The sequence below is a fragment of the Weissella halotolerans DSM 20190 genome (assembly GCF_000420365.1).
Lineage (GTDB): Bacteria > Bacillota > Bacilli > Lactobacillales > Lactobacillaceae > Weissella > Weissella halotolerans.
The window spans coordinates 1-57,671 of sequence record NZ_ATUU01000004.1 but is presented as its reverse complement, the minus strand read 5'-3'; the positions used below and the strand labels follow the sequence as shown (position 1 = coordinate 57,671).

The following is a 57,671-nucleotide window of genomic DNA, read 5'->3' as shown; positions in this document are numbered from 1 at the left end:
CATCTACTGTCATGAGAGTACTATACCCTAATTTTGACCACGTTAATTGGGCATTATTTGGCACTTCATTGTACTGATAAGCATTGATAAAGGCTCGCTCCTCAGAAATGAGGACCGGTACATCACGTAAAACTTGAATATCGCTTACGTAGGTTTGTGTATAACGAATAACGCGAAAATCCTGATCACAAATTACTTGTAGTTGCGCCCGTGACGAAACAAAGGGTAAGCGTCCCACGGCCGCTTGGTTAAACACCAAGACATGACCACTTTTGCCTTCTGAAGCCTGCTGGCTGGCTGCTTGATCAAACTGATAACGGTCCCCTTCAATCACATCACTTGATTGCTTTACCAATCTTTTACCTATTTTAATTGCTGACTGTGTCGATGACCCTAAATTAATGGTTTCCTTGGGGTTAGCAGTTAGTAGGTGGTTATCAAAATCAACCTGCCAACGCTCTTTGAGCTGCCCTAAATGGGATCGTAAATAATCAGTTCCATCACGAGCCGCTAAATATTTACCCTCCGGACTTGTTTCTGCTAATTTTTTCGTCTTAATTCCATCCATTTGAATTTCTTGTCGCATATTAGCCGTTGAGCCCGGATCTTCCACCGTATGCCAGACAGACAACCATTGCACTGCTAAAACCAGGTCAAGGATTAAAAACACCCACATAAAGGTCCACAGAGTCTTATGTAGATTCATTTTGCGTCCTCCTTATGATGACCTTGCTTCTTTAAATCCGCTAAAGTAGCCCACTGATCCTGATACTTGATAAACCACGTAGGCTGCAAAGATGCATATTGCCCATCATTACTATCCACCCAAACATAGCCAGGCGTCATATTTTGAATGGCATCTTTTTGATAACCAGCCTTAGTTAGTACTTGATAAGCCTTATTTGAATCTGGCAAGGTTACCACCCCTTCACGTGCATCAGGCAATGGCACCGTCACCGAACGCCGAGCATAGGTAACAACTTGACGATGGCCTGTACTTTTCACTTGGCTTAATGCGCCAATACTACCAGCTTGATTGAAGACAGGTAGGCCATTAACATAGAGCCGATACCCCAGCTGTTGACCCCGGTCTGCCTCATCAAAATAATATAGGTTTTCATTCATCTGTTGTAGGGTGTCTAACGTTTCATAGGCCTTATTCTGTTGGAAATCGAGTCGCTTTTGTTTAATATCATGATCAAAATTAATGTACTGAATCGCATCCGTTTTCTTATCCACGATTAGTTGGCGCGCATTCTGGCCAGTGTAGATCGTTTGGTCATCATTTTCACGAATTGTCGGCGAAATATCTCTTCCCGGAAATGCACTAGCTAAAACGGTATCCATGGACAATGTATTAATCAAATAATTCTTCTTATGCATTTTCAACGGGTTTTCATAGACCGTCTGGACTCGTTTACTTTTGGCAAACCACTGATAATGTACTGGCGTTGTTGCCTCTTTATCAGACATTAAACTGGCCAAGGCTTGCCCTTTAATAACCTCTGACTGATATATTTTCCGATTCACATCATCAAAAAGGCGCAATTGACCTCGCCCCTTTAAAGGCAGCTGAATGCGATCTATTTTAGCAGCACTCGGCAAGCCCATCACTTGGTTTAATCGTTTTTGTACAATTTCTCCAGCTACATGATCAGGATAAATTAAAACTACATTCCCTGGCTTTTCTAACGCTTTTACATAGGCATTAGCAGACACCTCTTTGACACTAGCTGTCCGTACCCGCCAATGAGTTACCCGTTTAATAAGCCGGTTACTGAGCCCTCGATAATCACGTATCGCCCGTGCATGATCATCATCTTGCATAACAACCTGACTAAAATCATACAAATTTTCGATAGCTTTGGCTGACACGAGTTGTTTGTCCTGCTTGACGCCTGCAGTATTTCTAGCGCCAGTATTCTTGCCAACCGATAGCCAAATCATGACTGATAGCGCAAGACTAATCAGGACTAATCCGGCCACCACAATAGCTAATCCCCACTTGCGCAGGGTAAATTTCTTTCTATGCTTATTCAGTGCTTTACTCATCCCACTCATCCTCATCCAAATCTAAGGGTTCGTAAGGTAGCGCAATAAAGAAGGTCGTTCCCTGACCTTCAGTGGACTCCAACCAAATTCGGCCACCAAATTGTTCGATAATTTCCTTTGAAATCGCCAAACCAAGTCCAGTTCCACCTTGCTTTCGAGAACGGGCCTTGTCAACACGGAAAAAGCGATCAAAAACATGTTGCACATCTTTAGCAGGGATTCCTAATCCTTGATCACTAATGCTCAAGACAACTTCATCCTGCTGATCATTCAATTTAGCACTAATAACGCCACCATCTGGTGAATATTTAATGGCGTTATTCATTATATTGTCAATCACCTGAATAAACCGTGAAGGATCTAGCTCAACCCAAATCTCAACATCCGGAATTTCCCGGCGAATCGTATAATGCTTACCCTGACTTTGACCATCATCATTGGCGATAATCATATCAAATCGATTTAACACATAGTTAAAGAGTTCGGCAATATTCACTGTCTCATTTTCGACCCGGCTCGTTCCTGAATCCATTCGAGATAGCTCTAAGAGGTCATTGATCATATGAATCATTCTTGACGTTTCATCTTGTAAAACAGTCAAAAAACTATGGGCTAAAGCTGGATCATCAATGGCTCCCTCTTGCAAGGCATCCACGTAAGATTTGACTGAGGTCAAGGGCGTTCGTAACTCATGAGAAACATTAGAAACAAACTGGCGTCGCTCAACATCTAGTTGATATTGCTCCGTCACATCATGCAAAACAATGACCATTCCAGAAACGAATCCCGAGGCCCGCTGAATCAAACTAAAATACGCTTGTAAGTGTCGTGCTTGCTGGTCATTACTAAAATCAAGATCTAATTCTGAACGTCCCACTACTAAATCACGTAAATTATAGGCTGTTTCAATTTTTAAGATTGATAAAATCGATTTTCCAATCGCTTGATTAGCATCTTCGATATTCAACAATTTAGCCGCCGTCGTATTGATAACTTCAATATTCCCCCGCCGGTCAGTCGCTAGAACCCCATCAGTCATGTATTCTAATACAGAATCCAAGCGACGCCGTTCAAAATCAATTGAATTAGTTGTCCGCTCAATTTGATTTGCTAGGTCATTAACGTTTTCTGCTAACTGCCCAATCTCATCATTAGACCGAATTTCTAAATCACCACCATAATCACCTTGCGCAATGCGGATTGTTCGCCGATTAATCTCACGCAATGGATTAGAAAGACTTCTAGCAATAATAATGGCCATCATAATGCCTAAGGCTACCGCCAAAACAGAAGCGGACAGAAAGATCAGGGAAATGTTATCCAAATTGCGATAAATTGTCTCCAGACTCGCCCTAACTGCTACAACACCCACTACCCGACTTTCCCCATTAACAGTATTAATCAATGGGCGAATAACAAGTTGATAGCGAACACCATCCCGTTCTTCAATTGGGTGTCGATTATACTTGCTAGCCGACAAGGCTGCCCGAATATTTTGGTCAGTATCCTTGCGTCCAACCAAGTCTTGTCGATCAACCTGGCTTGTACCACGAATAACACCCTGCGCATCAATGACCATTACCTCATTGATTGTAGGATTATTGATTGAATTTAAAATGGTATGAATCTTGCTGTCCGCATTCGTTTGATCGCCGTTTGATAATTGTTCAGTTAATGAATCCGTAACGTATGGTTTTAACGTTAATTGGGTTCGCAATTGATTTATACTTTGCCGTTCTAATTGTTTGACAAAAAAAGCCCCTATGACCTCTAGGGTCACCAGCAAAGTCAATGTAAATACTAAAGCGACTTTAAATTGAATTGACGATAACAGCCTTCGCCAATTAATCTTTCTGCGCTTGCTCACCATCTCTATCCTGCCCCTTTAAAAAAGTGAGTGTTTGCTCATTCTGCGCACACTCACTTTATTTCTATGCTTCATCAGCTGCTTTTAAATAATAACCAACGCCTCGTCGCGTCATTAGAATTTGTGGATGCCCCGGTGTTTCTTCAATTTTTTCTCGAATCCGACGAACCGTCACGTCAACCGTGCGTACATCACCAAAATAATCATACCCCCACACGGTTTGTAAAAGATCATCACGCGTCATCACTTGTCCGATATGCTGTGCCAAATGATACAACAGTTCAAACTCACGATGGGTCAATTCAATATCGTTTCCATTCTTAGATACCATATAGGCGTCAGGATGAATGGTCAAAGGCCCCAGCTTGATATCTCCGTTCTCCGCTGGCTCACTACTTGCTACACTGGCAGACTGCCGTCGCAGATTAGCCTTAACTCGCGCTAACAATTCTCGGTTTGAAAATGGCTTGGTAACATAATCATCCGCACCCATTTCTAGACCAAGCACCTTGTCAATTTCAGAATCCTTAGCAGTAACCATAATCACCGGGGTCTGTGATTTGGTGCGAATCTGCCGTAGCACCTCTGTTCCTTCTATTTCAGGTAACATTTGATCCAATAAAACTAGATCAGGTTTCTCATCTTCAAAACTCTCCAGAGCTTCACGGCCATCCATTGCGACCACGACATCATAGCCCTCTTTAGCTAGGTTAAATTTAATAATATCAGATATTGGTTTTTCGTCGTCAACGACTAAAATTTTGGTCATGTTAGTCCTCCCATTAGGTCGGTTTTACGCTTATTATATCATGTTAACAGCCCTTCAGGGTCTATTCTTCCTTTTCTATAATAACACACCTACTTTTTTTGAAAAAAGTATTGCAACCTCCCCTACATAATGGTATAGTATTATCTGTTGTTGAGTTAGCAACAACACATTGTTTGGACAAGTAGCTCAGTTGGTAGAGCAACGGACTCTTAATCCGTGGGTCCAGGGTTCGAGCCCCTGCTTGTCCACTTGTCAGTTTTCTTATTGAAAGATTATTGACACTTGGTTTGGTCGCGTTAGCCCTTTGGCTTTCCACAAAACAAGATGATAGACAACTTAATTTGGACAAGTAGCTCAGTTGGTAGAGCAACGGACTCTTAATCCGTGGGTCCAGGGTTCGAGCCCCTGCTTGTCCACTAGTTAAACACCCTATTATTTAGGGTGTTTTTTGTGTCTTCTGCAAAAGAAGCCTATTCAATTACATTCTTCCTTAACTACAACAGCTTAATTAATAAAAAGAGACTTAACCTTTAAAGGTTAAGTCTCTTTTTTACATATTATTAGTCTTCTGCAACGAAAGGCAAAAGTCCCATGATCCGGGCCCGCTTAATAGCAGTTGTTACCTTACGTTGGTTTTTAGCAGATGTACCTGTCACACGACGAGGCAAAATCTTACCGCGTTCTGAGATAAAACGCTCTAACAAATCTGTATCCTTGTAATCCACATACTCGATATGGTTGGCTGCGATAAAGTCAACCTTCCGACGGCGACGAGGGCCGCCACCACGACGTTGTTGTGCCATGATTGATTCCTCCTAATAGACTGACTGTCATTTTGACAAATAAACTATACTGAGCTTAGAAAGGTAGATCATCATCAGAGATGTCTATCTCTTGACCACCTGCAAAGGGATCATTGGTAGTTGAAGCAGCACTGCCATTAAAGACATTACCTTCACTTGAACTTGGCGTACCAAATGGGTTAGCATTGCCCGCTGGCTTATTTGCAGCATTATTAGCTGGTGCTTGTCCAGCAAAATTATTGCTTGAACCAGTATTGCCAGCACTCCGCCGCCGCTGCTCACTTTCCGATCGGCTCTCTAACAAAGAAAAGTTGTTAACAACTACTTCGGTAACATAAACCCGTTGTCCTTGTTGGTTTTCATAATTACGTGTCTGCAGACGGCCTTCAATACCAACTAATGACCCCTTAGAGGTAAAGTTAGCAAAATTTTCAGCTGCCTTCCGCCAAATTACACAATTAATAAAATCTGCTTCGCGTTCACCGTTTGAATTCGTAAATTGACGATTAACCGCCAAACTAAAGGTACCAACAGCAGCTCCAGAAGTCGTGTACCGCAATTCTACATCACGCGTCAACCGACCCACTAAAACAACATTATTGATCATCGAAGAGTCTCCCTTCTATCCTTGCTCTAAGCTGTACCGATACGCTTGCGAAACTAATTACTTAGCTTCTGGTAGGTCGCGCTTAACAACCATATGACGCAAGATATCTTCAGAGATCTTTGACAAACGGTCAAATTCATCAAGAGCAGCTGAATCGTCAGCAGTGAAGTTTACCACGTGGTAAGTACCCTCGCGGTAACCATCAATTTCATATGCAAAACGGCGTGATGACCAATCCTTTGATTCAACAACCGTCGCACCATTATCCGTCAAAATCTTGTCGAACCGTTCAACCAATGCCTTTTTAGCATCAGCATCCAAGTTTGGGCGGATGATGTACGTTAATTCGTATGCCATTATATATTCCTCCTTTTGGTCTATGGCCAGCTTTTCTACTGGCAAGAAGTCCGGCGGAAGTCCCACCGATACTCACAAATCATTATTCTACACAGTTTTAACGGTTTTAGCAAGGTCCTTTCAAGGTTTTCTACTAACAAAAAAGACGGCCAAGGCCGTCAATTTACTTATCCATGCTCCACATTATTATGGAAACGTTTTTTAAATAGTGGTGATACAGCACGATTTTCATTAATCCGCTTAATTGCTTCGCCAATTAGCCCTGCCGTGCTAACCTGAACAAGCTTTGGAAAACGCTTATCATCAGGCAAATCAATTGAATCAGTCACAATGACCTGCTTAAAAGCTGAATCCTGCAACAATTGCGGTGCGTCACCTGAGAAGACTGCATGTGTTGCTACTACGTACACTTCTTTGGCTCCTTCATCAATTAATTTTTGCGCACCCTGTGAAATGGTTCCACCTGTATCAATCATATCGTCGATCATGATTGCACGCTTGCCTTTAACGTCCCCAATCACGTTCATAATTTTAGCCACATTAGCCTGCGGACGCCGCTTATCAATAATCGCAATCGGTTCCTGCGTCCCCAAAAGCTCAGCTAATGCCCTAGCTCGTGTAACGCCACCATGGTCTGGCGACACAACCACGGTATTGTCATCTGCAATTCCAGATGTTAACAAGTAATCTGCTAATAAGGGTGCACCCGTCATATGGTCCACGGGAATATCAAAAAAGCCTTGGATTTGGGCAGCATGTAAGTCTAAGGCTAACACCCGCGTTGCCCCCGCCAACTGTAGCATATTAGCCACTAATTTGGCTGTAATTGGTTCACGGGAACGTGCCTTTCGATCTTGACGTGCATAACCGTAGTAAGGCATCACAACATTAATCGTACGCGCACTCGCCCGGCGCAAGGCATCAATCGTAATTAACAACTCCATTAGGTTGTCATTAACTGGGGCTGAGGTAGATTGAATCACATACACGTTGTCCCCACGTACTGATTCCTCAATATTAACCTGAATCTCGTTATCGCTAAAGCGTGCCAAGTTGATCTTAGATAGATCAACGCCCACTGCGTCAGCGACTTTTTCGGCTAATGGTTGATTACTTCCCAGTGAAAAAATTTTCAAATGCGTATCCGCATAGGTCGCCATGGCATCCTCCATAAGTCTTATTCGTTTCTCTTAACAACTGTTTTAAGTTTAAACTCTTTTGGACTAGGGTTCAATCGAAAATCCTAGCCAATCCATTATATTTTCTTATCGTGGCAATGAAAAGGTCACCCATTAAAGGTGACCTCTTATTAGTCATGATTAGCTGTTTGTTCATCAAACTTTTGCGCTAACGGCGTCCACGACCAAAATGCCGGCTTGGTTGTTTGCCGGGCCCTTGCAATCCCCATTGCATGTTTAGGCAAGTCATTTGTAATCGTTGACCCTGCAGCCGTAATGGTTTCATCTGCCAAGGTAACTGGTGCAATCAACTTAGTATTTGAACCAATAAAGGCCCGATCACCTACATTAGTATGATACTTATGCAGGCCGTCATAATTAACAAACACTGTTCCAGCACCAATATTAACATCTTCGCCCACGGTAGCATCACCTAGATAAGATAGATGGCCCATCTTTGAATGAGCCCCGAGGATGGCATTCTTTACTTCCACAAAGTTACCAGCATGCGCTCCTTCTGCTAGATGTGCTTTTGGCCGCAAATGTGCGTATGGGCCAACCGTTGCTCCCTCACCCACATAAGCATCTTCCATGTGGCTTGCATCAATTTGAGCAGCATCTTCAACCTGTGTATTAACTAACCGGCTACCCGCTGTAATGGTAACCCTAGCACCAATCTTAGTATGTCCCAGCAAGGACACATTTGGCTCAATAACGGTGTCCTGCCCAATCTGGACATCCTGATCAATATAGGTGTTTACTGGGTCCACTAAGGTAACACCATTAGCCATATGATATTGATTAATCCGTTGACGCATCACCCGATTAGCCTGTGCTAAAGCGATCCGATCATTAACGCCCATTGATTCATCAAAATCAGCCATCTTATAAGCACCAACCGTGTAACCTTGTGTACGCAATATCTCAAGGGTATCTGGCAAATAGTATTCCCCTTGCGCGTTATCATTCGTTACTTCATGGAGACTTTCAAACAGTAACCGGTTATTGAAAACATAGACCCCGGTATTAACCTCCGTCAAAGCCTGTTCAGCTGGGGTAGCATCCTTTTGCTCCACGATACGAATTACATTGCCTAAAGCATCGCGGACAATGCGCCCATAGCCGTATGGATTTGGTGCTTCAGCTGTCAATACGGTAACCGCATTGCCGGCCTTTTCGTGCATTTCAAATAATTTATTAAAGGTCTCTACTGTAAATAAAGGAGCATCCCCAGATGCAATCAAGGTCATACCATCTTGATCGCCAAGTTGATCTTCTGCCATTAAAATGGCATGCCCAGTCCCTAATTGCTCAGCCTGGCGGGCAATGGCGCTTCGCTGGCCAAGTTGCTTAGCTACCTGGTCACCACCGTAACCAACAACTGTCACCACCTGATTAACCCCCGCGGCCAAGGCGGTGTCCAGGACTAGTTCTACCATTGGCTTTCCAGCTACCTGGTGCAACACTTTTGGTAAAGTCGATTTCATCCGTGTTCCCTTACCGGCTGCTAATATCACCACATAACGTTTTGTCATCTTACTTACCATACCTCAATCTATATTTTTTGCTTGACGCGCATGTTTGCATGTCGTCATTTACTTGTCCTAGTCAGTCTCTGGGTGAACAAGATCAACTGGGGTATCCGCACTGTACACTTCAGTTGCATAATTACCCGGCGTTACTTCAATTAAGCCTTGCTCGCCATCAGTATTAACATGCACCAAAGAGGTATATTTAGCGACAACTCGGTTTTCCACCTGACCATCGGCAACAACCGCTACCCCCACTACCTGTCCTTCAAACTCCTTGACTAGCGAGGCCATTCCACGAATCGTCCCCCCAGCTTTCATAAAGTCATCTACAATCAGGACGCGTGACCCCATGGGCAACGACCGGCGAGAAAGTTCCATTTTTTCTAATCTCTGTGACTGACCAGTAACATAATTAACTGACATCGTAGGTCCTTCGGTCACCTTCGTATCATTACGCACAATGACAAAAGGTACATTAAGTTGCTCTGCCACTGCTTGGGCAACTGGTACACCCTTAGTCGCTGCCGTCATCACCGCATCGATTGGTTCACGCAGATACTGGGTAGCAATCAACCGCCCAATGCACCGCAAAAACCAAGGCTGTCCCAACAGGTCCGATAAATAAACATATCCCCCCGGTAGAACACGCGTATCATCATCGATGGCGTTCATTAATGTGGACACAAACTCGGCCGCCTCTTCCTTGAGCATATAGGGTGTAAACCGAGCCCCACCTGCTGCACCAGGGACTGTCTCAAGCAACCCGATGCCACGCTCTTGAAAAGTCCGCTTTAAAATGCTCAGGTCTTCAGAAATCGAAGACTTCGCACTCTCATAGCGATTCGCAAAATACGTCAAAGAAACGAGGGTACGGGGCCGTTCCAATAGGTAATAAGTCATATCAACTAATCGATCACTTCGTCTTGTTTTCATCATTCATTCGCCTCGAACGTTCGGTAATTTTTATAATAATATCTAAATTATATCATATTTGTTCATTTTATTTTTTCTTATCATCTAAAAAGCCGAATTTTAACCTGAAGCTGTTCATCATCCTTATCCCATGCAGTCTTAATTATTGTTATACTAGGCATGTATAGAATAACTTTTCAAGCTGTTCATTCAGCTGGTTCAGCACTCATAATGCTATGAACTAGACGCTAGACATTCGAGGTTTTAAAATTATGGCTATTACCCGTCCTGAACATATTTTAGCAATTGACCAAGGTACCACTGGCACGCGGGTCGTGATTTTTAATGAACATGCCCGTCGAGTCACCTCAACATCTGTACCATTATCGCCCATCGTGCCCCACACCGGTTGGCAAGAACAAAACCCACTTGAAATTTGGGGAAGCACCCAGACGGCAATCGCTGACGCTTTGATTAACTCTGGCATACGTGCCAGTGAAATCAAAGCCATTGGAATTGCCAGTCAACGTGAAACTACCATGATTTGGAACCGTAAAACTGGCCAACCAATCTATAATGCCATTTCTTGGGCCTCCACTCAATCTCAGGGCATCACTAGCCAACTCATCGCTGACGGCTATGCACCCATCATTCGTGAACGTAGTGGCTTGCCAACTAGTCCATACTTTTCAGCCAGTAAAATCCGTTTTATCCTAGACCACGTTCCTGGAGCACAAGCTGATGCAGAAGCTGGTAAATTAGCTTTTGGAACAGTTGATACTTGGTTAACTTGGCAACTGTCAGCTGGTGCCAGCCATGTAACTGATAGTTCCAATGCGGCTCGAACAATGCTCTTTAATATCCATACCCATGACTGGGATCCAGACCTACTGAAAATATTTAATATTCCTAAAGCTCTCTTACCTTCAATTCATAATAGCAGCGAAGTTGTAGCAGAAACGAGTCCCTTACAATTTTTCGGTGCTAATATCCCTATTGCCTCCTTAATTGGTGACCAGAACGCTTCCTTGGTGGGCCAATTAGGTCTTGAACGGGGCAATGTTAAGACCACTTATGGATCTGGGGCTTTTTTGATGATGAATACTGGTCGCCAGCTCGTTCAGTCAAAACATAACCTTATTTCAACGATTGCCTACGAAATTGATAATCAACCCACCTATGCCTTAGATGGCGCTGTCTTCTCAGCTGGATCAGCCCTCCAATGGCTACATGATCGTATGGACTTGATTAATAACCAGGTCGATGCTTGGCATGCAGCTGATGCATCTCAAGACCATGATGATATTTACGTTGTACCCGCCTTTAACGGTCTTGGTGCCCCATACTGGGACCCCAAAGCACGCGGCGCGGTACTTGGCCTAACCTTAGCTAATGATAAAAACGATCTCATTAAGGCTACTCTTCAGTCCATTGCATATAGTACCAGTGATATCCTGACCACGATGGCTGCGGATGCAAATATCACCCCAAAAACATTGATGGCTGACGGTTCAGTATCACGCAACCCTTATCTCATGCAATTCCAAGCCAATATTGCCAATATCCACATTGACCGGGCGATGGACGAAGATGCCACGGCGCTAGGCGCTGCCTTTTTAGCTGGGCTTGCGATTGGTTACTGGCCTGATTTGGCTGCCGTCCGTCACTATGTTTTGACAGGTCGCCAGTTTGAACCTAAATGGGATGCTAAAAAACGAGAGCATCTCCTAGCCGGCTGGCACGCTGCCATTAAGGCAACCCAAGTATTTGGCCAAGCCTAGCATCGTGATTTTTTGCACAAGACTAGTCAAAATGAGACCACGCAACCTTTTCGCCTCCCCTGCTAATGGCTGAAATTATGCACATAAAGATGGCGAAATTGTGAAGAAAAGTTTATAATAAAGCGTGATGTTACCGAGTGTTCTACTTTTAAGGTAACCGCTATCAATTTGGGAAAAACATTTAAAAAAGGAGTTATCATCGTGTCAGCAGAAATTACTACATTGCTTACCTTTTTTGGTGGAACTGGTGATCTTGCTAAGCGCAAGCTCTATCCTTCTACCTATAGCCTTTATAAAAAAGGGTTCTTACAAAACCACTTCGCCATCGTTGGCTCTTCACGGCAAACCTTAACGGATGAAGAATTCCGGCAATTGGTACTAGACTCAATTGCTGAAGAAGCGGATAACTACGAACAAGCACAGGACTTCGTTAGTCACTTCTACTATGTACAAACTGACGTTACTGATCCTAAGGGTTATGCTAAGCTACTTGAATTAAATAATAAGCTAGACGAGCACTATCAATTAAAGGGCAACCGAATTTTCTACATGTCCGTAGCTCCTCGTTTCTTCGGTACCATTGCACGCTACTTGAAGTCTGAAGGCTTGATCACTGATAATGGTGAGTTTAACCGCCTCATGATTGAAAAGCCCTTTGGTTCTTCTTACGAAACAGCCGAAAAACTTCAAAGTGAGTTAGCTGAAGCTTTTGATGATGACCAAATTTACCGCATTGATCATTATCTAGGTAAGGAAATGGTTCAAAATATTGCTCCATTACGTTTTGGTAACCCAATGCTGGATGCCGCTTGGAACAAAGATTATATCGAAAATATTCAAGTTACCTTGTCAGAGGTACTAGGGGTAGAAGGCCGTGCTGGTTACTATGATACTGCTGGTGCGCTTAGAGATATGATTCAAAACCACACTATGCAAATCATTGGTTGGTTAGCTATGGAAAAGCCAACCGACTTCACTGATAAGGCCATTCGGGCTGCCAAGAATGCTGCCTTTAACGCTTTGAAGATTTATTCCCCACAAGAAGTTGCTGAAAACTTTGTTCGTGGTCAATACGGCGCATCTGCTGACGGTTCACAAATTAAGTACTTAGATGAACCTGACGTGCCTGCCGACTCTCAAAACAATACTTATGTGGCTGGTAAGTTGCAATTTGATATGGATCGCTGGCAAGGTGTGCCATTCTATATTCGTTCTGGTAAGCGCTTAGCAGCCAAGGCTACCCGGGTGGATGTTGTCTTTAAGAAGGGCGTTAACATCTTTGGGGTTGGCGGTGAAAAACTAGTAAACCCTGTCCTTTCTATTTTGATTGACCCCGTTGGTAAAATCGAGTTTACTCTTAATGCCAAGGATACGACGTCAGAATTCCAGACCCGGCCTGATACCCTAACTTGGGAGGTTTCCGCTAGTGACAAGGCTATGACTCCTTCACCATACGAGCGCATGTTGCATGATTGCATGAACGGTGATGGTTCAAACTTCGCTGACTGGAATGGTGTATCGGTAGCTTGGAAGTTTGTCGATGCTATCCAAGAGGCTTGGGATCAAAAGCCAGCTACAGATTTCCCTAACTATGTCTCAGGTTCAATGGGACCTAAAGCTGCTGATGAATTACTTGCTAAGGATGGCAATGCTTGGATTTTTAAGGGTTAATCACTAGTAAGTTATAAAAATTAAAAAACAACTCAATGGCACATTGAGTTGTTTTTTATTAGAAAGGACGGTCAATCGTCATGGGACAGCATACACCAACTCCAACTGAACTAACAAATATGATTATGCTTGAGGACCCAAAGACCCAACAGGTGCTAGTGGAAAATCGAAAAAACCCCAACTGGCCGGGCATTACTTTTCCAGGGGGCCACATTGAACCAGGTGAAACCATTACCAATTCTATTATTCGAGAAACGGTTGAAGAAACAGGTTTAACAATTATCCACCCGCAGTTGGTTGGCATCAAAGAATGGCCAATTAACCAAGGTCGCTACCTTGTCTTTCTGTTTAAATGTCATCAATTTTCTGGCCAACTTAAGGCCGGCCGTGAGGGGGAAGTTTTTTGGACAAGTAAAGAAAGCTTGCAAGACGGTACTTATCCTCTCCCACCAACCTTTTTAGAAATGCTACCCGTTTTTGAACAGCCCAACCTAAACGAGCTAGCCCTTATAGACACCGGAGCGTCTGAGTGGACACTTCGATATCAATAACCCTCTATAACTATAAACAATCAAAACCCCTGCAGGCCTGGTGTTCCAGTCGCTCGCAGAGGTTTATCTTATAACATACTAGTCATTAATTATCCTAAAGTGCAGTAAAGTCAATCACCATTCGACCCGTAATCTGATTGCGATGCATAGCTTCAATAACATCATTAATATCACGGAAGTCAGCCCGTTGAACCAAAGGGGTCACCTTACCTTCTGCACCAAACTGGAACGCTTCCTTCAAGTCTTCACGTGTACCTACCAAAGAACCTTTAACTTCGATACCATCCAAAACTGTTTTGACCACGTTTAATTCCATATCACCTTGTGGTAGGGCAACTGCGACCAACTTACCCATTGGCCGTAAGGAAGCAATTGATTGGTCAAAGGCCTGGGTATTCACGGCGGTTACCTGAGCATTATGCACACCACCCACCGTCTCTTGAATAACGGCTGGCACGTCTTCAGTTTTACGATTAACCAGTAATTCAGCACCCATTTCCTTAGCAGCAGCCAATTTGTCCGGATTACCATCAACGGCCACGACATGCGCACCAAAGACATTATGCGCATATTGAATGGCCAAGTTTCCCAAGCCACCAGCACCGACAACTGATACCCACTGGCCAGGCTTTGTTTCCCCAACCTTTAAGGCCTTGTACATCGTTACACCAGCACAAGTCAAAGAAGAAGCTTCCATTGGATCTAGCCCTTCAGGTACCTTGACGGCATATTTAGCATCTACAACGACTTGTTGTGCCATTGCGCCATCTACCGTATAACCAGCATTTAGTACCTTACGACAGAAGGTCTCGTTTCCCGAAATACAGTAATCACAATCACCACAAGCACTGTAAAACCAAGCAATAGAAACACGATCACCAACCTTAAGGTAATCACTAGCCCCTTCGCCTAACTTCGTGACCACCCCAATTCCCTCATGGCCAATTACGCGTCGATACCCAGGGCGTGCATTCAATTCATTTGGATTTCCAAAATCTCCCTTGGCCACATGCAAATCTGTATGGCAGATGCCACAGTACTCAACGTCAACTAGGGCCTCACCAAAACTTAAATCACGTGGTTGCCAGTCTTCAACCAAATCAACAAAACCATCTGGATTCTCGCGTACAACTGCAGCTTTCATGATACTCTCCTTTAAACCAATCTAATTGTGAATTATTTAACAATTAGATTGTAAGCTATTTCCAGTCACTTTGCAAGCGTATTCACAATTTAATCGACCACTATCACACGTTGATTAGCAAAGGAATAAATGAATTTTTTAGGTAGCGGTAGCCCCATCGCAACCAGGGCTTGTGCGTAAACATTCAATTGGCCTGCATATCGCTCGCGTAATATGGCCCCAGCATCGTTACCTATGACATTATCAGTCTTATAATCAAAGAGCCATACGTCGTCACCTACCCAAAAATAACCATCAATGACTCCATGGACTAACACCTTTTCTGCGCCTACAAAACCTTGATAGAGCTGACTTGCTTCCAATAATAGCGAAAAAGGAACCTCACGTTCTAAACTATCTGCATGTGCCACCATCTGTTTGCCCAAGGGGACTGTTTCAAAAAAGGCTACAATTTGATCTACTCGGATCAATGGCGCAACAGCTGCTTCAATCGCATGGTCTGCTACCAAGCGCTGAATAAGGTCTTTAACCTGGTCACTTTTCGGCCTGCCAGCTTGTAAATTCAGGCGTTGCATAACTAAATGCGTAGCTGTTCCAACTGCAGCCGAAGATATACGAGCCTGACCATTCTGCATAAATTTGGGCTGAGCTAAATCTGAATCAACATATCGCAAACCACCTACCTGTGCACTAGGTAATCGCCGATCGGCTTGAATACGACCAGCTTGTAAATCCGGATCCTCAAAAAGGCGTTTTAATTCTGAAACCGACTGGTAGGCTGTCGCCCGGGTCGCAGCTGCATAAGGATAGTCATAGTGTAAAAACTTACGCCAGTCTACACTCACATTCACTATCGGTTGACTTGAGCTAGTTTGTAATGGCTGCTGGTTCGCTTGACTAGCCATTGCGTCTTCAGCTGCCTGCAAAGTGCTCTGGTCCCAGATATGAATGGAAAAATTAAAAGGGGCTTTGGGACTTAACAGCTGCTGATCTTCTATTTTTAGGTCCTCTAAGGTAACATTAGTTGCCGCCAGGGCTTTTTGTGCGTTAGGATGGCGCATCAAAGCTAAGCCAATTAAATCTAAATACGATTTTCCAGCTAAGCGCACCCACTCAGGATACATCCACTCTCTCCCTTGAGCTTGCAGCGACCATACTGTTCTTAATCGCTGCATATTTTTATCGGCCGCCACAATAAATACATTTTGTTCAGCCCGTGTTAAGGCAACATAGAGAACACGTAATTGTTCAGCAAAGGCGGCACGTTGCCGGGCTTCCTTAACCATTTCCTTTTGTAAGGTAGGCAACTGTAAGTGGTGGTCCAAATCAACATAGTCTAATCCTGCCCCAGCCTGTGCGTCCACCAATAAATCACCCGTAACTTCATTATTGGAAACCATTTGCCGATTACTATTTAACAAAAAGACAACTGGGAACTCTAACCCCTTAGCATGATGAATCGTCATTAATCGAACGGTATTTTCGCTTGTATTTGCGTCAGCTGATCCCAAATCCCGATCCTGCTTTTCTAACTCATTCACATAATTAATAAATTGATAGAGACCAACAAAACTAGAACGCTGATAGCGAGCAGCCCGTTGATAAAGCGCATGCAAATTTGCTTGACGTTGCGCCCCAGCCGGTAATCCACCAACATAATCTAACCACCCAGTTCGATTATAGATTTGCCAAATCAAGTCTACGATTTGGTTTTGAACCGCTAATTGATGAAAGGCTGTTAAGTCAGCCATAAAGCGCTGGACTGTAGCTTGTAACCTTAAAACCTGTGCTGCGGATAATCCAGCTTGCTCTAGTTTTTCTAATGGCTGACTAGCAAAGTAGGTCACTGCTTCAAAATAATCACTATGGTCCTGCTGGGCGCGAATAAGGGCCAATCCATTTTCGTCTACGTTATACAGAGGGGATCGTAAAACAGCCGCCAGCGGAATATCCTGATGCGGGTTATCAATAATCTGCAAATAACTCATCATGACCGATATTTCCGTTGTTTGAAAGAAGTTTTCAGCTCCGTCAATGGCGATTGGAATATCTAAGCTACGAAAAATATCTAAAACATCTAAGTTTTGACTCTTAGTGGGCACCAAAATGGTGATATCCCCATAGGTCACCCGACGCCGTTCTTGTCGCTTGCGATCAAATATTTGCCAGTCTGGGTCAGCCACCATCTGTTGGATTTTGTTAGCCATCATTCGAATTTGACCACTGGTTGCAGAATAATCCTGGTCACCTTGACTAAGTCCGCCCGCATGCTCATCCGAATCTTCTTGGTCACTTAAGTAAATTAATAAGTCAGCTTCCTTAGCAATCGAATCTGGGTAATACTGAGCCCCAGCCACTAGTTCTGCCTCATCACGGTAATCCACATCCCCTAAGTCAGCACTCATTAACTGGGCAAAGATATAATTAATAAAGTTAGTCACATTCGGTTGGGAACGAAAGTTTTCCTGTAAGGTAATCACTTCGCTATCAACTTGCTTTGGATATGTTTTTAATTTTTGAGCGAATAACTGTGGATCAGCCTGTCTAAAACGATAAATCGATTGTTTAATATCACCCACCTGAAAGGTATTATCATCCTGCGCAATTGCCGATAAAATCGCCTCCTGTAGTTGATTAGTGTCCTGATACTCATCGACCATAATCTCACTATAATGCTGACGTAATTCCTCAGCCACCCGTGGTTGTTTCACAATGGCTAGAGCAAAATGTTCTAAGTCATTAAAGTCAAGTGTCTTGCGCTGTATCTTCGCTGCCAAGAAGGCAGCCTTAAATTCTACAGTAAACGCAATCAACGTCTTTAATGTTTGTTGACTACCCGTCATAGCCAGGGCTTGCCCAGCTGAATCCAAAGCAAAATAGGCTGTTTTCAGGGCCGCAAAGGCCTTAGTACGTGTATCTCGCTCAGTTTTTATATCCTCCCAGGCAGCCTTCACGATGGGGTCTTTAAAACGGCTGGCTTTAGCCTGTTTATTGCGCGCACTCCCCCATTTGGGTAGGGCGGCTGACAACACCAACTGCCTAAGACTGTCCCAAGAAGAATCGGCTTGATGAATTGCCGTTTGAACCTGTTGAAAAACTGTTAAATCCTCCCAAAGCTGGGCCTGCCGATTCAGGGCCGCCTCTTCATCGGCCGTATCTGGCATTGTGTCTACGGCTTGTTGGGCTAGAGCGACTAATTCATCAATCTTAGCCTTTAAAGATGGCAAAACAGTTTCTTGATAAAAAGGAGTTTGTGCGAAATCATCTGCGGATTCATAGTCCTTTGGTAAACTGGCCAACCAGTCATCGCTATCGGGTCGAGCCATTGCAAAATCAAAGAGTCTAAAAACTGCCTCCTGGAAAGGTTGATCACTTTGACTAGCTGTCTTAAATTGTTCAACCATTTGTCCAAACTGACGATCAGCAGGTACTTTTGCTTCATCAGCTAGATAATGTTGTTCAACCAGATCCGTAAACACCTCTTGCATCATTAAGGTTCGCTCCGCATCATCACTAATTCGGAACTGCGGATCCAAGTCGATGGTGTAATGGTATTGACTAATTAAGCGACGGGCAAATGCATGTAAGGTTGAGATGTTCGCAACATTTAATAGCCGTAATTGTTTTAAAAGATGCCGCCGCTGCGCACCTTGTTCTGTCTGTACAGCTTGTCGAATAGCAGTTTCCAATCGTTCCTTCATTTCGGCCGCTGCAGCTTCTGTAAAGGTAACAATTAAAAACCGATCTACATCCTCCCCGGCCAAGAGCCGCTTTAAGACCCGTTCTACTAACACACGGGTCTTCCCGGATCCTGCCGAGGCTGAAACTAAGATATTTGCCCCACGATCATTAATCGCTGCCTGCTGTGCTGGTGTAAATTCCATAGTGTCTTAGTTCCTTTCTTTGGCATCCCCTTGATTATTTAATTGGGCTAAGATCCTCTGCATGGCCTCCAAGGCCGTCTCACGTTTTTGAGGTAACCCTTTTAAATCATGATAATGATTACCTAATAAGGGATCAAAAAACATCACCGGCTTATAAGGGGTATTCATCAAAGCCGTCTCTTGCGTCCCATTTCGATAAGGCCATAAGGGAAAATCACCAGCTAATATGGCCGCCGCAATCCGTTGCACCTGATATTTGTTGTAATCTTTTAATACAGTTAGCTCATCTTGACTAAAGGTATCATTACCACTTTTACTTAGTGCCCCTGACTTTGTCCGACTAAAGCCGAAAATTGGGGCCTGATTTTCTGGTACTGTAAGTTGGTCCAAAAGGGCATCATCACGTAAAATAATGCCTTGATATTTACCTTGTCCACTTAAAGCTTGGTCTGCCGCTGCCTGCAGATCGGTTAATCCCTTGCCAGCCGGCTTAAGATCTTTAACCTTTAGCCAAGGCGTCTGGGCGTTCCAATAGACAGCTGCGCCAACTGGAGCTGACTGATCTTGTTCTAGTGCTAACCAATAAGTAACTAATTGCAATTCTAAACCTGCTAAAACCTTAGCTAATTCAAATTTACGTTGACTTGATTTATAGTCAACCACAGTCAAGAAAGGGGGCGCCTGGTTATCAACTTTAACCGTGTCATAACGATCAATCTTGCCACGGACTGAAACTGAACCTTGAGGCAGACTATATTTCAAACCAGCTAATCCTTGTTTACCCATCCCAAACGGTAACTCGGTCCCCGCAGTCTGGATACGTTGATTATTTGGTTGCCCCCGCCGCATGGCTTGCAGGGTAGTCGCAACTTGTTGCATTAACTGCTCACTGGTATAACGCATGCGCGCTGAACTATTGAATATATCAAAGGTTGGATCACCACTAGTTAGCACTTGATGTCCCACCTCATCCACCAAGTGGACTAAGTCTGCCACCGTTAAACTGCCTAAAGGTTGACCAGCTTGCATTAGTTGACCAAAAACCCCCTCTAAAATAGCATGCAACAGGGTTCCCCGTTCAGCTGGTGTGAGGGTCATAACTTCTCGTTCTCGTAATTTCAATCCATATTGTAAGAAAAAGGCAAAAGGGTTTTGTGCATAAGTTTGCAGCCTTGACACTGAGGCATATAAATCCTCACCAAAGAGCGTCTTCACTAAACCAGGTTGTAACCTGCTAGGCTGATTGACATAGGTTAAGCTGTTCATCAAGCGTTGTGTCTCTTGGGGCAGCAACTGCGCCACTTGTTGTTGTAACTGTTGCCAAGCAGGACTTAGCGCTACCCGTTCATGTTTAGCAATCCGGTTAACAATCACCAACTGTGCTAACGTACTTTGGGGCGAACCAACAAAAGGTAAGATGGCGTCTGTTTTTGGATCTGGTAAGGCGGCAAAGTGTTCAACAGGCAAATTAAATTGTTTTTGCATGCGTGTTATATAAGTTGAAGCATGTTGCTCCTTATCACCATCCGTCGTTGCATATGACCAAATCAAACTTTGCTGAGCACTCATAAAGGCACTATACATTAGCAATGTTTCCTGAGCCATCTGACGCTCGGCTGTTTCTTGTAAATGACTATCATCAGGTAACCAAGCCGCTAAAGCTGCCCGATCGGTATCGTTAAGCAGCGCTGTATTAGCGCTTGTTGCTGGCAACTGATTTGCTGTCGCACCAAAGACGATCACCGTTTGATAGTCCTGTCCCTGGACAATTCCACTTTCACTTACTCGAACCTGGTCCATAGTAGCTGGAATACCGGTATACTTAGCATTTTCAAAACCAGCCGTTAGAATATCTGCTAGTTGAGTGCGCGTCATCTCATCATGATCGAAAACATCCACAAAATCATCTAATAGTCCCATTAAGGTTCGCCAAACTTGTTCTGGCTGTTGAGCTTCTTCTAAATGATTGGCCTTAACCGCTTCATCACGCCAATTAAGCAAGCGTTGGTCTATCCCTTGATCAATCATAAATTGATAGACTAAACGTGCCATCTCACTTGCATCGTGGCTATTTTCAAGTTGTTTTAGCCAGGGGCCAACTACCTTACTCATTTGTTCATGAATCAACGCTAACTGCTGGTCTTTTTGGACTATTTGCTGCCTAATCTCAAGATCTTCATGATCAGCCATACCTGGATCATAATGCCAAACTTCATCCTTTAGGAACCGTTTGCCCGCAATATTTTTCGCTAGCGCATAATTTTCAGTAATCGCTAACGCTTCCCGATAGTCCTCTATCTCAACCCCCGCAGGAATCAATAATTCTGTTTTTAAGAGCGCTAATACATCTGTTAAGGCATATTTAGGTGCCAGTCCTAGCAAACCTTGTAAAAAAGCGACCAGTGGGTGGTTGTTCATCGACCGGTCTGCATCCATGAAAAAGGGGAGGTCATACTTATTAAAGATGGCTGGCAGGACATTTTCATATGGTCCTAAATCACGGGCCACCAATAGGTAATCTTGGTAACGGCGTTTGCCCAGTGCGACCGCTTGCCGAATCGTACGGGCAATTTGTTCAACTTCCTGATAAAGACTACTCGTTTGCCAAATTTTAAGATTATTTTGATTAATCGACCATTGTTCTTTCGTAACCCCCTGCTGCTCATAATCAATCCAAAATTGTTCAACTGCACGCATTGTATCGGATAGTGGACGTTGCTCTTGAATGGCTTCAATCTCAACTGCCACCCCTTCTGCCTGTGCATAATCACGTAACTGTCTTGCTAATTGCTTTGGTCGATAAAACAGATCGTGATCTTGCACATCCTGTAAACTCGCTGTGCCGCGGTCTGCTGGTAAAGCAATGGTAACGCCCCCGGCTTCGCGAATCAGCACCTCAACTACCCCGCGCTCTGCTTCTGTCATCTGGGCATAACGATTAATGAAGAAGTAATGATGCTGCAAGTCAACCTTATCTGTAGCCAAAAACACCTTCAAAGCGGTTAATAATTCACTATTTAAATACTGCCCTCGGTTCGTTAAATTATCGTCTAAGGCTTGTCCGATTAAGGCTAGATCTTTCAACTTTCGTGCTAGCGTTTGCTCTTCACTTAGGTTATGGGCTATCTCTTTCAGCTTGTTCCAGGTCACTCCACTTTGTTTAACTTCTAACAATTGCTGGGCAAATTGGCTAACAAATCCCTGTTTAGTCAGCATGTTTTGGTAAAGTACTAAGTCATCCTGGTACTCTTTTAAAAGATGCTCAACCAGCATCACCATTGCATTAGTGGATAAGTTGGCCTCATAGTAAAGGGGGTCATTTTGCATATAGTACCAAGACAACCGGCTGAGGGAAAAAACCTGCATGTGCGGAATAGCAATTGCACTTCCCTGGCGATGCATGAGTTTTGCTAACCGATTGATGACATCAATTTCACTTTCAAACTTTATATGGTTAGGTACTAAGTAAAATGTTCGTGCCTTTGGATCCTGTGCCAGGACCTTTTGCATCTTAGTCAAGAGTGCTCCCTCATGATCACTACTTGACTTACCCAATAGAATTTCTAATGCCATGCTGCGCCTCCTAATAGCCACTTTCTCTTATTTTAACAAACTCCCGCTATAATAAAAAAATTCCGGGTTCTTCATACAAAATTCACTAATAACTATTTCCTCTTTTCTATCACACCTAGGCCAAGCATCTTTAATTCACCAGCAATCTGATTAAGAGGCTTAAAATAAAATATTTGCATTTAATCTAACCTATATTCTACAATGCTTACATAAGCTATTTTCATTTATCGATCAATAATAATTTATGACTTTAGTAAGGGATTAGCCCTTAAATGTACTTAATTTAGAACTGTTTTTTGGAATAAGAAGGGACGCCGTGTTATGGACAAGCAAAATAAAAATATCTTAGTTGCTGGTGGAGCTGGCTATATTGGTTCACATATGGTTCAGAAATTACTTGACGAAAATTATAAAGTAACTGTCATTGATAATCTATCAACCGGCCATAAGGAAGCCATTAATCCTGAAGCTATTTTTTATCAAGGAGATACTCGGGATAAACAGTTTTTAGACAGTGTCTTTGCAAAAGAAAATATTAATACAGTGATTCATATGGATGCCTTCTCAATTGTTCCAGAATCAATGAAAGACCCGCTTAAATATTTTGATAATAATGTCATTGGGATGATTAAATTGCTTGAGTCGATGGTAGATAATAACGTCCCTAACATTGTATTTTCTTCAACCGCTGCTACCTTTGGTAATCCTATTAATAATAAGAAAATTGCTGAAACTGACCCTCAAAATCCCATTAACCCATATGGAGAAAGTAAATTAATGATGGAAAGGATTATGAATTGGGTTTCTAAGGCCACCAACATAAATTATGTCGCCTTACGTTATTTTAATGCTAGTGGGGCTCATCCATCAGGCAAAATTGGCGAAGATCATCATCCAGAAACACACTTAATTCCAATTGTTATGCAAACCGCTTATGGACAAAGAAGAACTTTAAAAATATTTGGTGACGATTACAATACAGAAGATGGAACTAATGTCCGTGATTATGTCCACATCGATGATTTAGCAGATGCACATATCCTTGCCCTAAAATACTTAAACGACACTAAGAACAGTGACTCCTTTAACCTAGGCTCGTCTACCGGCTTCTCGGTCAAACAAATTGTAGATGCTGCTAGAAAAGTAACTGGAAAACCAATCGATGCTGAAATAAGCAGTCGACGTCCCGGCGACCCTGATGTACTTGTTGCAGATAGTTCTAAAGCTAAAAAAGTATTAGGATGGACACCAAACTATGATAATGTTGAGGATATTATAGAAACAGCTTGGAATTGGAAGAAAAACAATCCAAATGGCTATCAAGAATAGACTTATGTAAATGTTGACCATCTTCTCATTTGCTGCTATCTATCAAAATAAAGAGGACCTAGTCAACTAGGTCCTCTTTATTTATCTTTGTATGATTTTTTTTATTAATTTGTACATAGCAAACTTTACCGGACGAATAGGGTAATCAAATTCTCCAATCATCTCTTCTGCTTGACCATTAAACTCAGTCTTAAATTTGAATACGCCATCCTTACCGTCAAAATGCCCAGTGATGCCCAAAAAATTGTATAAAGGAATGTTATCTTCGATGCTTTTCTTGAGCATCGTATCCTGCAACAAATATGGTCCATAATAATCTTTATACTGGCCATACATTCCCGAATATAAATATGCCATTTCTTGTGGTTGTTCAATAAAAAGTGCCCCCGCAATAATTTGTTTCTCTATAGGAACATCTCCATTAAATAATTCCTTTACTTTTTCAATCCGCTTAATGTGCTGTTTCTTTTGGTCTTCAAATTCATTATATTGGCGTCTGTTCTTTTTAGTCTCTTTAACTTCTAAACGCTTATCTAACGTTGCCAATCGATCATCTAGCTGTCTAATAACCGTTTCTTCTTCGGAAATATAGTCTTGAAAACTCATTTCTGCAACAATAAAATTAGCATCCTGTCCATAAACATCAAATACTGTTTGATAAAATTGAAGATCCTTATCTTGAAACCCTATTCTATCTGCTGTGTCAGCCGTTAATTTTTTAAAGTCCTTTAATTCATCTCTTTTTAGTCTACGAACATGAACGCCAAACTGTTTGTTCTTCTTTAAGTAGTACTTAACTTTACTATCATAACTTGCTTCTAAATCGTCACTATCCATCCCCTTAATGTTTTTAGAGTACTGCCATCGTAAAGCCCCCTCCGTTACCATACCTTTCTTAAACCCCAAGTGTTGAGCACCAATATGCTCCAGGTTATTCATCACCTGTTCATTTGGCTCGGTAACAGAACCGCCATTATTATCAAACCGCTGGTATACAAGATTTGGTGAAAAACGAATAAATAATCCCTTTTTCTTCAAGGCATATTTTTTTAAAGCACTAAAAAAGTGTGAACTCAATTCTTCGTTACTATAATCTAGTAAAGGTCCATGGTCTATATTGATTATGGTCCCTCCATGAATACTATCAATAGTCACAACAGCACCGGCTACAAGTTTATTTTCTTTTTTTAAGCCTAATATCTCTACCGTACGACCTCTTTGTTTTAATAAATTATATTGTTTAACTGTTTGTGCCATCGACCCTTGCAGATGCTGCTGTTCAAACTCATCCCATTCTTCCACCGTTAATGGAATTAACATATCACATATCATTTTACTAGCAAGCCCTCTCATATCTATTAACAAAACATATAATTAAATAACATCCCAAATGTTATCATATTCTATTTACCAAGTTATACTGAAGGTGAAGGGATCAATATTTACTAATTCGTAAAGTAATTAATAACGAAATTTATCCCTCTACGTGTGGCTTCTAATTAATTTATTCGTATTTTACCTTAATATTTTTAGCCATTTCTTCATTAAAAAGCCCCAAAGACACTTAGTCTTTGAGGCTTTTCATGAAAGATAACAACAATAAATCAATTCTTAATTTAACCAGGAATCCTGTAATTACCCATTTTTTTGCCGCCGATAGTAATAATAAACTGGCAATCCCAAACCAACTAATACCAGTGAGATAAGTACACCTGTAAAGTCTGTAATCAAGGTTGAGCCAAGAACAAAGAGCGCACCACCGATTGCAATCAACGGTACTAAAGGATAAAGCGGCGTTACAAAGAGTACTCCTTTGGTATCTTTTTCCAAAAAATGCGCCTGTTCTTTTTGCTTGCGCAAGATGAAAATACCAAAGAAAGCCGCCGTATAGAAGACCCAAATAGTGAAGATAGCAATGTCCGATAGTCGATCTGCCGAATTAGTAAAGACATTGATAAAGATAGCCATTGCGGCCACCGTAATCGTTGCATAGACGGGTTCTTGGGACCGTTGATTTAAATGGCTTAAATATTTTGGGAACAAGCCATCCTTAGCCATGGCATAGGCCATTCGTGGAAAGGCAATCATTTTACCATTCAACGTGCCCCACATTGACACAATAATTGCGATGCTTAAAGCTCGGCCACCTAAATCACCAAATGCCTGAGTCGCCATCGCAAAGGTCGTATTATTTTGTAAGTGAATAATCTCAGCCGCTGGTAAAGTCCGATACGTTGCATAGGTGACACCAACATAGGCCAAAACAATGGTCGTCAAGCCAAAAATAATTGCCCGCGGCATATCCCGTTCCGGATTCTTTAATTCCTCAGCAATATTCCCCAGTAAAATCCAACCATCATAAGCAAATAACGTCCCCAAAATAGCCATTCCCATGCCACCATGGGCTGATTGGCTAAGCTGGTTAACCGTTTGTCCCAACGCGTTCGTTTGACCAAAGAAAAGGCCATAAACTACTAGAACAATAATTGGAATCAATTTAATTGATGTCGTGATCACCTGAAAAGCTGATGTTACTCGGTTTTCTAAGAGATTTAAACTCATCACTAAGAGCACATAGGCTACGGTAATCCACCGGGCCGTTCCCAAAGACCAACCAAGAAAATTAGCTGTTAAATAGGCGGCATAACCACCAATTGATGCGATAACTGCTGGTGCGTAAACTACTACTTGCATCCAGCCAGTTAAAAAGCCAGCCGTCGGTCCATAAATTGATTCAATATAACTATAAAGGCCCCCCGCCTTAGGCAAACGTGCTGCAACTTCGGCAATTGTTAAACCGGCTGCTAAGGTAATAATGCCACCGAGGGTCCAAGCGAGCAAACCCATGGTTGAGCTACCTGCCTGACCCAAAACACTAGCTTGTTTAAAGAAAACCCCCGAACCAATCACTGTACCAATTACTAACGATAGTCCTGACATCAGACCCATCGAGCGTTTTAATCCTACTGTATCTGCCATCCGCTACTCCCCATTCATGTCTTGCCTTAACAAAAAGTCACCTTCCCACTCATTTAGGGTTGATGACTCACTATTGCTATTTCAATAATCTAAAGATAGACAAACGCTGCCATATCCAATTACTAAGATTATCACAATTTTTCATTAATTGGCAAACATTTTATAACTGGCCTAAATTAAATTAAGCATTTCAGTAAAAAATCACCATATTCAACATCAATGTTCGTTTTTTTATAAGGCAGCCAGCCCCTGACGTAAGTCTTCTTTCAAATCTTCTATATTTTCAATCCCCACTGACAGGCGTACTAATTCATCTTTAATACCATTTGCTAGCCGAATTTCTCGTGGTATAGATGCATGCGTCATCACCGCTGGTACTTCAATCAGTGATTCAACTCCCCCAAGCGACTCCGCTAAGGTAAAGAGCTTTAAATGTTCAACAAAATATTTAGTATCTAGGCCGGGTTGTAAGTCAATCGACATCATCCCACCAAAGCCCCGCATTTGTTTTCGAGCAACTTCATAATCAGCACTTCCCGGTAAACCAGGATAGTAAACGTGGGCAACTTGGTCCTGCTCAGCTAAAAACTTAGCAATTTCTAAGGCATTGTCATTGTGCCGTTCTAGGCGGAGCGCCAATGTTTTAATGGACCGTTGCAATAAAAAGGATTCTTGGGGCGATAAGACTGCACCAACCGATAACTGAATCAATTTGATTTGGTCTGCCAGCTCCTTAGACCGGGTTACAACATACCCCGCAATGACGTCAGAATGACCGCCAATATATTTAGTGCCGGAGGCCAAAACAATATCTGCACCTAGTTCCAAGGGACGTTGGTTATAAGGTGAAGCAAAGGTATTATCAACCACCACTAATTTTCCCGCTGCATGCGCAACATCACTAGCAGCCCGAATATCAGTCACATGCATCAAGGGGTTAGATGGTGTCTCTAAGTAAACCAATTTTGTATTTTCCTGCATGGCTGCCTGAATAGCACTCGTATCGGCCGTATCTACAGCCGTATAAGTGATACCGAGTGGGGCTAAGATTTGGTGAACTAGGCGAAAGGTACCGCCATAAACATCACTAGCTATAATTAAATGATCACCAGCCTTCAGCAGCCCCATCACGGCACTAATTGCTGCCATGCCAGAAGAAAATGCGTACCCATATTGACCATTTTCTAAATTGGCTAGAACAGATTCTAAGGCAAAACGGGTCGGATTTTCACCCCGTGTGTATTCATAGGCTGCTTCCCCTCCCAACTCATATTGATGATAAGTTGACGTTTGATAAATCGGTGGTACTACCGCCCCAGTCAATGGATCCTCTTGGTTGCCACCATGTATAACTTGCGTCTCAATATCCATTAGCTTACCCCCTAGTTAATTACTTTCTTTTTATTAGTATAACAATATTGTCATTTTCTCATTATATTCACAAAAAAGCTAGCCACTTGGTTTAAATGACTAGCTTTTCACTTATTTTTTAACTATTTGTTCTGCCGGTAGATAAGCCGTTAAGTCTACCGTTGGTTTGAGGGGAAAGCGAATAATATTCCGGTCCCCACATTGTTCTTTAATTGGATTTCCAGCTAAGGTAACTGGTCCCAAATAAACATACTCATGCGGCGAGTTTTTCAAAAAGAGATAACAGGCAATTCCCGTTTCATTGGCAGTTAAAAGGGTTCGATTTTGCGCTCGCTGAAGGTCCTGATCGCCCTTTTTTCCCATTCCCATGAAATAAAGATAGTGGCCGTCCCATAAATCAGGACAGTCATTATCATAGCTTCGAGAGATCAATAGCAAGCAATTGTTTTTCAAAGAGCGACGCATCCCACCTTCTGTTGCCACTTGAAAATACGAATGCAAGTCATGATTCGTCATCTGTTCACCAATCGTTAACGTCACCTTCACCGCAGTCACCTCAAATTCTCTACTCTAAGACTAGCTAAATAATTGATTAATGTAGTCATAGTCTGCTAATGTTAAGTCTACTGTTAGGGCCTTAGCATTACTTTTAACCTGGTTAACCTGCTTAGCACCAGGAATAACAACCGTAATCGCTGGGTTTTTCAGGTACCATGCCAGTACAAGTTCCGTTACCGTTACACCATATTTGGTTGCCAATGGCTTTAATTGATCCACCTTGTTAATAATTGTTTCAAAACGAGCACCTGTAAAATCAGGGTTGTCATGACGAATATCATCAGCTGCAAAGGTTGTTTCTTGACTATATTTACCAGTTAATAACCCCGAAGCCAAGGGGAAGAAAGGCACAAATGATATGTCATGCTCCTTTAAGTAAGCAAAACGTTCCGCCTCAGCAGAACGATCCACCAAGTTATATAACTCTTCATCAACATCTACATAGCCATCCTGGTTAGCCTCTGCTAGTTGTTCCATACTCATATTAGAAACACCAATGGCCCGGATTTTACCCGCTTCCTTTAACTCCTGTAGGGCAGCTACTGCTTCATTGAGTGGGGTATGGTCATCGGGAAAGTGAATATAAAAGATATCAAGATAGTCCGTTTGCAACCGTTCTAGACTGTCTGCCACTGCTTGCTTTAAAAAGGCTGGTGAATTATCAATGACCACTTGTCCGTCAGCTAACACTTTTTGAGCACCCTTGGTCGCAATTTGAATCTTTTCTCGATCATAACCTTGAATAGCCTGACCAATCAATCGTTCCGACTGCCCCATGCCATAGGCAAAAGCAGTATCTAACAGTGTAATTCCAGCATCTAAGGCCGCTTTCACCATGGCTACCCCAGTTGCATCATCTAAATTAGGAAATAAGTTATGACCACCAACGGCATTTGTGCCAAGTCCCAATGGCGTCGTGATTACATTTGACTTACCAATCTTAACCTCTGCTGTCATCTCTTCACCCTCCATTTTAATTACTTTCTATCAGTACAAATGTACACCCTTTGTCCCACACAGACAACCCATTGGCCGCCTCCACGAACACTGACAGCCTAGGCCTATTTGTAGTAGTATAAAAGAGCATTCTTTAATAAAGGAGACCATTCCAAATGGCTAGTAAGTATAAAACGGCTGAGTTAGTGGGCGTCGTATTAGAACAAACCAACAGTGGGCGCTATCAGCCTAAAGACCAACCACTAACCCCTACTAGTTTTCATAGTTGGCGTATTGGTAAACATACTCGTGGTCAGTTACTGGAACCCGGACAGCTTTTTTTTAACTGAAAATGGCTTTACCGTTACGTTAGTGGCTGTTAAAGACTTGTCCTTTAGGGAACGCCATCAGTTTGCACCGATTGCTCGTTTTTTAAAAACAACCCTGCCACAGGATCAATTAACCCCTATTGTCAGCGCTTATCAAGCATAAAAAAAGGTCTGATGTCATATGACATCAGACCTTTTTAGTAAAGCCACTTAGTTTGCTTCCAACTCTGCTTTACCCTTTGCCCATTGTTGAATATTAACAACTTCAGCAACGCGGACCTTCTTCTTATAATCATTGCCTACCGGACGACGGCGAGCCCATGAATTATGTGGTTTTTGCATAGCCATAATTAATTTCCTCCGTATAATGTTATCGATAACTCTATCATTATACCGAGTATTGCCCACCAGGTCAACTTCATCTGCCTGTTATGCACAAAATAAAACCGGACCGTTTAAAAAACGATCCGGCTTTTCATTATAACTTACTTTGAAAACTTATTCTTAACGTCATCAACAACGTCGTCTGTCTTCTCTTTTACATCATCAAATACGTCGGCAGCCTTTTCCTTAACGTCGCCAAAAGCCTTCTTAGCGTCGCCCATCAAACCTTGGGCCTTACCCTTAGCTTCGGCTTTTTCGTCACCAGTAACCTTACCAGCAACTTCCTTTACCTTACCAGCAGCTTGATCTTTAGTTCCGTTAACTTTATCTTCTAATGACATCTCTGCCACCTCCTTATTGATATATATCTATCATACCCTATCCTTTTAAAAAACTCTATTCTTATTGAGAAAAATATTGTCAAAAATCAGGGGGTTAAAAGTTAGCATTACTTATGGCATAATATATTTTATATAATATAAAAAGGAGCTAGAAAATGTTTCACAAAATATTCGACCCCTTGTTTTTTAAAAACTACTTTATCAATTTTGTCGGCCTGCTCATTTTTCTGACCGTCATCCGTTGGCTTGTACCAACTAACCCCTTCCTCTTTACCTTCCTGGCTGGGGCCTGGTTTATCGTCATCTTTTTCTTTGACCTTCACCATTTTAAAGCCCTGTTAAGTACAGACTGGCAGTCCTTTAAAGCGGCCAAGGGCAAGATGATTGTCAGTATCATCTGCCTGATGCTTATTTTAGAAGTTGCCGTTATCTGGTCATCACAAGCCTTTCGTTTTTTAGTTCCCACTGCAACTAGCCTGAATACCTATCCTCTTCCGACTAATACACTGGCAGGCGTCCTAACTAGTATTTTTAGTGGTGTCGTGAATTTGATGGTCGCCTTAGTCGAAGAAATTGCTTATCGTTACGTTGGCATGTTCCGCTATCGAAAGGCTGGCATTTGGTTAATCATCATGCTTCTCCTATCCAGCATCCTCTTTGGTTTTTCTCACTTCTACAACTTCAATGGTAGCTTTATCGCAACCGTTCCTTATATGTTGGCTGGCTTAATCCTTGGACTAGCTTACCTGCTGACTAGAAATATTTGGGTCCCTATTATTGGCCATATGTTATTCAACAGTATCGGTTTAATTAGTGGCCTTATCTTGTTGGTACTCTTACCATTTATGTAAAAAAATAACCAACCTATATGGGTTGGTTATTTTTTATTATTCCCCTTAAAAGGGTAGTTTATCAACTAACTTTTTAAACCGATCACCGAAGATATCCGTTCCGACCTGCGTTTTCAAAATAGCCAGACCATAAATCACAACACCAATGCCACCCGCAATTAAAATAATTAATAATTGTGCCCATTTAGTTTGTGGCATAAAGATAGACAAGGTGCCAGTAATTGGGGTCACTACCGCATACATCACCAGACTCCATAAGAGAATAGTCATCAGTGCGTAGTTAAAAGGTAGCCAATTAATATCGTATTGACTCGTTAAATGCTTGATCGCCAGGTAAAGACCAATGGCAAACGCAATCGTTGTTGCTAACAAGGGACCCATCCCAACAAAGATAATCGTTAAGGGAACTTGTAAAATTAATTTAGCCCCTAAAATGATTACTAAGACCCGCAAGGTATAAGCCAACTGTCCCAGGCCTTGATAAAGGGCCAATACAACCATGTAAGCGCCTAAGGCCACTGAGGTAAAACTAGCAAACTGCAATACCAAAACCCCGTTATGAAGGTCGTTCGTATTATAAAAGAGCAAATACAAAGGTTTCGCAATCGCCGCCATCCCTAGCGCTGCAGGAATCATAACTGCGCTTAAGAGCTTCAAGGCATAAGTGATTTGATCACTAATAATTTGCCGATTACCAAGGCTACGCGCACGAGCTAACATGGGCAAAGCCGTTTCAGCCATTCCCACTGCCAAAGATACAACTAACATCGTTAATTTATTTGAATTAAAAGCAAATTGCGAATACATGTCTGTGACCGCATTAGCCGTAAAATGCGTAAAGGTCCGCATGATATTGAAAAACGTATATTGATCCATCACCTGTAATAATGAAATCGCTGAACCAGCTAAAATAACAGGTACCGACTGACGGGCCATTTTTAACAATAGGTTATTCGTATTAATAAGTGGTACCGCTCTAGCAGTTGCTTGCTCCTTTTTAAAGAAGGTGCGCTTTTTAATTAGTGCAACCACTAAGACTGCGATTCCTGCTAAGGCACCCCAGAAGGCAGCAAAAGTTGATTGAACTGTCGCATCAACCCAAGTACCATGACCGGCTACCATAATCCAGTAAGTCATTCCCAGCATATAGGCAACCCGTACAATCTGTTCTATAAATTGCGACAGAGCAGAAGTCCCCATAAACTCATAACCTTGCAAGTACCCACGCAACATCCCTAGGACTGGAATCACAAGGACTGCCGCCGATAAGGAGCGAATAACCAATACAACGTTTGGATCACCTTGTGATAAGGGACCTGCAAAGAGATAAAGAACAGCAGCAGCCAGGAGACCCATTACCCCCCCTAGCTTTAAGGACTGATAAAAAACCTGTTGCACTCGATTAAACTCATGTTTAGCACTATATTCAGCTACCAACCGGGCTAATACATTAGGCAAGCCGGCCGTTGCTATCATTAAAGCAACACTATAAATTTGATATCCTTGCGCATAAAGTGAATTGGCCTGGTTGTAGTAAACATTTCCAATCATAGCGACCCAAGGAATAATATAAAGCGCCCCCAGCAGCCGCGAAGCCAAACTGCCTAAGGTCATCCACATTGAACCACGTAACATCTTGGTTGAATCAGCATTATTGGTTAACTCATCTGGTTGGGCAACCACCTCATCCCCCGTCACGGGATCCACGGTCTCACCGCTTGTTTCTTTGTGCAGTTGTGATAAATTAATCACACTCGTTGCACCTAACCCAGCCGTTTGATCCAAAAAGTCAGATCCAGCAACATAGGTTGGGGGTTGAGGAGCAGTCATCTTAGGTTCTGCCATCTGCCCCTCCTTATCAAAGGAAGGCGTCAGTTTAGCGGAAAAATTGCTAACTTGCTTTTGACTTGTCTGGGCTTCTGCCTGGTCTGCTTTACCAGCAAGGAAAGGATCAGCAACCTCATGAATCTCCAGGGTATGTTCACGGGGCTGATTATTAACCGGCTGCGCTTGCTCTTGTCTAGAATTAGGTTGATTCTCTTTCAGGCCCGGATCGGTCACTGGTGCTACAGATGCTGGACTTACCTGATGGGGCTCCAACTGTTCAGCTACCACGGACTTACTCGTCATCTGGTTGCCAGTTTGATTCTGCTTTCGGGCCGCTAAAATCTCATCTAAGGTTAGTTCCTTATTCATGAGGGCCGTTAATTCATCATACGTTAAATTCTCACGAAAAGGGCCCTGGTCCTCACCATTTCTTGGTGACTGTTTATCATCAGCCATGTTGCACCTTCTCCTTTCCCTTTTTCAATGACGCTACACAGACTCGAACTGTGATCTAAGACTTAGGAGGTCCTTGTTCTATCCTGTTGAACTATAGCGTCAAAAATCCCACAGATACATTACAGTGTTTCATTATACCTGAAAAACACCCTATCTGTGGCACAATTTAATGAATACATAAAGAATACTTGAAAAACCAAGCCAGTCATAAGAAAGGAGCTGGCAAACCAGTCAATCTAATGGTTTTACTAGCTCTCCTTTATTTTTCATTATTTAATTAATATTAAACTACCAAGTTAACTAAGCGACCTGGCACAGCAATTGTCTTCTTAGGCTCACTACCAGCTAAACGTTTTTGAATTGTCTCATCTGCTAAGGCAGCAGCAATCATTTGCTCTCGATCCGCATCTGCTGGAATCGTGATATTTGCCCGCACCTTACCGTTTACTTGTACAACAATGTTAATTTCATCTTCAACTAAGGCCGACTCATCATAACTTGGCCAAGTAGCGTAGGTAATGGAAGCTTCTGGGTGTAAGTAAGACCATAACTCCTCAGTAATATGCGGTGCAATTGGATTAAGTAATTGCAAGAAACCTTCCATGTATCCTACAGGAATACTGTCAGCTTTATAGGCTTCATTAACAAACACCATCATCTGAGAAATTGCGGTATTAAATCGTAACTGTTCATAATTATCTGTTACTTTCTTGACCGTTTCATTATAAATCTTATCTAATTGATGGTCGTTAATTGTGGTCAAATGATCACGTAATTTGTCATCGTCATCAATAAACAGTCGCCAAACGCGGTCTAACCAACGTCGTGAACCGGCCAAACCATCTTCTGACCATGCAATTGACTGCTCCAGCGGTCCCATGAACATCTCATATAGGCGCAAAGTGTCAGCTCCATACTCAGCAACAACATCATCAGGATTCACTACGTTGCCCTTTGACTTAGACATCTTTTCATGGTTCTCACCCAAAATCATGCCCTGGTTGGCTAGATGTTGGAAAGGTTCCTTCGTCGTCACAACACCCAAATCATATAAGACCTTATGCCAGAAACGAGCATAAAGCAGATGCAAAACTGCATGCTCAGCACCACCAACATAAAGATCGACATTTTTCCAATAATCAATGGCTGCCTTTGATACTAATTCCGCCTCATTATGCGGATCCATGTAGCGAAGGTAGTACCATGATGAACCAGCCCACTGAGGCATAGTATTGGTCTCGCGCTTACCTTTACGGCCATTTTCATCAACCACATTGACCCAATCATCAATGTTCACCAGTGGTGACTCCCCAGTTCCAGAAGGCATAATATTATCAACTTCTGGCAGACGAAGAGGTAGTTCATTTTCAGGAACTAAGGTTGTTTGCCCATCTTCCCAATGAATAACCGGGATTGGCTCACCCCAATACCGTTGCCGTGAGAAAATCCAGTCCCGCAAGCGGTAGTTAACTTTTTTCTCACCAACATGGTGATCACTTAACCATTGAAGAACAGTCTCAATCGCTGACTGCTTATCCATGCCATCCAAAAAGTCAGAATGAATATGCTTACCATCGCCCGTATAAGCGGCTTGACTAATATCACCACCGGCAATCACCTGGCGAATAGGTAAATCATATTTTTTGGCAAAGTCATAATCACGTTGATCATGGGCTGGCACAGCCATAACGGCCCCAGTACCGTATGAAGATAGCACATAGTCACCAATCCAAATTGGCAACCGCTCGCCATTAATCGGATTAATCGCATAGGCCCCCGTAAAGACCCCTGACTTATCCTTATTCAAATCGGTTCGCTCAAGATCAGACTTAGTGGCTAAGTCAGCCTTAAACTGCTCAACAGCCGCTCGCTGTCCATCGGTCACAATATCATCTACCAGCGCATATTCAGGAGCCAACACTAAATAAGTTGCTCCAAAAAGCGTATCCGGCCGGGTAGAAAAGACCTCAATCGGCGTTGATTGACCTTCAACCTGGAAGTTAATCGCCGCACCAATCGAACGTCCAATCCAGTGCCGTTGTTGTTCCTTAATCGCTTCAGGCCAATCAAGACCATCCAAGTCATCAATCAACCGATCAGCATAGGCCGTGATTTTTAGAGCCCACTGTCGCATTGGAACACGGTAAACGGGGAAACCACCACGTTCCGTTTTCCCATTAACAATCTCTTCATTGGCAACAACGGTACCCCCATTGTAATCAGGTGCCCAATTTACCATGATCTCATCTTCATAGGCTAAGCCCATTTTATACAATTGCTCAAAAATCCACTGGGTCCACTTATAATAATCTGGATCCGTTGTGTTGACCTCCCGTGACCAGTCATAAGATAGGCCCAAAGCCTTCATTTGGCGCCGGAAATTTTTAATATTTTTGCGGGTTACCTCTTTAGGATCAACCCCCATCTTAATCGCGTATTCCTCAGTTGGTAGACCAAAGGCATCAAACCCCATCGGATGCAAGACATTGTAGCCCTGCATACGCTTCATTCGTGACACAATATCTGTTGCCGTGTAACCCTCTGGATGGCCGACGTGTAGGCCTTGACCCGAAGGAAAGGGAAACATATCCAATGCATAATACTTTTCCTTACTGGTATCCTTAGACGTCTTAAAGGTCTGATGTTCATCCCAGTAGCGTTGCCATTTCTTTTCAATCTCTTGATGATTATATGCCATAATTTGCTAACCTCACTTTAATTGTCTTTACTTTATCAAATAACGACCTCGCTTTCAACGTTCATAGGCCCTTGTCCTCTGCTTTTTAAAGAAGCCTCAAGGTCTGCGGATAAAACACCACTAATATGCTTGCTACCGTATGGTAAACTGTAAGAAAAAGTTCAGGAGGCTTAGCATACATGCGGTCCATACAAAATCTTAGCCATTTAACCGTCGACGCCTACCTTAAAGTAGGGGACTTAGCAATCGATGCGACCATTAAACATGGTGATATTACTCGCTTTTTAGCTAGCCGCGTCGGGGAAGAAGGTAAAGTGCTGGCTTTTTCTGATCAAAAAACCGACATTGATGATGTGGCTACATCACTCTTCTTAAGTGGCTTACATGAACGGGTTGATCTAATTAACCAATCCTTTACTGCTATTCCAAACTATCTTGATCCTAGCCAACCGGTAGGGGCCGCCTTCTTTCAAGTCGATGCAACGCTTCCAATTGTTTCTTTGCTGGCAACCATTAAGCCCTTATTAATGGCCTTAAAGGAAAACGGGCTCTTAGTCTTCTTAGCTGAGCACCCAACTGACTTGGCCCAAGTCAGTGACTATGCTCAAACTCTGCCTACCAAAACCTATGATGTGCAAAGCTATACTGACCTTCTCACCGATTCTTGCGCCCTGCTTATCCAGCGACATTAAAAATTAGGTTTAATACCCTTATTAAGCTGGCTACTAAATACTAAAAACCGGTTAGGTACTTTCTACCTAACCGGTTTTTTATTATTACTTGGCCAATGCCTTTAACAAGGCTTCATTTAATGCTGGAATATCGTCAGGCGTCCGACTGGTAATCAATTGGCCATCAATTACTACCGGTTCATCCTTAATCGTTGCCCCAGCATAATATAGATCGGGTTGCACCGTCTTATATGCCGTCAAGGTCCGACCCTTTACGAGACCAGTTTGAATCATAATCTGTGGGCCATGACAGATAGCCCCCACGATCTTGTCTGACAACATATAATACCGGACAAAGTCGACAAATCGCTCATCAGCCCGTAATTGGTCTGGTGAAAAACCACCTGGGATAAATAGAGCATCAAAGTCAGTCGGCTTAACATCTGCAATTCCTTCATCAATTGGAATTGCTAACCCATGCTTACCCTTAACAGTTGTGCCTTTTTCAAAGCCGATTGTAACGACTTCATGTCCAGCCTCCTGTAAGGCTGCTACTGGATCAGAAAATTCGGCATCTTCTACTAAATCGGTCACGATTACAGCTACTTTAGCCATTTGATCCCTCCTTTATTATCGTCCACTTACTATTTGTTACTAACCTTAGAGTAACATAATTGCCACCATAGAGCAAAAGACACCCTGCTTAGTTAAGCAGGGTGTCTTTTAAGTTATTTTAATTTGCTTTAGGTACCAAAACAGCTACCGTCTCGACATGGGCAGTTTGGGGAAACTGGTCAAGTGGCTGTACTTCGCCCTTGAGGGTAAATCCTCGGTCAAGTAAATAGCGAATATCGCGAGCCATCGTTTTAGGGTTACACGAAATATAAACAAAGCGGTCCGGCTTCATAGCACAAACAGCATCTAATAAAGCCTCTGTTAATCCTGGTCGCGGTGGATCAACAAAAATTACGTTTGGTTTAACCCCCGCTGCTAGCCATGCAACCATCTGTTTAGGTGCATCAGCCGTTACAAATTCCGCATTGGTGATTCCGTTTTGCTTAACATTCCGATTGGCATCTTCAACCGCACGGGCAATCACTTCTACTCCCAAAACTTGCTTAACTTGGTTAGCCACCGTTAGTCCGATTGTCCCAATTCCCGAATAGGCATCAATCACTGTATCAGCTTGGGTCAATTCGGCCTTTTTGGCCGCTAATGCATACAGCACTTCTGTTGTTTGCGGATTGACTTGATAAAAAGAATTAGGCCCAATCACAAAATTGATTCCTAAAAGCCGATCATGAATCGCATCGGCCCCCCACAAAACACGATTTTCACCAGACAACATCACATGCAGATTACGTGGGTTAACATTCAAAATCACACTCTTGATATTTGGAACTGACGCAGCAATTTCAGCCGCTATGGCACCTTCATCTTTTAAAGTTGCAGTTTGGGTTACGAGTACGACCATTACCTCATGGCTATAATAGCCACGTCGAACCATGATGTAGCGCATTTCTCCCTGCCCTGTGTCATCAGAAAACAAAGACACTTGATGGTTAGCTAGAATATCACGCACGCTGGCAATGACTTGATCGATAACCGGATCGTTCACAAAATAGTCATCTAAGGGAACAACGGTATTTCGCGTTCCTCGTTTAATAAAGCCAGTTACCAACTGTTCATCCTGATAAGCCAATGGTACCACGGTCTTATTTCGATAGTGATGCGGAACTGCCATACCAATAGTCGGTGTAACAGTGGCCCGGATACCCGCCTGGGTAAAGATCTCCGCCACCTGCCGCTGTTTTAATTCTAATTGTGCTGGATAAGCTAAGTTGATATAAGGGGCAATCCCCGTCGTCAGTATGTCAGTTCGACCACTATCAAGGCGATCAGGACTTGGCTGTTCAACTTTTACAAGTTGGGCCCGTGCGAACTGGCGATTAATCTGACTAATCCGACCGGTCACTACCTCACCAGGAAAGGCATTTTCCAAATGAATTGGGTAACCCTTAACCTGCCCAATCGCCTGTCCTCCATATTCAACCCGCTCAATTTTAAGTGTTACCTCTTCCCCTAACTTCACGGGAATGTGTACCTTTGGTCTCATTTTATCACCCATTTTAAACTCGTACCCGTCACCCATTTTGTTTGGGCGTCCCAACCTAAAACTACCAATAAAGGCAGTGCATCCAACTTCGTCACTGACGGCTACTGGAAATAGGCCTGCAAGGCATCAACCTTATCTAGTCGCTCCCATGGCAAATCTAATTCTGGACGTCCAAAATGACCATAAGCAGCCACTTGTTCATACCGTGGTTTACGCAAATCCAATTCCTTAATAATACCAGCTGGTCGCAAGTCAAAAATGGTGCGGATAGCGGCCACCAAGTCTTCCTCAGCTACCTTACCTGTGCCAAAGGTATTAACATTAATGGATACTGGCGCTGCCACACCAATAGCATAAGCGACTTGGACTTCAACCTGATCAGCTAAACCAGCTGCTACAATATTCTTAGCAATATGCCGAGTAGCGTAGGCAGCCGAGCGGTCAACCTTCGTCGCATCCTTACCTGAAAAGGCACCACCACCATGACGGGCGTAACCTCCGTAGGTATCAACCATCAATTTACGACCAGTCATCCCGGCATCACCCTTAGGACCCCCGATTACAAAGCGGCCCGTTGGATTAATGTAATACCGTGTCTCATCATCGACTAAGTCAGCTGGCAACACTTGATCAATAATCTGTTCTCGCACTTCCTGTCTCAACTGTGTCAATGAGACTGTATCACGGTGCTGTGTTGATAAAACGACAGTATCAATCCGCTTGGCCCGATCTTGATCATCCAATTCAACAGTAACCTGAGCCTTTGCATCAGGCAACAGATACGAAAGTTCCCCTGACCTACGTACAGCAGCCTGCTTTTTCACTAACTTATGTGATAGTACCAACGACAAGGGTAGGTATTCATCCGTCTCATTGGTAGCATAACCAAACATCAAGCCTTGATCACCAGCACCGATTTCATCAAGCGGATCGTGTCCGCCAGCTTCACGTTGTTCAATCGCTTGGTCAACCCCCTGAGCAATATCAGGTGATTGTTCATCAATTGTTATGCCGACATGGACATCATCAGCTAAGAATCCAGCATCTGGGTCATCATAGCCTATCCGTGCCAACGTTTCACGGACAATTTGATTAATGTTAACATAGGCAGTCGTTGTCATTTCACCAAAGACATTCACATAACCGGTCGTAACCGAGGTTTCAATTGCAGTCCGTGCATTTGGATCTTGTTTTAAAACAGCATCTAAAATGGCATCTGATATTTGGTCTGACACCTTATCAGGATGTCCCTCTGATACTGATTCTGACGTAAATAATTTCTTTTCTGTCATCGCTTAAAACTCCTTTATTAACTAAATAAATAACCCCAACATACCAAATAGGCGGCATGTCGGGGTTCGATATGCGCCTATCTGCTAGAAGTTACCACATCGCCACATCGGGTACGCTGGTGTCAGATCATCGGGTCTAGTCCCTCGCTGAGCTCTTGATAGGTTTATCAGAGTTATTTTTCTTAATTTGCTACAGTTTTACATTTTACAGCTTATACCCATGCCATGCAAGCACGACTTAATCCAAGGCCACTGAATCATAATGTGTCTGTATATCAGCCAATTGATGATTTTTTAACCAATCAGCAAAATTAACCGTTAATGGTTTAACATTTTTACCATTTACCGTATACCGACCCGTAGCTAGGGTTGCCTTTTTAGTTAACTGATAAACATAACTGACTGTCTCTTGATTGTGATTAGTAAAGGTCAACGTTCGTACGTTACCCTTAATCTTTGCGCCAATCGCCGTAATATCTTTTGCCTGCCAGTGCTCTTGTTGGACGATAACATCCGTTAAAATATAAGCCTGATCAATCCGGCTAAGGTCGCCTGCTTTTAATTGCTGGGTAGAAGAGGCACTGGTCGCATCCGCTTGCTTTTTTTCACTAACTGCTTTGACTGAAGATGCACTCAACGCCTGCGCTTGCTCGTTATCACTAACCGTCATACTCGTTTCCGGTCCCGTTTTCTTCAGGTGTTGATAATGATTAGCTAATGATACACCCAAGCCAAGCACTAATACCAAAGCTAGACACGCTACCCCAACTTTGCCGCTCCAAGCTTTATACCTATCAGATGCCGGCTTATGTTGCCGACCTTGATGCTGATTCTTTAGCAAGTTTAACCCGTCATGCTGGCGGTCTTGGCTTTGCACTTTTTTAGCTGTCTGTGTTTCAAGCGGGAGATCTTCAAAATGACGTGCCATAGCTGCCTGATATTCATCACGCTTTGGTAGCCGACCATGTTCAGCACGAAATTTTTCTTCCCATTCGGTCCCAGTCATACTCTTTCCTCCAAGTTGCCTAGAAGTCTTCATCAAACTATTATAGCCCAAAGTTAGCCAATCGTGGGAAAATTAACAAAAAACCCACATACGTAATACGTATGTGGGTCACTCCCTAAAATGAGTAGGAAGAGTTGCTGACTAAATTGGGAAACAACTTAGCCAAATTTAGGAGTAGGAGTACAGTTTATGAAACTGCAAAATGTGAGTAGTATTTTTGCTTGGGGGATTGAAAGGGCTATTCCCTTTCAACAATTACTATAATAAAGCGACCATCTTAAAGTAATGATAAAATTACAGTAAACGAAACTTAAACTAGCCCTTTTAGCATTAGCGGGTAAAGTCACCATAGCCTAACGCATGCTGGGCAGCTAAATTAAGTACATTCCACTGGCGATCAAAACCAGGTTGGAAGAAGAAGTCTGCTTCAGCTAGATCTTCGATTGTCATCCGTTGGCTAATGGCCAGGGACAAGACACTACCTAACTGGGTCACATCGTACTGGTCTGCCAATACCGCTCCCCCTAAAAGAGTGTGCTCAATTGGTGCGTAAACAAGGTTGACCATTACTTGACCGTTACCAGCCGCTGAACTGACATAATAGGGCCGTCGTTGATCCACATAGTTACTTATCTCTACTGCAAGGCCTGCCCGCTGGGCTGTAACTTCATTCAAGCCAGCCGTCGCAAACTGATAATTTAAAATTGACAAGGCTGAAGTTCCCACCACCCCTTTAAAGGGTCGTTTGTTAGCTAAACCGTTCATCGTCTGCACAACATATTGAGCTTCCCTACGTGCAGTGGTAGCCAAAGCAATTGGCATAGGCTGACCAGCTGGAATCGAATAAGGTAAGATGGCATCACCAATTGCGTAAACATCTGGCAAATTAGTTTGCAAGTAAGGATCTGTTTTAATCCATCCCCGTTTATCTAAGGCCACCTGACCTGCCAACCATTCAGTACTTGGTTTAACACCGATGGCTTCCACTACCAAGTCCGTTTCATAAGTGCCTTGGTCAGTTCGTACCTGCTTAACCTGGCCTTTTGAACCTTGATAAGCCTGCACAAATTCACCTGTATGAATGGCGACCCCATGCTCAACCAAACGTTTCGTAATTAAATCGGTCATTGGCTGATTCAAATAAGCAGCTAACACCCTAGGCAAGGTATCAATTAAGGTTACCTTCTTCCCCGCTTGAAGAAAGCTTTCTACCGCTTCAATGCCAATGTACCCGGCCCCAACAATGGTCACCTCTTTCACTGTTGGATCAGTCAACTTAGCCTTTAATTTTCTTGCCCAATCGTAACCGCGCATCAAATAAATATTGCCTAATTCAGCTCCTGGGACTGGCAGTCGAGCTGGCGTTACCCCAGAACTAATAATTAATTTATCATAAGGGACCTGTTCTTCTTCATGAGTCTTGGTATGAAAGACCGTTACCTCATGTTGGTCATCATTAATTGCCCTGACCTGGGCATTGTTTTCTACATGTCCTCCGAGCACGGTTATATCCTCAGGTTTAAAGTTACGAATTGTGTTAGGATCTTTTACTTGATTCGTTAAATAAAGTTCCATTCCACAGGACATAAAGGATACAAATTCATCCTGCTCAAATATGGTGACTTCTGCTGTTGGATCCTGGGTTAAGAGTTCTAAGGCCGCCTCGTGGCCACCATGTGATGCACCTACAATGACATAACGCATCTTTCACTACCTCCTCGGTTAAAAAGCACTTTCTACCATCCCAGGGTGTTTGACTTTTCCTTCATCATTAGCACCCTCTTAATTGTAACGCTTAGCCACCAGGCTATCAAAAAAGCACCTCACCAAATCGTGAAGTGCTTTTCATTTGCTACTAACTAGATAAACATGTTTAAGAGTAAGACCATTAACAAACCAACAATGGCGATAATTGTCTCTAACACCGTCCAGATCATCAAGGTTTGCTTAACATCTAAGTCAAAGTATTCCTTAAACATCCAGAAACCAGCATCGTTAACATGTGATGCAGCTAAGGAACCAGCTCCGATTACCAAAACCATCAACGCCGGATTGACACCGGCAGCCGCCATTAAAGGCTGCACTAAGCCAGCTGCCGTCAAGGCTGCTACCGTAGCTGAACCCAAGGCCACCCGCAAAATAACGGTAATCACCCAAGCCAAGATAAGTGGTGAAAGTGAAGAATGCGCAAATATTTGCGAAATTTCTTGTGAAATACCACCATCAATCAAAATTTGCTTAAAGGCGGCCCCACCACCAATGATGAGCAAAAGCATCGCAATCGACTTAACTGACTCTTCAATCGTCGTTGCAATTTGCTTGGTCGACTTGTGTTGCAACCAACCCATGGACCATAAGGCAAAGAGCAAGGAAATAATCATAGCACCAACAGGATTACCAATCATCGTAATAAAGGCATCCAATCCCTGGGGCTTTTTAAATGGCTCTCCATTGTTCGTAAAGACCGTATAAAGCGTTGTAATCCCCATTAAGATGACTGGGAATAAACTGGTTAACATGGAAAGACCAAAGGATGGCGTTTCATCAAGCTTGAATGTCTTAACCTCACCAAAGGCACTGAGCTTCTTTTTAACAACGAATGCATCAGGCGCAAATTTTTGGGCCAACTTCGTAAAGACCGGACCAGCAATAATTGCAGCCGGTATAGCCACAATCAATCCATACATCAAAACATGACCGGGATTAGCTCCTAAGACACCCGCAATTGCAGTTGGTGCAGGGTGGGGAGGTAAGAAACCATGGGTCACAGACAGCGCAGCAGCCATTGGAATCCCTAGGTATAGTAGGGGCACATTAACTTCAAGCGCAATTGCAAAGACGATTGGAATCAAGATGACCATGCCAACTTCAAAGAATAAAGCAATTCCCAAAATAAAGGCGGCTACCATCACGGCTGCTTGCACAAAACGCTTACCAAACAAATTAATCAGGGTATGCGCAATCCGATAAGCACCACCAGAATCCGATACTAAGCGTCCTAGCATAGCTCCAAAACCAAAGACAATGGCCAACTCACCCAGCGAACCGCCAATTCCCTCTTGAATGGAAACCGGAATTTGAGCAAAATTCATTCCTAGGCCCAGGCCAACTGCCACTGATGTGAAAATTAAAGCGATAAATGTATTCAATTTAACCTTGATAATTAAGAATAGCAGTAGTGCAATTCCCAAAAATAATACTAATAACGATTGCATAAGGTTCTCCTCGAAAAAATTAATAATTAACTACCTGAATTAGTATAACTTATTTTTTATCCATTTGAAAGCGTTTTCGGTAAGCGGTTTCAAATTAGTGCAACAAAAAAGCCCTGGTTGGGAGACCAGAGCTTTTTCGGATCAAGACACACTTGGGAAAATGTGTCGATCTATTTCCAGCTATTGGGAAAAGCTGAAATTGGAGTAGGTTCGCAGTTGGGAAAACTGCGTAATATGAGTAGTGTATGTTGCTATATGGGATATCAGGAGAGACCTACCCTCCTGACAATTCTTATAGTAAGGCCTATATCTTAAAGAAACAATAAAAATGTGGAGTTTTTTATTATTTTCAGCATATTTTTATCCTAGTAAATCGTTTAAAGTAACGGTTAACCTTTCACAAAACATACTTATAACATCTCTTAAAATGGCCAATGGATGATAATGGTCTGGACGTCATCCGACTAGATTAACTAAACTGCAATTTGCTGACCAGGGTTTACCTGAATTTGTGAAGATTGACTAGGGACTGTTGCCTCTGGATCTTCACTATCTGCTTGACTACCAACAATCCGCCGAAAATTATCAGCTAAGTCTTGATTTGCCGTATCGGTAAAATGAACCTTACCATCCGGCATCCCCTGATTTTGTTGCGTAATTAAGACATGTGGTTGTTCGTCTTCAAAACCAAACAAGTATAAATGACCATTCATTTGTGCCTGTTGAATATCAGAATAAATGGCCACCACATTAAAATCAGCTGCCCCTCTACCATTTTTAGATGTATCGACGGACAAAGAACGTCCAGAGACGTTAATCGCCTGCTTAGCAAAGTCGTCTGGATAAGAAACACCATAAAAATTCAAACGACCAGCCCCGCTCTCTGGGTAATAACGTTGATAATGTTGCCCCATGGCTAGCTGCCAACGTTGGATGTAACTATTCAATTGCGCATCCTTCTCTTCATTCCACAAAGCCGGTTGAGTTTGTTTAGCTTTCTCCGAGTGCTTTTTTGCATGGTCTTTTGGTTGACTCGACTTTGTCTTTTCTGACGTGACAACTTTAACGGACTCACTTTCAGCCTTAGTATGATGTAAACTAGCCGTCTTTAAGTTCGGTTGTACCACTAATACTGCTAACATAATCACTACTAACACAGTTCCTAAGGGAAGGAGCACTTTCTTTCGCTCCCGTTGCGCCCGTACACGAGCATGACGCCGTGCCTGCCGCGTTGGTTGATCTTTCATTACTTGCCCCCTTCTCATGAGTTATTTCTTATCTATAGCTAACCTAACAAATTTACATCAAGCTAGTCTTAAGATTTATCCGTCCGTTTAAATACAAAACGGTGATAACGACGGTAATGAAAATACATTTCAGAAATCAACTGTGAACAAACATAGCCAATCGCAATGGCCCCAGATATAATTACCACATCAAAAAGCTTATCCAAGCCTAGCACGGTCCGCCCATCTAACAACAGCGTTAACGCTTGATAGGCTGATGCCCCCGGCACCAAAGGTACTAAACCGGGAATATTAAAAATGGTCACTGGCATATGCTTAATCTGTGAGAATATTAAGCCCAGTAAACCAACTACTAAACCAGCGGCAAAATTTGCAAAAATACTATCAATTCCCGCCTTCATAATTAACCAGTACGTCATCCAACCTAACATTCCTGATAGGCCAGCTAAATTTAAGGCATTTCGGGGCACGTTGATAAACAGGCCAAAGGCTACGGTAGCTAAATAACTAAAGACAACTTGTATGATAATATTCATGTTAGTCACCCCTTCATAGCTTCAGACTTAAAACAAAGGCTATCGCCGCCGCAATCGAACACATAATGACCATCGCCTCAAAAGCCCGTTCCGTACCTGCAATTAGATTGCCTTCAATCAAGTCTCGCAAAGCATTGGTAAGCGGCAATCCTGGCACCAATGGCATCACTGCTCCGATTAAGACGTTATTAATGTTACTCCCTAACCCCATTCGCACCCCAAGCACCGTCACCAGGGCTAATGTTAATGAGGCTGTAAACTCCTGAGCGATTCTGATTCGTGATACCCGGCCCAAGAGTTCAGCTACTGTATATCCGATTGCACTGGCTATAAAGGTTAAGGGCATATCAACCCAGTCATGAGTTTGCGTAAAGATAATCATTAAAAACATACCCTGCAGTCCTGCTCCCAAGATACGTAACCACAAAGGAAAGTTGGGCAGATTCCGGTCAAGATGGCTTAATTGCCGCCTGAGTTCAAGCAAGGTTAATTCTTGCGCTTGAAAGGAGCGCGAAAAGCGATTCACTAAATTAATCTTTTCCATATCAATGCCCCGCTTATTAATCTGACTAAAACGGGTGACATCGGCCCCATTGAGGGTAATCAAGACCCCCGTAATGGTGGCAAAAATTTGACAATCTTCACCGGTTGCCGTCTTAACAATGCGCCGCATCGTATCCTCGACTCGATAAATCTCAGAGCCACCTTCAATCATAATGCGGCCAGCTAAAAGGGCAGTATCAATTACTAAATTTTGATCCCTCACAAGCATTCTCTTTTCTAAATTTACACGGCACGCAACCGTTTTGCACCTATCCACTTGCTCTTAATTTACAAGCTTCATTTCTAATAAGCAATCCTTTTTTGAATAAATGAAAAAGGTTAATTAGGGTGGCAACCACCCTAATTAACCTTAAAATATGCCGTCGGTGGGAATCGAACCCACACTCCCGATAAAGGGAACTGGATTTTGAGTCCAGCGCGTCTACCAGTTCCGCCACAACGGCATACTTCATTTTAAGTACTCTAACGATGAAACAGTGTTTCAAGGGCGGATGATGGGACTCGAACCCACGCATGCCGGAACCACAAACCGGTGTGTTAACCAACTTCACCACATCCGCCATGAAAAATTAAACAAGCAGGGGTAGAGGGAGTCGAACCCCCACCGACGGTTTTGGAGACCGTTGTTCTACCATTAAACTATACCCCTATCATAATCCCAGTCTAAAACTGGAATTAACAATGGCGCGAGGCGGAATCGAACCGTCGACACTACGAGCTTCAATCGTATGCTCTACCAACTGAGCTATCGCGCCAAAATGAAAAACGGTCACAACGGGGCTCGAACCCGTGATCTCCTGCGTGACAGGCAGGCGTCCTAACCAGCTAGACCATGCGACCAATGGACGTTACAGGGATCGAACCTGTGACCCCCTGCTTGTAAGGCAGGTGCTCTCCCAGCTGAGCTAAACGTCCAGTACCTTGCTTAAATAATGTCTTAGCAACAAGAGTTATTATACATAGCCTCAAGCAACATTGCAAGTCTTTTTATTCAAATTACTTTTACCTTGCTTTTAATTGCATCCCGAGCTGCTTTCCTTTATAATAGTGTGGTTAGTGATAGTGGTGGTGTAGCCAAGTGGTAAGGCAATGGTCTGCAAAACCGTGATCGCGGGTCCGACTCCCGTCACCACCTTCTAAAAAGCCGGGGTTGATTAAAAATCAACCCCGGCTTTTTGCTTTTTATTAATTAGTCTTCGTTAGCAAAAACAACCTGTCCATTCACAAAATCTTCAATTCTAGCCAGTGATTCAACCCGGACGTTCGCTTCATTAAGCAGTTGCCGACCCTTTTGAAAGGTTTTTTCAATAACAATCCCTGCGCCAACTAAGTTCGCCCCGGCAGCAGTGATAATCTCCATCATTCCTTGGGCCGCCTGTCCATTAGCCAAAAAATCATCAATAATTAAAACCGAATCCTTAGGCTGAATGAAGCGCTTATCGACAATAATGTGATTAGTTTCTTGTTTAGTGAAGGAATAGACATCCGCTGTATAATTGTCAGCTGATAACGTTATGGATTTACGCTTCCTAGCAAAGACCATTGGTACATCCAAATCCAAGGCCGTAAAGACGGCCGGCGCAATGCCAGATGATTCTACAGTCAAGACCTTGGTAACCCCGGCATCAGCAAAGCGCATGGCAAATTCATGTCCTAAGGCCACCATTAGTTTAGGATCAACCTGATGATTTAAAAAATTATCCACCTTTAAAACATCAGTACCTAAAACACGCCCTTCTCGTCGAATCCGTTCCTCTAACTCCCGCATCTTACTCCTCCTCCTTTGTCTTTGGTAACACAATATTTAAGGTAACCGCTAAAATTGAGGTCACCACGACGGCGTTTTCAATCACCAGTCGGATTAAATTAGGTAAATGTTGAAAAATTTGTGGATACACCGTGACACCAATTCCAGCACCAATTGATAAAGCTGCAATCATTAAGTTGCGATCCTTAGTAAAGTCAACCTGGTGTAAAATGGTCACCCCTTGAATACCAATCGTACCAAACAAAACCAGCATGGCCCCACCTAGAACCGAGCTAGGAATAATGGTTGCCAAAGCACCTACTTTGGGCAATAAACCAATCAAAAGTAACATGCAGGCTGCATAATAGACTGGTCGTTTTGACTTAACTCCAGACAAGCGTACTACCCCAACATTTTGTGAAAAAGTTGAATACGGGAAAGTGCTAAATAATCCAGATAAAATAACAGCCAATCCTTCAGATCGGTAGCCACGGGCCAAATCCTGCTCATCTAAGTGCTTACCAGTCAAGTCAGCTAAGGCAAAATAAACTCCAGTCGATTCAATCAACGAGGTAATGGCGACAACACACATGGTAATAATAGCTGATATATGAAATTCCGGCACCCCCATTAAGAAAGGTTTTGGAAACTGAAACCAAGAAGCCTCCACTACTGGCGTCAATGAAACCACACCCAAACAAGCAGCAAAGATGGTCCCGACAATAATCCCAATTAAAACGGCCACCGCCTTAGTAAATCCTTTAGCCCAAATTGACAAGGCCACAATAACAACAATCGTCACTAAGGCAATCCACAAGTTAGTCAAACTACCAAACGTTGACGCCTTAACATCGCCTCCGCCAATATTTTGTACCCCAACTGGAATCAAGGCAAACCCAATAATGGTAATCAAAGACCCGGTAACCACGGGCGGAAAATAAGCGCGTAACTTAGCAAAAAGCCCGGCAATTAAAAAAACAAAAATTCCGGCACCAATTGTTGCACCATACATGGCACCAATGCCCAACGTATTCCCAATATTTACCAGGGGCGTCACCGATTGAATAGCCGATCCCAACACCACTGGCAGACCAATCCCGGTAAACCGAGTCGTCTTCAGCTGTAACAAGGTACCAATACCGGTCATAAAAATATCCGCTGAAATTAAGACCGCCATCTGCTGGGCAGAAAAATGCAGTGCCGTTCCAATCAATAGAGGCACTAAAACGCCTCCAGAGTACATAGCTAAAACATGTTGCAAACCTAAAACCATTTCTTGTAGTCGGTTAGGCTGTTTGGCCGAAATCATCACAATCCTCCATTTTGTTAGCGTACCCTGCAGCAAACTGGAAAATAATGTGAAAAAGGACCCACTATGCAATATGCAGAATGGGCCCTTTGACACACCTGTAGTAGTCCGTGTCTCGGGACACGGGTAGAAACTTATTGGCCATTCTCCAATGATTATACGTACAGGGGTACTATTCAATTTTTTAATAGTATAGCATATTTTTCGCCTTTTGTACTATCTTATAGCAAAAACATGTTATTTTGTTCGTCTTTATTGCACCTTTGCAACTGCCCACTTCTTCTTACCACGCTTAACAATCACATACTGACCGTCATACGCCGCACTTGGGTTAACCACCGCCTCAACATCTTTAATCTGTTCTCCATTAACCCGAATAGCACCGTTTGACACTGCTTCGCGCGCACGCGTCTTGGATTTCTCTAACCCTGCCGCAACAACTAAGTCTAAAATGCCAATCTCGTCATTAGGTAAGTTAAATGTTGGAACGTTGCCGGCTAATGCTGCAACTTCCTCAGTCGTCAAGGCTGTGACATCAGCGTTTCCAAAGAGCACCTTTGTGACCGTTTGAGCCGTCTTAAGGGCCGCTTCACCATGGACAAAGGTGGTCACTTCTTCAGCCAAACGCTGTTGAGCTTTACGTGCTGCGCCATCTTTTTGCGTTTCTAAGACTAAGGCCGCAATTTCTTCTTGTGAAAGGAAGGTGAAGAACTTTAACATCTTCTCCACATCTTCGTCGCGGGTATTCAGCCAGAACTGATAGAACTCGAAGGGTGTTGTCTTTTCAGGATCTAGCCATACTGCGCCTCCTTCTGTTTTACCAAATTTGGTTCCATCCGCCTTTAACAGTAAGGGCACTGTTAGGCCATAGGCAGGCGCGTCATTCCCCTCTAATTTATGAATGAGGTCAACACCACTAGTGATATTACCCCACTGGTCAGAACCACCCATTTGTAAACGAACGTGTTCGCGCTTCCATAATTCATGAAAGTCAATTGATTGCAGAATTTGGTAAGTAAATTCCGTATATGAAATTCCCGTTTCTAAACGAGATGCCACAACATCTTTGGCTAACATAACGTTAACTGAGAAAAGTTTCCCGTAATCTCGCAAAAAATCAATCAAACTCAACTTACCTAGCCAATCTTGATTGTTAACAATTGTAAAACCATCTTGACCAAATAACTTCACCATCTGCTGCCGAATCTTTTCCACGTTATCAGCAACTGCCTTGGCAGACAGCATAGGCCGTTCAGCCTTTTTACCGGACGGATCACCAATTGACCCTGTTCCACCACCAACAACAATGACCGGATGGGCGCCTACTTTTTGAAAACGTTTCAACATCATAAAGGGAATCAAATGACCAATATGCATAGAATCACCCGTTGGATCAATACCAACATAAACCCCGATGGTATCCTCCTGTAACGTCTTTAAAAGGCCTTCTGGATCGGTCTGTTGATTGATAGCTCCTCGCCAAGCCAATTCTTCTAAAATATTTTCTGTCATGACACACTCTCCTCTGTGAGTACTTGTTTACCCGGTATCTAACTAATTAAAAAGGCCCCCTAATCGATTATTAACCGATTAGGACGCCTTATTGATACGCGGTACCACCTAATTTGTCATCTGTCCGATGACCCCTTAATAGCCTGTTAACGGTACGCCAACCGCCTACATATTAACGTGCTAATGTAATTTGTTTCCTGGGCTTGCATGGTTTGCATCAACCACCATGTTTCTCATGTCCACCAGGTCCCTACTCATTTTAGCTATGCATTAGCTAGATTATAGCACGCACTCCTAGCTGAGGACAATAAAAAACAGGACTTCTCCCACTAAATGGGTGCAAGTCCTGTTTGCGTTACACGAACCACCACGTTCCATGTAACTATTCACCATATCATGTTAATAGGCACCACCCCATTAACAATCCCCGTACTTTTAAAGACTCATCCACTTCTTTAAAAGTTCTTTTCATCCATTTTAAGCAACGTAATATTGCTTAAAATCATCATTGGACAGCAGGGCATTGCACCCTCCTCAAAGAGGCAGTCCTAGGTCATCACTCCCTGACTAACTGCATCCCCAATGACAGAACACATTATAGCATATTCCCCCTCAAAAGTTACCCAATTTCAAAAGTAATTGTATCTGTCCGGTTTGAACTAGATACGACATGATTAAAGGCAACTACCTGATTATTTGGCCGACTAATTTCAGGTAATTGTTCTCTTTGCACACCTGCAATTGCCAATGCTTGTGGGTCCCAATCTTGCTTGAGAACATTATAAAAACCAGTCCTTGCCGCATGGGCGGGCTCAATAACATTTAACCCAAATAACTGATAAAGTAAATACTCAAAGACTCCCATAAAATGAACACTTTTGGCAAAGAGATCCGGTTCATTGTCCTTTAAGGCAATTGTCATAATTAGGGGAACACTTGGGGATAATGGTACACCCGTTTTATTTTGTAATTGCTTACCAATCCCATTCATTATTAAAGCGTCAATAAAATGTTGATTGCTTTCACTAGCTGAAAGAATATCTGTTACTGGTTGATAAGCTGAGTCTAAAGGTAGCCAACCACTGAGCGATCCATGAAAACGAATCCGCTCTATTTGGTTACTCTCACCTAACCGTTGGTCTAAGTCCAACAGTGCTTGCTTAACACTTTCAGTTAATTGCAAAGCTGACAAAGTAGCACTGGGAAAGTCAGCTCTTGTATAGGGGTAACTTTGTTGACTAGTTTGCTGATTTTCATCCTGCATCCCAACCTCTAAATTCATCGGTGTAAAATTAAATGTTATCTTATATTTCATTTTTATTATCCTTAGTCCTAATCGTTATTTCGTATGGATAAACTAGCCGCAACTAAAAATCCTAATGAATAAACTATAGCACAATCCTGATATCAACAACACTTAAGCTCACTAAGCACCATCTATACTATTTCCCCGCCACCAATACTATCCTAATCAAAAAAGAGCCAACCCCAAAATGGGTTAGCTCTAATTATTATTACTAGTTAAGTAAATTTACATTACTTGGCCGCGTCCATCTTGTGGCCACCAAAACCATTACGCAAGGCTGAAACAACCTTACCAGTAAATGTATCTTGTTGCATTGAACGGTAACGCATCATCAAAGCCAAAGCAATTGTTGGTGCTGGAACTTGCAAGTTCAATGACTCTTCAACAGTCCACTTACCTTCACCAGATGAGTGCATTGTTCCAGAAATTGCTGAAAGCTTAGGATCCTTAGCAAATTGCTCTTCAGCTAATTCCATCAACCATGAACGGATAACTGAACCATGGTTCCACAACTTAGCAACCTTTTCGTAATCGTAATCAAATTCTGAAGCTTCCAAAATTTCGAATCCTTCAGCCATTGATTGCATCATACCATATTCGATACCGTTATGAACCATCTTCAAATAATGTCCTGAACCGGCACGGCCAGTGTACAAGTAACCATCTTCTTGTGCAATGTCCTTGAACAATGGTTCAAGTGTTTGCCAAGCTTCGATGTTGTCGCCACCGATCATGAAGTTTCCACCATTACGGGCACCACTGACACCACCTGAAGTACCAGCATCAAAGTAGTTAATACCAGCAGCTTCAGCGGCCTTGTTTAACTTCAAATCATCCTTGAAGTTTGAGTTTCCACCGTTGATGATGATATCACCTTCACCCATCTTTTCGATCAATTGGTCGATAGTTGAGTTTGTTGGGTTACCAGCTGGAACCATCACCCAAACAATCTTAGGTGAAGGCAACTTTGCTAACATCTCATCGATATCTGATACAGGGGTAATTGCATCTGAATATGCAGCAGCTTCATCAACAAAATCCTTGTTCAAGTCGAAGGCAACCACTTCATTCTTATGGTCAACTGCGTTCTCTACCAAGTTCAAGCCCATTTTTCCAAGGCCGATCATTCCGAACTTCATTTCGATACCTCTTTCTTTTTATGCATTTTTATCAACACCCATATTATAATGCAAAACTTTTACACTTTGCAAGGGTTTTGTTGTAAAATATTTACATAAGCTAAAATGAAAGGAGGGACATATGGTTCAATCAGGATTTATGCGTTTACGCACCCTGCATGATCAACTCTCTAAATCAGATCAAAAAATTGCTGATTACGTACTGTCACAAGCTGATGGTGCTCGCACGCTAACGATTCAAACAATTGCCGACAACGTTGGCTTATCAACCGCCACTGTGTCTCGCTTTGTTAAACGGATTGGGTTTAATTCCTTTCGTGAATTTTCCCTCAGTCTTACTATGCCAACCCAGTCTTCAGATACTTTTTTCGGTGAAATTGAAAGCCAAGATGGTACTACTGAAATTGTGCATAAGGTTTTTAGCGGGGCCCGAAATGCCTTAGACGCTACTTATAGTCTCATTAGTGAGGAAACCTGGCAAACCGCCCTTGAATGGCTAATTACGGGTAACAAAATTGGGTTGTTTGGCATTGGTGGATCAGCGATTGTTGCCTTAGATGGCTACCATAAGCTTTTACGTACCCCTTTAGATGTTGAGCAACATCCAGACTATGACGTTCAGCTTATGCAAGCAGTTAGAATGAAAAAGGGCGATGTCGGCATTGTGATTTCACACTCAGGTCGAAACCACGATACACTAAAAATTGCCCGCCAGCTTAAGCAAAATAATGTTAAGATTATTGCTATTACCGCACATGTCCATAGCGAATTGGCAAAGCTAGCTGATTTAGTCATGGCTAGTTCTGCCGAAGAAGTCAATATGCGTAGTGAATCAATGTCTTCTTTACTAGCTCAGATTACCATTATGGACAGTCTTTTTACCTTAGTCGGAGTTAAAATGGGTGATAAAACCTTGTCAATTGTTGATAATATGCGTGAGGCCATCGAAGGAACACGCGAATAGCTCCATCTAGTTTTACATCATAAATAAAGCATGCCCCCACAGGCAATGTGCCTGTGGGGGCATTTTAGCATTTACCATTCTAATGTACTTAATTCATTCAACCACCGTTCCGTACCTACATCATAATCTGTCCTCTTTGGAACAAAGGGGGTCGTTGAATAAACCGTCTTTACATTTTGCCAGTTAACACTAGCCACTGCTGTGAAAGTCTCCTTTAGTTCAGCCACCATCTTGTCGTTAACGGAGGCCATTGTATAAACTTGATTTTTTACCTGACTTAAATACCAGTTAACCGCTAACTGTGTTATTACTAGGTCAATCATATCAACCTGATCATTTGTCACCTGTATTGGGTGTACTAGGGGTGCCTGCTTAGTTTCACGTAAAAGAAAACCTCTTAACTGCGGCCACGCATCAAGCAATATTGCATAATACTGCCATGGAACTTGATTAGCTAAGCCCTTAATTGTCTCCTGAATTAATTCTGGTAATGACCACACATTGTCATACGGCATGCTGTGCTCTATAAAGACTTGCAGAAATCGCCTTATGGTCTCTTCTACCAATTCACTAACCTTTGTTCCTTGTGTAAGGTGATAACGTACCAACAAGTAGTCTCTAAATTCTTGCCCATTTTTAATGGCATTCTGCCGAACCTGTCTTGGCTTACGCTGCTTTATCTGCCTAATTGCACGTTTCTTGACTCGTTTGGCGTAACTCCCCTGTTTAACCATCTATTTTGCCGTCCTTGTTCCTCAAGTATAATTATTTAGTAATTTGAACTCGACCTAATAAAAAAGACACTCCTCATAGGAAGTGTCTACTGACTCCGAATGTCGGGCTCGAACCGACGACAGCACGATTAACAGTCGTGTGCTCTACCAACTGAGCTAATTCGGAATAATGCGTTGCGACGCCCTATCCTCGCAGGGAGCGATCCCCCAACTACTTTCGGCGCGATTGAGCTTAACTTCTGTGTTCGGTATGGGAACAGGTGTGACCTCAATGCCATCATCACAACACGTAATCAACTGTGTGGAAATTCAACAACTCCCAATCACAGTTAATTATATTACAGATATTCAAGCTACTTGTCAATAGCATCCATACTTTTCACAAGCACAAATTCGATTGACCGTCAGCTATCAACCTATACAACAGGTTTAACCTTCTCCATTCTTGAAACCAGGGTACAAGGTCATACCACCGTCAATGAACAAGGTGATTCCAGTTACATAACTTGACTGATCTGAAGCCAACCAAGCTGCTCCGGCTGCCACTTCTTCAGGCTTACCAATCCGGTCCATTGGCACAAGAGAAACAGTCTTATCATACTGAACCTTGTCAGCAAACTTCTTAGCGTTGATTGGCGTATTAATCGCACCAGGACCAATACTATTTACACGGATATTCTTATTAGCGTACTCCATTGCAATTGTTTCAGTAAACAACTTTACGCCGCCCTTTGCAGCTGCATAACTTGCAAAGGTAGGCCATGGGATCTGTTGATGGACAGATGACATATTAATAATATTTCCTTGATGATCATTTTCAGTGAAATACTTAATTGCTGTCCGTGCGCCTAAGAAGACGCCCGTCTGATCAATTGAGATTACTTTATTCCAATCTTCTAACGTCATTTCAGTTAAAGGTGCTTAAATTTCCATTCCAGCATTATTAACCCATACATCAAGCTTACCAAAATGTTCAATGGCAGCATCTAACAGAGCTTGATTACCTTCTTCAGTGGAGATATCCGCTTTAACAATGACTGCTTGACCACCCTGCGCTTTGACATTGTCTGCAGCTTCTTGGGCACCCTTTTCATCACTATTATAATTAATGACTACTGACATACCTTCTTGACCAAAACGTTCGGCAATAGCATTACCAATTCCCTTTGAACCTCCAGTAATGACAGCGACCTTATTTTCTAGATCTTTATACATATCTATCTCCTCACTTTGAAATGACTCTACCTTAATTAAAAGGATACTAACCCGGTTAGGTCTCGCCCAACCGTGTGCCTTCATTATACAATACTTTTTTAAGTATTACTTAAAAGAATAATACAGGTACAAAATAAAAAAGACAGGAAGCCAAAGCTTCCCGTCCCTTATAATCATATCTTTTTAAATGCCGACTGGGGGATTCGAACCCTCGACCTACGGTTTACGATACCGTTGCTCTACCAACTGAGCTAAGTCGGCATACTCCGAATGTCGGGCTCGAACCGACGACAGCACGATTAACAGTCGTGTGCTCTACCAACTGAGCTAATTCGGAATAATGCGTTGCGACGCCCTA

General features: G+C 42.7%; 46 protein-coding genes, 13 tRNA genes, 1 rRNA gene, 1 pseudogene and 1 riboswitch (1 of these 62 running past the window's edge). Of the genes and pseudogenes, 12 read left to right on the top strand and 49 right to left on the bottom strand.

Annotation, left to right across the window (positions count from 1 at the left end):
* The 4 genes from yycI to yycF all read right to left on the bottom strand — a co-directional run.
* Positions 1-706: the 5' portion of a two-component system regulatory protein YycI gene (gene yycI, locus G414_RS0105795; RefSeq protein ID WP_022791878.1), read on the bottom strand. Its footprint begins 104 nt before the window's first position; 706 of the gene's 810 nt are visible here — the first part of the coding sequence; it begins with the start codon at positions 704-706; its stop codon lies beyond the left edge, outside the window.
* A complete protein-coding gene (gene yycH / locus G414_RS0105790; protein ID WP_022791877.1) occupies positions 703-2,052 on the bottom strand; it encodes a two-component system activity regulator YycH in 1,350 nt (449 codons plus the stop codon). The genes yycI and yycH overlap by 4 nt, the downstream gene beginning before the upstream one ends.
* Positions 2,045-3,922: a cell wall metabolism sensor histidine kinase WalK gene (walK, locus tag G414_RS0105785; protein ID WP_022791876.1), complete on the bottom strand. Its 1,878-nt coding sequence runs from the start codon at positions 3,920-3,922 to the stop codon at positions 2,045-2,047. The genes yycH and walK overlap by 8 nt, the downstream gene beginning before the upstream one ends.
* A 61-nt stretch (positions 3,923-3,983) precedes the next feature.
* Positions 3,984-4,688 carry a response regulator YycF gene (gene yycF, locus G414_RS0105780; RefSeq protein WP_022791875.1) on the bottom strand — a complete coding sequence of 235 codons (705 nt, stop codon included), beginning with the start codon at positions 4,686-4,688 and terminating at the stop codon, positions 3,984-3,986.
* A gap of 175 nt (positions 4,689-4,863) precedes the next feature.
* On the opposite strand from yycF, the gene G414_RS0105775 reads away from it, so the two are divergent.
* A tRNA-Lys gene (locus tag G414_RS0105775) sits at positions 4,864-4,936 on the top strand.
* A gap of 95 nt (positions 4,937-5,031) precedes the next feature.
* Positions 5,032-5,104, top strand: a tRNA-Lys gene (locus G414_RS0105770).
* Positions 5,105-5,248: 144 nt separating this feature from the next.
* Here the strand turns inward: G414_RS0105770 and rpsR are convergent.
* From rpsR to purR, 6 genes are all read right to left on the bottom strand, one after another.
* Positions 5,249-5,491: a 30S ribosomal protein S18 gene (gene rpsR, locus G414_RS0105765; protein ID WP_022791874.1), complete on the bottom strand. Its 243-nt coding sequence runs from the start codon at positions 5,489-5,491 to the stop codon at positions 5,249-5,251.
* A gap of 55 nt (positions 5,492-5,546) precedes the next feature.
* Positions 5,547-6,098, bottom strand: a complete 552-nt coding sequence (ssb, locus tag G414_RS0105760) for a single-stranded DNA-binding protein (protein ID WP_022791873.1) — start codon at positions 6,096-6,098, stop codon at positions 5,547-5,549.
* A gap of 57 nt (positions 6,099-6,155) precedes the next feature.
* On the bottom strand, positions 6,156-6,455 hold the full coding sequence (gene rpsF / locus G414_RS0105755) for a 30S ribosomal protein S6 (protein WP_022791872.1): 300 nt from the start codon (positions 6,453-6,455) through the stop codon (positions 6,156-6,158).
* A gap of 167 nt (positions 6,456-6,622) precedes the next feature.
* The gene (locus G414_RS0105750; RefSeq protein ID WP_022791871.1) at positions 6,623-7,615 is read right to left on the bottom strand and encodes a ribose-phosphate diphosphokinase; all 993 of its coding nucleotides are present in this window, start codon (positions 7,613-7,615) and stop codon (positions 6,623-6,625) included.
* Between the two features lie 149 nt (positions 7,616-7,764).
* Positions 7,765-9,168: a bifunctional UDP-N-acetylglucosamine diphosphorylase/glucosamine-1-phosphate N-acetyltransferase GlmU gene (gene glmU / locus G414_RS0105745; RefSeq protein ID WP_022791870.1), complete on the bottom strand. Its 1,404-nt coding sequence runs from the start codon at positions 9,166-9,168 to the stop codon at positions 7,765-7,767.
* A gap of 69 nt (positions 9,169-9,237) precedes the next feature.
* Positions 9,238-10,098: a pur operon repressor gene (purR, locus tag G414_RS0105740; RefSeq protein ID WP_027694569.1), complete on the bottom strand. Its 861-nt coding sequence runs from the start codon at positions 10,096-10,098 to the stop codon at positions 9,238-9,240.
* A gap of 251 nt (positions 10,099-10,349) precedes the next feature.
* Between purR and glpK the strand changes: the two genes are divergently transcribed.
* The 3 genes from glpK to G414_RS0105725 all read left to right on the top strand — a co-directional run bounded on the left by glpK (position 10,350) and on the right by G414_RS0105725 (position 14,080).
* A complete protein-coding gene (glpK, locus tag G414_RS0105735; RefSeq protein WP_022791868.1) occupies positions 10,350-11,858 on the top strand; it encodes a glycerol kinase GlpK in 1,509 nt (502 codons plus the stop codon).
* A 201-nt stretch (positions 11,859-12,059) separates the two neighbouring features.
* Positions 12,060-13,529, top strand: coding sequence for a glucose-6-phosphate dehydrogenase (zwf, locus tag G414_RS0105730; RefSeq protein ID WP_022791867.1), 1,470 nt, complete (start codon positions 12,060-12,062; stop codon positions 13,527-13,529).
* An 80-nt stretch (positions 13,530-13,609) separates the two neighbouring features.
* On the top strand, positions 13,610-14,080 hold the full coding sequence (locus tag G414_RS0105725; protein WP_022791866.1) for an 8-oxo-dGTP diphosphatase: 471 nt from the start codon (positions 13,610-13,612) through the stop codon (positions 14,078-14,080).
* Positions 14,081-14,174: 94 nt separating this feature from the next.
* On the opposite strand, the gene adhP is transcribed toward G414_RS0105725, so the two are convergent.
* The 3 genes from adhP to G414_RS0105710 all read right to left on the bottom strand — a co-directional run bounded on the left by adhP (position 14,175) and on the right by G414_RS0105710 (position 22,681).
* Entirely contained in the window at positions 14,175-15,224 is a 1,050-nt protein-coding gene (adhP, locus tag G414_RS0105720) for an alcohol dehydrogenase AdhP (protein ID WP_022791865.1), read from the bottom strand.
* Positions 15,225-15,313: 89 nt separating this feature from the next.
* Positions 15,314-19,108, bottom strand: coding sequence for a helicase-exonuclease AddAB subunit AddA (addA, locus tag G414_RS0105715; protein ID WP_027694568.1), 3,795 nt, complete (start codon positions 19,106-19,108; stop codon positions 15,314-15,316).
* 6 nt (positions 19,109-19,114) lie between these two features.
* Positions 19,115-22,681: a PD-(D/E)XK nuclease family protein gene (locus G414_RS0105710; protein WP_022791864.1), complete on the bottom strand. Its 3,567-nt coding sequence runs from the start codon at positions 22,679-22,681 to the stop codon at positions 19,115-19,117.
* Positions 22,682-23,002: 321 nt separating this feature from the next.
* Between G414_RS0105710 and galE the strand changes: the two genes are divergently transcribed.
* Entirely contained in the window at positions 23,003-24,010 is a 1,008-nt protein-coding gene (galE, locus tag G414_RS0105705; protein ID WP_022791863.1) for a UDP-glucose 4-epimerase GalE, read from the top strand.
* An 81-nt stretch (positions 24,011-24,091) separates the two neighbouring features.
* Here the strand turns inward: galE and G414_RS0105700 are convergent, their stop codons facing one another.
* The 5 genes from G414_RS0105700 to G414_RS0105680 form a co-directional block, all read right to left on the bottom strand.
* Positions 24,092-25,330: a peptidoglycan bridge formation glycyltransferase FemA/FemB family protein gene (locus tag G414_RS0105700; RefSeq protein WP_022791862.1), complete on the bottom strand. Its 1,239-nt coding sequence runs from the start codon at positions 25,328-25,330 to the stop codon at positions 24,092-24,094.
* Between the two features lie 315 nt (positions 25,331-25,645).
* Positions 25,646-26,989: an APC family permease gene (locus G414_RS0105695; protein ID WP_022791861.1), complete on the bottom strand. Its 1,344-nt coding sequence runs from the start codon at positions 26,987-26,989 to the stop codon at positions 25,646-25,648.
* Between the two features lie 231 nt (positions 26,990-27,220).
* A complete protein-coding gene (locus tag G414_RS0105690; RefSeq protein WP_022791860.1) occupies positions 27,221-28,360 on the bottom strand; it encodes a trans-sulfuration enzyme family protein in 1,140 nt (379 codons plus the stop codon).
* A gap of 111 nt (positions 28,361-28,471) precedes the next feature.
* Positions 28,472-28,906, bottom strand: coding sequence for a hypothetical protein (locus tag G414_RS07385; protein ID WP_022791859.1), 435 nt, complete (start codon positions 28,904-28,906; stop codon positions 28,472-28,474).
* A gap of 30 nt (positions 28,907-28,936) precedes the next feature.
* Positions 28,937-29,875, bottom strand: coding sequence for an aldo/keto reductase (locus G414_RS0105680; RefSeq protein WP_022791858.1), 939 nt, complete (start codon positions 29,873-29,875; stop codon positions 28,937-28,939).
* A gap of 155 nt (positions 29,876-30,030) precedes the next feature.
* Here G414_RS0105680 and G414_RS07750 point away from each other — a divergent pair, with 155 nt between their 5' ends.
* Both G414_RS07750 and G414_RS07765 read left to right on the top strand, forming a co-directional pair.
* The gene (locus G414_RS07750; protein WP_337250173.1) at positions 30,031-30,204 is read left to right on the top strand and encodes a DUF7671 family protein; all 174 of its coding nucleotides are present in this window, start codon (positions 30,031-30,033) and stop codon (positions 30,202-30,204) included.
* Positions 30,164-30,346, top strand: a complete 183-nt coding sequence (locus G414_RS07765; RefSeq protein ID WP_420031175.1) for a DUF7671 family protein — start codon at positions 30,164-30,166, stop codon at positions 30,344-30,346. The genes G414_RS07750 and G414_RS07765 overlap by 41 nt, the downstream gene beginning before the upstream one ends.
* A gap of 47 nt (positions 30,347-30,393) precedes the next feature.
* Here the strand turns inward: G414_RS07765 and G414_RS07670 are convergent, their stop codons facing one another.
* Entirely contained in the window at positions 30,394-30,531 is a 138-nt protein-coding gene (locus G414_RS07670; protein ID WP_022791857.1) for a hypothetical protein, read from the bottom strand.
* Positions 30,532-30,668: 137 nt separating this feature from the next.
* Positions 30,669-30,908 (bottom strand): CsbD family protein, encoded by a 240-nt coding sequence (locus G414_RS0105665; RefSeq protein WP_022791856.1) that lies wholly within the window; start codon positions 30,906-30,908, stop codon positions 30,669-30,671.
* A gap of 155 nt (positions 30,909-31,063) precedes the next feature.
* On the opposite strand from G414_RS0105665, the gene G414_RS07535 reads away from it, so the two are divergent.
* Complete coding sequence (locus tag G414_RS07535; protein WP_022791855.1) at positions 31,064-31,759, top strand: CPBP family intramembrane glutamic endopeptidase; 696 nt, start codon at positions 31,064-31,066, stop codon at positions 31,757-31,759.
* A 45-nt stretch (positions 31,760-31,804) separates the two neighbouring features.
* Here G414_RS07535 and G414_RS0105655 read toward each other — a convergent pair whose 3' ends face one another.
* From G414_RS0105655 to leuS, 3 genes are all read right to left on the bottom strand, one after another.
* Positions 31,805-34,042, bottom strand: coding sequence for a putative polysaccharide biosynthesis protein (locus G414_RS0105655; protein ID WP_022791854.1), 2,238 nt, complete (start codon positions 34,040-34,042; stop codon positions 31,805-31,807).
* Positions 34,043-34,070: 28 nt separating this feature from the next.
* Positions 34,071-34,143: transfer RNA gene (locus G414_RS0105650), tRNA-Arg, on the bottom strand.
* 182 nt (positions 34,144-34,325) lie between these two features.
* Positions 34,326-36,740 carry a leucine--tRNA ligase gene (gene leuS / locus G414_RS0105645; protein ID WP_022791853.1) on the bottom strand — a complete coding sequence of 805 codons (2,415 nt, stop codon included), beginning with the start codon at positions 36,738-36,740 and terminating at the stop codon, positions 34,326-34,328.
* Positions 36,741-36,919: 179 nt separating this feature from the next.
* Here leuS and G414_RS0105640 point away from each other — a divergent pair, with 179 nt between their 5' ends.
* Positions 36,920-37,432, top strand: coding sequence for a hypothetical protein (locus tag G414_RS0105640; protein ID WP_022791852.1), 513 nt, complete (start codon positions 36,920-36,922; stop codon positions 37,430-37,432).
* A gap of 84 nt (positions 37,433-37,516) precedes the next feature.
* Here G414_RS0105640 and G414_RS0105635 read toward each other — a convergent pair whose 3' ends face one another.
* The 15 genes from G414_RS0105635 to G414_RS0105565 all read right to left on the bottom strand — a co-directional run bounded on the left by G414_RS0105635 (position 37,517) and on the right by G414_RS0105565 (position 48,302).
* The gene (locus tag G414_RS0105635; RefSeq protein WP_022791851.1) at positions 37,517-38,026 is read right to left on the bottom strand and encodes a type 1 glutamine amidotransferase domain-containing protein; all 510 of its coding nucleotides are present in this window, start codon (positions 38,024-38,026) and stop codon (positions 37,517-37,519) included.
* Between the two features lie 118 nt (positions 38,027-38,144).
* Positions 38,145-39,527, bottom strand: a complete 1,383-nt coding sequence (gene rlmD / locus G414_RS0105630) for a 23S rRNA (uracil(1939)-C(5))-methyltransferase RlmD (protein ID WP_040761644.1) — start codon at positions 39,525-39,527, stop codon at positions 38,145-38,147.
* Between the two features lie 101 nt (positions 39,528-39,628).
* Positions 39,629-40,819, bottom strand: a complete 1,191-nt coding sequence (gene metK, locus G414_RS0105625) for a methionine adenosyltransferase (RefSeq protein ID WP_022791849.1) — start codon at positions 40,817-40,819, stop codon at positions 39,629-39,631.
* A gap of 238 nt (positions 40,820-41,057) precedes the next feature.
* Positions 41,058-41,825, bottom strand: a complete 768-nt coding sequence (locus tag G414_RS0105620) for a hypothetical protein (RefSeq protein ID WP_022791848.1) — start codon at positions 41,823-41,825, stop codon at positions 41,058-41,060.
* A gap of 330 nt (positions 41,826-42,155) precedes the next feature.
* Positions 42,156-43,529, bottom strand: a complete 1,374-nt coding sequence (locus G414_RS0105615; RefSeq protein WP_022791847.1) for an FAD-dependent oxidoreductase — start codon at positions 43,527-43,529, stop codon at positions 42,156-42,158.
* A gap of 155 nt (positions 43,530-43,684) precedes the next feature.
* Positions 43,685-45,040 carry a gluconate:H+ symporter gene (locus G414_RS0105610; protein WP_022791846.1) on the bottom strand — a complete coding sequence of 452 codons (1,356 nt, stop codon included), beginning with the start codon at positions 45,038-45,040 and terminating at the stop codon, positions 43,685-43,687.
* A gap of 473 nt (positions 45,041-45,513) precedes the next feature.
* On the bottom strand, positions 45,514-46,287 hold the full coding sequence (locus tag G414_RS07370) for a DUF4767 domain-containing protein (RefSeq protein ID WP_022791845.1): 774 nt from the start codon (positions 46,285-46,287) through the stop codon (positions 45,514-45,516).
* Between the two features lie 68 nt (positions 46,288-46,355).
* Entirely contained in the window at positions 46,356-46,823 is a 468-nt protein-coding gene (locus G414_RS07365; protein WP_022791844.1) for a threonine/serine exporter family protein, read from the bottom strand.
* 13 nt (positions 46,824-46,836) lie between these two features.
* Positions 46,837-47,589, bottom strand: a complete 753-nt coding sequence (locus tag G414_RS0105595) for a threonine/serine exporter family protein (protein ID WP_022791843.1) — start codon at positions 47,587-47,589, stop codon at positions 46,837-46,839.
* A gap of 155 nt (positions 47,590-47,744) precedes the next feature.
* Positions 47,745-47,830, bottom strand: a tRNA-Leu gene (locus G414_RS0105590).
* A 43-nt stretch (positions 47,831-47,873) separates the two neighbouring features.
* Positions 47,874-47,947: transfer RNA gene (locus G414_RS0105585), tRNA-His, on the bottom strand.
* A gap of 18 nt (positions 47,948-47,965) precedes the next feature.
* A tRNA-Trp gene (locus tag G414_RS0105580) sits at positions 47,966-48,036 on the bottom strand.
* A gap of 33 nt (positions 48,037-48,069) precedes the next feature.
* Positions 48,070-48,142: transfer RNA gene (locus tag G414_RS0105575), tRNA-Phe, on the bottom strand.
* Between the two features lie 11 nt (positions 48,143-48,153).
* A tRNA-Asp gene (locus G414_RS0105570) sits at positions 48,154-48,227 on the bottom strand.
* 2 nt (positions 48,228-48,229) lie between these two features.
* Positions 48,230-48,302: transfer RNA gene (locus G414_RS0105565), tRNA-Val, on the bottom strand.
* 149 nt (positions 48,303-48,451) lie between these two features.
* On the opposite strand from G414_RS0105565, the gene G414_RS0105560 reads away from it, so the two are divergent.
* Positions 48,452-48,522, top strand: a tRNA-Cys gene (locus G414_RS0105560).
* A gap of 54 nt (positions 48,523-48,576) precedes the next feature.
* On the opposite strand, the gene G414_RS0105555 is transcribed toward G414_RS0105560, so the two are convergent.
* From G414_RS0105555 to gnd, 5 genes are all read right to left on the bottom strand, one after another.
* Complete coding sequence (locus G414_RS0105555; protein ID WP_022791842.1) at positions 48,577-49,155, bottom strand: xanthine phosphoribosyltransferase; 579 nt, start codon at positions 49,153-49,155, stop codon at positions 48,577-48,579.
* 1 nt (position 49,156) lies between these two features.
* Positions 49,157-50,443, bottom strand: a complete 1,287-nt coding sequence (locus G414_RS0105550) for a nucleobase:cation symporter-2 family protein (protein ID WP_027694564.1) — start codon at positions 50,441-50,443, stop codon at positions 49,157-49,159.
* An 84-nt stretch (positions 50,444-50,527) separates the two neighbouring features.
* Positions 50,528-50,627, bottom strand: a riboswitch (purine riboswitch).
* Positions 50,628-50,695: 68 nt separating this feature from the next.
* Positions 50,696-51,955, bottom strand: coding sequence for a tyrosine--tRNA ligase (tyrS, locus tag G414_RS0105545; RefSeq protein WP_022791840.1), 1,260 nt, complete (start codon positions 51,953-51,955; stop codon positions 50,696-50,698).
* Between the two features lie 619 nt (positions 51,956-52,574).
* On the bottom strand, positions 52,575-53,270 hold the full coding sequence (locus G414_RS07360; RefSeq protein WP_022791839.1) for an FGGY family carbohydrate kinase: 696 nt from the start codon (positions 53,268-53,270) through the stop codon (positions 52,575-52,577).
* A 221-nt stretch (positions 53,271-53,491) separates the two neighbouring features.
* Positions 53,492-54,400, bottom strand: a complete 909-nt coding sequence (gene gnd / locus G414_RS0105535; RefSeq protein WP_022791838.1) for a phosphogluconate dehydrogenase (NAD(+)-dependent, decarboxylating) — start codon at positions 54,398-54,400, stop codon at positions 53,492-53,494.
* A gap of 121 nt (positions 54,401-54,521) precedes the next feature.
* Here gnd and G414_RS0105530 point away from each other — a divergent pair, with 121 nt between their 5' ends.
* Entirely contained in the window at positions 54,522-55,364 is an 843-nt protein-coding gene (locus G414_RS0105530; RefSeq protein WP_022791837.1) for a MurR/RpiR family transcriptional regulator, read from the top strand.
* A gap of 71 nt (positions 55,365-55,435) precedes the next feature.
* Here G414_RS0105530 and G414_RS0105525 read toward each other — a convergent pair whose 3' ends face one another.
* The 6 genes and pseudogenes from G414_RS0105525 to G414_RS0105500 form a co-directional block, all read right to left on the bottom strand.
* A complete protein-coding gene (locus tag G414_RS0105525) occupies positions 55,436-56,098 on the bottom strand; it encodes a hypothetical protein (RefSeq protein WP_022791836.1) in 663 nt (220 codons plus the stop codon).
* Positions 56,099-56,191: 93 nt separating this feature from the next.
* Positions 56,192-56,264: transfer RNA gene (locus G414_RS0105520), tRNA-Asn, on the bottom strand.
* Between the two features lie 5 nt (positions 56,265-56,269).
* Positions 56,270-56,386: ribosomal RNA gene (rrf, locus tag G414_RS0105515) — 5S ribosomal RNA — on the bottom strand.
* Between the two features lie 141 nt (positions 56,387-56,527).
* Positions 56,528-57,313: pseudogene (locus G414_RS07355) on the bottom strand (glucose-1-dehydrogenase).
* 188 nt (positions 57,314-57,501) lie between these two features.
* Positions 57,502-57,574, bottom strand: a tRNA-Thr gene (locus tag G414_RS0105505).
* 3 nt (positions 57,575-57,577) lie between these two features.
* Positions 57,578-57,650, bottom strand: a tRNA-Asn gene (locus G414_RS0105500).
* Between the last annotated feature and the right edge of the window lie 21 nt (positions 57,651-57,671).

Bases quoted from the DNA above. Each gene is read 5' to 3' on its own strand.
- G414_RS0105610 (WP_022791846.1), bottom strand. From the start codon at position 45,040: ATGCAATCGTTATTAGTATTATTTTTGGGAATTGCACTACTGCTATTC.
- G414_RS0105665 (WP_022791856.1), bottom strand. From the start codon at position 30,908: ATGTCATTAGAAGATAAAGTTAACGGAACTAAAGATCAAGCTGCTGGT.
- rpsF (WP_022791872.1), bottom strand. From the start codon at position 6,455: ATGGCATACGAATTAACGTACATCATCCGCCCAAACTTGGATGCTGAT.
- yycH (WP_022791877.1), bottom strand. From the start codon at position 2,052: ATGAGTAAAGCACTGAATAAGCATAGAAAGAAATTTACCCTGCGCAAG.
- G414_RS0105620 (WP_022791848.1), bottom strand. From the start codon at position 41,825: ATGACTGGGACCGAATGGGAAGAAAAATTTCGTGCTGAACATGGTCGG.
- G414_RS0105700 (WP_022791862.1), bottom strand. From the start codon at position 25,330: ATGTTAATTCCATTAACGGTGGAAGAATGGGATGAGTTTGAACAGCAG.
- yycF (WP_022791875.1), bottom strand. From the start codon at position 4,688: ATGACCAAAATTTTAGTCGTTGACGACGAAAAACCAATATCTGATATT.
- rpsR (WP_022791874.1), bottom strand. From the start codon at position 5,491: ATGGCACAACAACGTCGTGGTGGCGGCCCTCGTCGCCGTCGGAAGGTT.
- rlmD (WP_040761644.1), bottom strand. From the start codon at position 39,527: ATGAGACCAAAGGTACACATTCCCGTGAAGTTAGGGGAAGAGGTAACA.
- G414_RS0105550 (WP_027694564.1), bottom strand. From the start codon at position 50,443: ATGATTTCGGCCAAACAGCCTAACCGACTACAAGAAATGGTTTTAGGT.
- adhP (WP_022791865.1), bottom strand. From the start codon at position 15,224: ATGAAAGCTGCAGTTGTACGCGAGAATCCAGATGGTTTTGTTGATTTG.
- purR (WP_027694569.1), bottom strand. From the start codon at position 10,098: ATGAAAACAAGACGAAGTGATCGATTAGTTGATATGACTTATTACCTA.
- glmU (WP_022791870.1), bottom strand. From the start codon at position 9,168: ATGACAAAACGTTATGTGGTGATATTAGCAGCCGGTAAGGGAACACGG.
- G414_RS0105655 (WP_022791854.1), bottom strand. From the start codon at position 34,042: ATGGCTGATGATAAACAGTCACCAAGAAATGGTGAGGACCAGGGCCCT.
- gnd (WP_022791838.1), bottom strand. From the start codon at position 54,400: ATGAAGTTCGGAATGATCGGCCTTGGAAAAATGGGCTTGAACTTGGTA.
- G414_RS0105615 (WP_022791847.1), bottom strand. From the start codon at position 43,529: ATGCGTTATGTCATTGTAGGTGCATCACATGGTGGCCACGAGGCGGCC.
- G414_RS0105725 (WP_022791866.1), top strand. From the start codon at position 13,610: ATGGGACAGCATACACCAACTCCAACTGAACTAACAAATATGATTATG.
- G414_RS0105690 (WP_022791860.1), bottom strand. From the start codon at position 28,360: ATGGATATTGAGACGCAAGTTATACATGGTGGCAACCAAGAGGATCCA.
- addA (WP_027694568.1), bottom strand. From the start codon at position 19,108: ATGGAATTTACACCAGCACAGCAGGCAGCGATTAATGATCGTGGGGCA.
- G414_RS07670 (WP_022791857.1), bottom strand. From the start codon at position 30,531: ATGGCTATGCAAAAACCACATAATTCATGGGCTCGCCGTCGTCCGGTA.
- G414_RS07750 (WP_337250173.1), top strand. From the start codon at position 30,031: ATGGCTAGTAAGTATAAAACGGCTGAGTTAGTGGGCGTCGTATTAGAA.
- G414_RS0105750 (WP_022791871.1), bottom strand. From the start codon at position 7,615: ATGGCGACCTATGCGGATACGCATTTGAAAATTTTTTCACTGGGAAGT.
- walK (WP_022791876.1), bottom strand. From the start codon at position 3,922: ATGGTGAGCAAGCGCAGAAAGATTAATTGGCGAAGGCTGTTATCGTCA.
- G414_RS0105530 (WP_022791837.1), top strand. From the start codon at position 54,522: ATGGTTCAATCAGGATTTATGCGTTTACGCACCCTGCATGATCAACTC.
- galE (WP_022791863.1), top strand. From the start codon at position 23,003: ATGGACAAGCAAAATAAAAATATCTTAGTTGCTGGTGGAGCTGGCTAT.
- G414_RS0105640 (WP_022791852.1), top strand. From the start codon at position 36,920: ATGCGGTCCATACAAAATCTTAGCCATTTAACCGTCGACGCCTACCTT.
- G414_RS07370 (WP_022791845.1), bottom strand. From the start codon at position 46,287: ATGAAAGATCAACCAACGCGGCAGGCACGGCGTCATGCTCGTGTACGG.
- G414_RS0105680 (WP_022791858.1), bottom strand. From the start codon at position 29,875: ATGACAGCAGAGGTTAAGATTGGTAAGTCAAATGTAATCACGACGCCA.
- G414_RS0105525 (WP_022791836.1), bottom strand. From the start codon at position 56,098: ATGGTTAAACAGGGGAGTTACGCCAAACGAGTCAAGAAACGTGCAATT.
- G414_RS07365 (WP_022791844.1), bottom strand. From the start codon at position 46,823: ATGAATATTATCATACAAGTTGTCTTTAGTTATTTAGCTACCGTAGCC.
- G414_RS0105695 (WP_022791861.1), bottom strand. From the start codon at position 26,989: ATGGCAGATACAGTAGGATTAAAACGCTCGATGGGTCTGATGTCAGGA.
- leuS (WP_022791853.1), bottom strand. From the start codon at position 36,740: ATGGCATATAATCATCAAGAGATTGAAAAGAAATGGCAACGCTACTGG.
- G414_RS0105555 (WP_022791842.1), bottom strand. From the start codon at position 49,155: ATGCGGGAGTTAGAGGAACGGATTCGACGAGAAGGGCGTGTTTTAGGT.
- G414_RS0105635 (WP_022791851.1), bottom strand. From the start codon at position 38,026: ATGGCTAAAGTAGCTGTAATCGTGACCGATTTAGTAGAAGATGCCGAA.
- tyrS (WP_022791840.1), bottom strand. From the start codon at position 51,955: ATGACAGAAAATATTTTAGAAGAATTGGCTTGGCGAGGAGCTATCAAT.
- glpK (WP_022791868.1), top strand. From the start codon at position 10,350: ATGGCTATTACCCGTCCTGAACATATTTTAGCAATTGACCAAGGTACC.
- metK (WP_022791849.1), bottom strand. From the start codon at position 40,819: ATGACAGAAAAGAAATTATTTACGTCAGAATCAGTATCAGAGGGACAT.
- G414_RS07535 (WP_022791855.1), top strand. From the start codon at position 31,064: ATGTTTCACAAAATATTCGACCCCTTGTTTTTTAAAAACTACTTTATC.
- G414_RS07360 (WP_022791839.1), bottom strand. From the start codon at position 53,270: ATGAAATATAAGATAACATTTAATTTTACACCGATGAATTTAGAGGTT.
- G414_RS0105710 (WP_022791864.1), bottom strand. From the start codon at position 22,681: ATGGCATTAGAAATTCTATTGGGTAAGTCAAGTAGTGATCATGAGGGA.
- ssb (WP_022791873.1), bottom strand. From the start codon at position 6,098: ATGATCAATAATGTTGTTTTAGTGGGTCGGTTGACGCGTGATGTAGAA.